This is a genomic window from Pseudomonas sp. D5(2026) (assembly GCF_057766845.1).
In genome coordinates, this window is record NZ_CM173421.1 from 2,613,184 (window position 1) to 2,667,704 (window position 54,521).

The window sequence follows — 54,521 nt, forward strand, 5'->3', positions numbered from 1 at the left end:
GAAGCGGTGGCGGTGGCGTTACCCAACGGGGCGCCGGTGTTGGCGATGGCCATGGTGTTTTTCTGCTGGTTGAGGTCGCCACCGGCAATGTTGATGCCAATGTTGCCCTCAGCCCCGCTGGCTGAACCGCTCATCACAGCCGAAGACTGGGTCGAATAGTTGTCGACCCGGTTGTTTCTGCTGGTTTGCACAACGTCAGCCGTGGCATTGGCCATGCCGAACACGAAGCTGTTGTCCAGGCTCGAGTCGGAGCCTGCGTTGGCAATGGCGGCGGCGTTATCTTGCTGGTTGCCGTTACCGGCCGCCACGTTTATGCCAACGTTGCCGCTGGAGCCGGTGCCAGAGTCACTCATCTCGGCATCGTTGATGGTGCCTTGGTTGGTGATGCGGTTACGCGTGCTGGTCTGGGTATCCCAGGCATTGGCCGTTGCATACACAGGGATCTTGGTGGGTGGAGGCGTGTGATGACCATTGTTATGGTGGCCGTTATGGTGGTCATTACGCCGATCATTTTGCCCAGCTTGTACAGCAACAGCCATGACCGCAGCAATTGCGAAAACCAGAGGCTTGATTGCCATCGAGGGTTTCATGGTGATTCTCCGTACGCTATTAGGTTAAGTGTCGTTCTTAACTGCAGGGTCAATCCGCGACCCGGATGCTCAAGGTGTTGGCCATTCGGTTTCCCACCCCGGCACTCTGGTTCAACTGGATCACCCCCCGGCTACCGGTGAAGGCCTGGTCACTGGTGGTGACCTGGCGATAGCCTGCTGGAATGTCAGTTGCTCCGGAGTTGTTGATCAGCGCCACGTTCTGTTGCATGAGGACGCTGTCGTCGATGCTTTGCGGCTGCGCACCAATGCTGATGTTCAGTGCGTTGGCTTGCTGGGTGTTGGCGCCTGCACTCTGGTTGACCCCCAGGGCGCCGCTGCCGTTGCTGAACGCGTTGCCCTGGATGGTCGAGCGGGCGTCCATTGCGGGGTCGGCGGGCGTGTTGAGCCGTTGCCGGATCTGGGTACTTGCATGGGCTTCGGGGCCGACGGCGATGGCACGCGCATTGACCTGCTGCTGTTTGTCGCCAGCGGCCTGGTTGACAGAGAGGTTGCCCTGATAGCGGCTGCCGGAGCTGTCGATATCAGCGTTATTGATGACGGGAACCAGGGATTGCGCGAAGGCCGGTGCAGTGCAAAGGGCGGCCAGCATCAGCAATGTGCGCTTCATCTCACTTGCCTCCGCCGGTCAGAATCTGCAGCGGCGCGAGGCCACGCTGCACGCTTGAGTTGACCATGTTCGAGATACCGTTACCCGACCCCGTACCGCGTCCGCCCGCCAAGTTGGGAAGCTGGTTCTGGTTGCCGAGGTTGCCACCCAGGTTGTTGGTCTGCTGGGTGATCATGTTGCTGATGCCTGCGCCACTGCTGACGCTGGCGAAGTCGCCATCACTCAGCTCGCTGGTTTGCTTGAGCACGTAGGCCGACGGGTTGGCATTGACGGTGGTAGGGCTTGGGTCTGGGATCAGGGGGGGAATGGTTGCGTTGCGCACCTGCACATCGCGCTTGATGATGATGATCCCCTTGTCCGCCTGAGCCGTCAGGCTTAGTGACCCCAGTACACAACCCACCAGTAATAGGTGATAGAGGCGTTTGTCACTTTTCCTCACGGCGGCAACTCCTTCTTTGGCCCTGGTCAGCAATGCGAACGACAGAGCAGAAGGTGTGCCGCTTTTTAGAATCCTTTTCAGGTCAGATAGTTAGGGCAAGAGGCTGACAAAATACGGCGCTTGCATGTCTCATTAGTGAAACAGCCTGCCTTGAGCGTTGCCGGCAAAGGCAGCAGCGGCCTTGATTGGAAGGGTTTTTGCAAGTGTGTTTCACGCGCTTGACACTGGCCCTGGGCGGGGGGGGGAACCCCGCAATTTCGGGGGGTTTGCCCCAGCGGTATGTATCAGTGGTTTAACACTCGGTCGGGAAGGCTGGCGCATCGCCACCAAGCAGCGTAGCAACCGCTTGCAAGGCCAGCAATTGGCGCTGCGGCCAATTGCCATTAAGGATTTGGCGCGGCTGGTTATGCCGCTTCAGCCAGGCCAGGCTGTCGTCGAAAAAGCGTTGACGATCGCTGAGGTCGGGTTGGCAACGCTGGCCATCGGCAATCCAGTCCACCCCTTGCGGGCTGAGCAACAGGTGCAGGTCATAACGCCGTGCCAGCAGGGCTTCTTCCAGCCAGGTTGGGCAGTCGTCGAACAGCGCGCGGCTCCAAAGCATGTTGCTCAGCAGGTGGGTGTCGAGAATTAGCAGCGGTGGCGCCTGCTCGCGCGCACGGTCCTCCCATGCCAATTGCCCGCGGGCGATGGCGGGAATATCGGCATAGCAGGTGTCACGGCATTGCTGGTCGATGAAGTGGCGCACGTACTCGCCCACCACCACGCCACCAAAATGTGCCTGGATCACCCCGCTAAGCCAGCTTTTGCCACTGGATTCCGGGCCGCACAGTACCAGCACTTTCATGGCTTGTTGCGTACTCATGGCTGTACCAGCGCCGGGTCGCGGCGCCATTCCAGCCAGCCGCGTACAGCAATCAAGGTGAGCACGGCAAAGAAGCCTGCGGTGAAATACAGCTGCTGATGCAGGTATTGGCCCACATAGATGATGTCGACCACGACCCACAGTGGCCAGCACTGCAGGCGTTTCTGTGCCATCCACAGTTGCGCCACCAGGCTGAAGCCGGTCAGGGTGGCGTCCAGCCAGGGCAGGGCGGCATCGGTCCAGTTGGCCATGGCTGCGCCCAGGGCGGCGCTCAGCAGCACCCCGGCGGTCAGGCCGGTGAACAATGCCGGGCGTTGCAGGCGGGAGACCTGGCGGGCGTCTTCAGCGTGGTCGGGGCGTTTCCACTGCCACCAGCCGTACAGTTGCAGGATGGCGTAGGCCACTTGCAGCAACATGCCCGAATACAGCTTTACCTCGTAGAACAGCCAACCATAGATCAGCACCATGACCAGGCCGATAGGCCAGCACCAGGCGTTCTGCTTGACCGTGAGCCAGACAGCGGTTACGCCGAGGACGGCGGCAATGAGTTCAAGGCCGGACATCGGCGATCCTTGGAGGCTACGGGGGAGGGGCGCGATTGTAGCGGGTCGGCCGCGGAAGGTGTAGGGCGCAGCGGCGGGATGCCCCCTGGTAGGAGCGGGTTCACCCGCGAACACCGGCAGCGCCGGTGCCGCCCACCGCGTTGCTTCCTTCGCGGGCATGCCCGCTCCCACAGGCGCAGCGCAGGCCTCAAGGTCACTCGATACCTGCAGGAGCAGGCATGCCCGCTCCCAACAAGGGCTTGTTCTCAGACCCGGAACTGGCGCAACAACTGCTCCAGTTCCACGCTCAACTGCCCCAGCGCCACCCCGGCATCGCTGGACTGGCGCGCCGCATCGGCGGTCTGCTGCGACAACCCGGCGGTATCCAGTACATTGCGGTTGATCTCTTCGACCACATGCGACTGCTGCAAGGTGGCGCTGGCGATGGAGGCATTCAATGCGGTGAGGTTGTTAAGTACCTGGTTGATGGCGTCCAGGCTGGCGCCGGCCTCGCGTGCCTGTTCGACGGTCTGGCGCGATGCCTCGCTGCTGGTATCGATGGCCTTGACCGCAGCGTCCGACTGGCTCTGCAGGTGCTCGATCATGGTATGAATCTCGGCCGTCGATTGGGCTGTACGCTGGGCCAGCAGTCGCACTTCGTCGGCGACTACGGCAAAGCCTCGGCCTTGCTCGCCGGCCCGCGCCGCCTCGATGGCGGCATTCAGCGCCAGCAGGTTGGTCTGTTCGGCAATGGAACGAATCACGTCCAGCACGCCGCCAATGCGTGTGCTGTGCCCGGCCAGGTCGCGAATCACCTGTACGGCCTGATCGATGGTCAGCGACAGGCGGTCGATCTGCGCCAGGCTGCCGTGGATGGCCTGCTGGCCGTGGGTCACTTGTTGTTGTGCCGTGCGCATCTCTCCGGCGGCCTGTTCAGCGGTCTTGGCCACGTCCTGCACGGCGTAGGTCACCTCATTGACTGCAGTGGCCACCTGGTCCATCTGTAGCGATTGCTGGGCACTGCGCTGTTGTGCGGCACCCGCATTGTCACCGACGTGCCCGGCGGACTGGGCCAGCGCGTGGGCCGCGCCTTGCAGTTGGCCGACTACGCCTTGGAGTTTTCCGTTGAAACGGTTGAAGTGCTCGCCCAGGTGGGTGATTTCGTCGCTGCCATGGGTGTCCAGGCGCCGGGTCAGGTCGCTTTCGCCGCTGGCGATGTTGCCCATGGCCTGCACCGCTTCCTGCAGCGGGCGGGCGATGCTGCGGGCAATCAGCATGACCACCAGCGCCATCAGCAGGGCAATGCCGACGCCGACCAGCGAAGCGTCGCGCAACTGGCGAGCAAATTCGGCCTGCACATCATCCACATACACGCCCGAACCGATGATCCAGCCCCACGGCTTGAACAGCTGAATATAGGAAGTCTTGGCTACCGGCTCACTGGCGCCGGGCTTGGGCCAGCGATAGTTGACGGGGCCGGCGTCCTGCTGACGGGCGAGGGCGACCATTTCGTTGAACACGGCGAAACCATCGGGATCGCGGATGGCTGAAAGGTCCTGGCCGTCGAGCTTGGGGTTGGCCGGATGCATGATCATCTTCGGCCCCAGGTCGTTGATCCAGAAATAGTCGTCATGGTCGTAGCGCAGCGCGCGCACGACCTGCAGTGCCTGTTGCTGGGCGGCTTCGCGGCTGAGCGTGCCGGCAGCTTCCAGGCCTTGGTAATAGGCCAACACACCCGCGGCGGTCTGCACCACATGGCGGGTTTTCTCCGCCTTGGCCTGGTACAGGTCACCATGGATCTGCCGCAGCATCAGCAGGCCCAGTACCACCAGCATGGCTACCGCTACTACAAGGATCAGCCACAGGCGCCGACTGATTGACATCGATCTCAGAGTGTTCATCCATCAGCTCCCGCATTGTTCTTTTTATTGAGGTGCATCGAAGCATGCTTTGCAGCGAGCCCCCACCCGACTAATGGCTAAGTGCTATGTTGGTGATAGTCTGCCGCAGGTCGCGTAAAGCGATTGCAAAGGGGCTCTGTCAGGATTTCGGCCGCGCAAGATGAAACCTTTAACAGGCGTGAACTTTTCCACTGGCGTTGCGCCCAACAGTCGCTGTAAAACAGCCGGGCCATGTACGGCAATCTCAAGCAAATCAAGAACAAGGGGCCTGCAACAAGCAGCGCTTCATCCGGGGGAATGATGGATTTTTGGACTGCCTTCCAGGCAATCATCTTAGGCGTGGTCGAAGGGCTGACGGAGTTTCTGCCGATCTCCAGTACGGGCCATCAGATTATCGTCGCCGACCTGATCGGTTTTGGCGGCGAACGGGCCATGGCTTTTAATATCATCATTCAGTTGGCGGCGATCCTGGCGGTGGTGTGGGAGTTTCGCAGCAAGATTTTCGAAGTGGTCTTCGGCCTGACCCACCAGCCCAAGGCGCGCCGCTTCACGGGCAACCTGCTGTTGGCGTTCATGCCGGCGGTGGTACTGGGTGTGCTTTTTGCTGACCTTATTCACGAATACCTGTTCAACCCCGTCACCGTGGCGGCGGCACTGGTGGTGGGTGGCGTCATCATGCTCTGGGCCGAGCGCCGTGAGCACCGCGTGCAGGTAGACCATGTGGACGACATGCGCTGGAGCCATGCGCTGAAAATCGGCTTCGTCCAGTGCCTGGCGATGATCCCGGGCACGTCGCGCTCCGGTTCGACCATTATCGGTGGCTTGCTGTTCGGCCTGTCGCGCAAGGCAGCGACCGAGTTCTCGTTCTTCCTGGCAATGCCGACCATGGTCGGTGCGGCGGTGTATTCGGGCTACAAGTACCGCGACCTGTTCCAGCCCGGCGATCTGCCGGTGTTTGCGATCGGCTTCGTGACCTCGTTCATCTTCGCCATGATCGCCGTACGGGCGTTGCTCAAGTTCATTGCCAACCATAGCTACGCGGCATTTGCCTGGTATCGCATTGTGTTCGGCTTGCTCATTCTGGCGACCTGGCAGTTTGGTTGGGTTGACTGGTCCACAGCTCATGGCTGAGGCAATGCGCGGGCAACGGGCTGAAGGCGTGCGCAATGTGCGCCTGAAGCTGCTGCTGTTGGGCGTGCTTTGCCTGTTGCCCGGTTGGGGGGCGGCGCGCATGGCCTGGAACGATCAGACCTGGTGGCCGTTGGCGTTGTACCCGGCCATGAGCCTGATCAGCCTGTTGCTGTATTGGCAGGACAAGCAGCAGGCACGTACGCAGGCCTGGCGTACACCCGAGAAAGTGCTGCATGCCAGTGAGCTGCTCGGTGGTTGGCCGGGGGCGTTATTGGCGCAGCAACTGTTTCGGCACAAGACCCGCAAGGTCTCGTTCCAGTTGGTGTGCTGGGGGATTGTGCTGGTGCATCAGGTGTTCTGGGCAGACTGGCTGTTTCTTGAGGGGCGTTATCTGCCCTTTGGTTGATGTGCAGTTGTGCCGGCCTCTTCGCGGGTAATGCCGCGAAAGGGCCGGTACAGCCAGATCACATGACCAACCCCGTCTGCAATCGCTTGGGCAACCGACGCACTACCAGCTGGTGCGAGTGCTGCAACAGGTCACACAGTTCATCACGCCCCATGGGGTAGGGCGGCGCCATGCTGACCCATCGCGCCCGCGCCAGGTAGGGTGCCGGCCGTATCCCGGGGCGATCGCAATAACCCAGAAACAGCTCGTCGGCCACCTTGAACGACAACCCGGCACTCGCCAGGTCGAGCACCGCGAACATCTTGTTTTCTGCCACCGAAAACACTCGGATGCCGCCCCATTTGTAGTCTTCCCGCGCACCCGGCAGGCTCAGGCAAAATGCCGCCACCTGGGCTTCGCTCATTTTCCGTTCAGACATACCGCTCTCCACAAGCCTCGAATGACGCCGCCAGGTGATCGATCCACACCCGGACCGCAGGCAGTAGGCCCCGCCGGTGTGGGTAAACCGCCTGCAGGTAGCCACCCGGCAGCGACCAGTCTGGCAGCAAGCGCACCAGTTCGCCGCGTTCCAGTTCCTCTTCACAAAACATGCTGGGCAGCGCAGTGAACCCCAGACCGGCACGTACAGCTGCATTACGTACTACGAAATCATCGATCGCCAAGCGCGGCTCCAGCGCTATTTCCTGCTGCTTGCCATGGGGGCCGATCAAGCGAAAGTGTACCAGTCGGTCTGCTTCGGCTGCGCCCAGCACTGGCAATGATGCCAACTCGCCCGGTTCGCGAATGTGGTCGGCAAAGCCGGGCGCGGCCACCAGTTGCATCTGTGCCTGGCGCAGGCGGCGGGTAACCAGGGCCGGGTCTTCGTCGCCCAGGTCGCGTACGCGCAACGCTACGTCAATGCCTTCGGAAATCAGGTCGACCCGGCGGTTGAGCAATACCATGTCCAGTTGCACCAGCGGGTACTGCTCAAGAAAGCGGCTGATCACATCCGGCAGGAAGGCGTGTGCCAGTGCCACCGGGCAGGAAACCCGTAAACGCCCGCGCGGCTCACTGCTCATGCTGGCCACGGTTTCGTCGGCGGCTTCGGCCTCCAGCAGCATGGCCTGACAATGATGCAAGTAACGTTCACCTACTGCGGTGAGCTTGAGTTGCCGTGTGGTGCGCTGCAACAGACGTGTGCCAAGGCGCTCTTCAAGCTCGGCGATACGCCGCGACAGGCGCGACTTGGGGATACCCAGCTGGCGCCCGGCGGCGGCGAATCCGCCGGCTTCGACGACGCGCGCGAAATAGAAGAGGTCGTTGAGGTCTTGCATGGGAATGTCTCACTGTTCCATCTGTGGGACAAACTAACGCATTTTCGCTTACTTATCAGCTATTGGTCACTTCGGTAGGATCTACCCCATCGTGATCGCCCACAGATGCGGTCTTCAATCACAGGAGAGTCCCATGAAACTGTTGCACATCGATTCGAGCATCCTGGGCGACAATTCCGCCTCGCGCCAGTTGAGCCGTGAAGTGGTCGAAGCCTGGAAGGCTGCAGACCCGAGCGTTGAAGTGATTTACCGCGACCTGGCTGCCGATGCCATTGCCCACTTCTCCGCCGCCACCCTGGTGGCTGCAGGCACCCCTGAAGACGTACGCGACGCGGCCCAGGCTTTCGAAGCCAAGCTCAGCGCAGAGACGCTCGAAGAGTTCCTGGCTGCCGATGCCGTGGTAATTGGCGCGCCAATGTACAACTTCACCGTGCCGACCCAGCTAAAAGCCTGGATTGACCGTGTGGCCGTCGCCGGCAAGACATTCCGTTACACTGAAGCAGGCCCGGAAGGCCTGTGCGGCAACAAGAAAGTGGTGCTGGTTTCCACCGCGGGTGGCCTGCACGCTGGCCAGCCGACCGGCGCCGGGCATGAAGACTTCCTGAAAGTGTTCCTGGGCTTCATTGGGATTACCGACCTGGAAATTGTCCGCGCCCACGGCCTGGCCTATGGCCCGGAGCAGCGCAGCCAGGCGATCGATGCTGCACAGGCGCAGATCGCCAACGAGCTGTTTGCTGCTGCCTGATCAAGGGAGCGGTTGGTTGCAGGCGTGGCCTTGTCGAAGCACAAGGCCACTCCAACCTGTAGAAGCGTTCAGGCCACCGGGATAAGCGGATCAGCTGCCGCCAGGGCCGCTGCCCGGTCAGCCGCTGGCGGATAAATCCACACTGAATTGATCTGGCGCTTCAGCGCCTTGGCTTCGGTCTTGTCCTCCGGTGGCGAAACCACACGGTCCCATCCTTCGGTGTACACCGCGCCCCAGGCCCCCAGGTCCAGGCACGTCACGTACTTGGGCTGGCTGTAAGCCATCGGTGCCACGCCCAGCAACTCGGCAGCGGCATTGTTGCCCGCATGGCGCCCCAGCGGAATCGCATGCTGGCACGACATCACGGCATGATTGCCAAGCGCGTCACAGGTGGCGTAAGCCACGTCTCCAGCTGCATACACGGCCTCATTGCCCTTGACCTTCAGGTTGCCATCGACATGCAAACGGCCGCGGTTGTCGCGCTCGCCGCTGATCTGTTCGGTGAGCGGGTTGGCCTTGAAGCCAACAGTCCAGACCACCGTGCTGGCGTCGATACGCTGGCCGTTGTCCAGCTGTACACCGGCAGGGTCTACCGAAACCACCGTGGCACCGCAAACCCACTCCACGCCCAGGGCCTCGCACGCCTGCTCGATGGCTGGGCGGATGCCGTCACCCAGGGCTGCGCCAATCCTGGCGCCGCGGTCGATTACCACTACGCGCAACGCGGCGTCTTCGCCCAGTATCGCGCGCAAGCGGGCCGGCAGTTCGGTGGCCGTTTCGATGCCGGTAAAACCGCCCCCGGCTACCACCACGGTATTGCGCGCCGGCGTGTTCGGCAGGCTGGCCAGCGACTTCAGGTGGTTTTCCAGGCGTGCGGCACTGTCGAGCTTGTCGACATCGAAGACATGCTCGATGCCAACCATGTCAGGGCGATCGAGCACACTGCCGCAGGCCATGATCAGGCGGTCGTAGGGCAGGGCGCACCGAGTGCCACTGCGGGTGCGATAGCCCACGCGGCGGGCCGCTTCATCGATATGGAATGCCGTGCCCGGCACGAAGCGGACATTTACAACATCGAGCAGTGCCTGCAGTGGTGCGGCCATGGTATGCACGTCTGGCTCGTAGAAGCGCGGACGCACATGCAGTTCAGCCTGGGGTGCGAGCAAGGTGACCTCGACGTCCTTGCTGGCGTTGAGGTCAAGCTGGCGGATGGCGCTGAGCGCGCTCCACAGGCCGGCAAAGCCCGCACCAATGATCAGGATCTGCTTCATGGTTGTGCTCCTTAGAAGTTCGGTGGACAAGGTAGACCGTGTTGCCGGTCAACGGTGTTACCAGTGCTTGCTGGAGTGCTTCAGAATGTTGGCGGCGTGATCACCCAGATCACCACGGCATCTACTTCACCGGGGTTGCCGTAGCGATGAGGTTCCTGGCTCGAGAAGCTGAAGCTGTCGCCTTCACTCAGTTGGAAATGCCGCTCGCCTACCCACAGCTCAAACGTGCCGCTGAGCAGGTAACCGGCTTCTTCACCGTCGTGGCTGTAACTTTGCTGGCTGTAGGTACCCGGAGGGAAACGTGAGTGCAGCATCTCCAGCTGGCGATTGGGCTGGGGGGTGAGCAGTTGATCGACGATGCCATCTTCGTAATGCACGCTCAGGCGGCTGTTGCGCCGCACCACATAGCCTTGGTCTTCGGGCGCGGTGGTGGCCTCGCTGGCGAAGAACCACTGGATGGTCACGCCCAGGCTGCGGGCGATGTTGAACAGCGCCGGGATCGACGGGTAGGAGAGGTTGCGCTCCAGCTGGCTGATGTAGCCTGCGGTCAGTTCACTGTGTGCGGCCAGCTCCGCCAGGGTCATGCCGCGGCGCTTGCGCAGGCCGCGGATGCGGGTGCCGAGGAACTGCGGCGCGGCGCCCCCGGGTTCGCTGGCGGGAGGCTGGGAGGGTTGGCTCATGCACGTCGGTCCATCGCAAAAGCCGCAGTATGTACAGCCTCAGAGTGCCCAGGCAACCGTCAGACCATCGTGAATCGCTTCTTCGGCCGTGCGCGGCGCCAGGCAGTCGCCAATCCGCCGCACGTCCACCACACCTGCCAGTTCAGTGGCCAGGCGGTCTTGAGGTTGATGCCCCATGCACAGCACCAGGGTGTCGATATCTTCGAAGATCATCGGATCGCCGCTGGCGGTGTGCTGCAGGTATACCGTGTTGTCGTCGCAGCCATAAAGGCGTGCGTATGGGGTGACAGGGATACCCAGGCGATGCAGCTCGCCGGCCAGTTGGTCACGTACATAAAGCGGCAGGCTCTCGCCGCAATGAGTGCCGTTGACCGCCAACTGAACCTGATGGCCTTCGCGCACCAGGCGTTCGGCGATACCGGGGCCGATCCAGTCACAGCGCCAGTCGATCACCAGCACCGAACGCCCGGGTTTCGCCTCGTTGCGCAACACTTGCCAGGCGTCCACTATCTGAAGTTCGCCGGTACGCTCGAACGCAGGCCAGTAGGGGATGGCGCCGGTAGCAGCGATGACCAGATCAGGGCGCTCACGTTCGACCAGTGCGCGGTCGACCCGGGTGTTGCGCACCACTTGTACCCCCGCCAAGGCCATTTCCCGTTGCAGGTTGGTGCTGGCACCCCCGAACTCGCTGCGCCGTGGCAGCAGCTGGGCGAGCAGCACCTGCCCACCGAGCTGCGGACCCGCCTCGTACAGAGTGACCTGGTGCCCGCGCGCAGCGGCCACGGCCGCGGCCTTCATGCCTGCAGGCCCACCGCCGGCGACCATTATGCGCTTGGGTGAGGAAGTGGGCGTAAGGTGCCCGTACTGTAACTCTCGGCCGGTTTCCGGGTGCTGGATGCAGGAAATGGGCAAGCCACGATGGAAATGGCCGATGCATGCCTGGTTGCAGGCGATGCAGGCGCGCACGTCTTCGACCTGGCCGCGTTTGGTTTTGACTGGCATCAACGGGTCGCAGATCAGCGCTCGGGTCATGCCGCACACATCAGCCTGGCCGCGAGCCAGGATCAGCTCGGCTTCCTGAGGCTGGTTGATGCGCCCGGTGACGAACAGGGGGATAGCCAGCTGTCGCTTGAAGGTGCCAGCCTCGCGGGCCAGGTACGCGGGTTCGATAGCCATTGGCGGGACGATATGGACCGCGCCACCCAGCGAGGCCGAGGTGCCGGCGACGACATGCAGGTAGTCGAGCTGGCCCTGCAAGGCCACGGCAGCAGCCAGTGACTCGTCTTCGCTCAGGCCTTGGCTGTCACGCTCGTCAGCGCTGATGCGCAGGCCAATGATGAACTGCTCATCGGTGGCGGCACGTACCGCGGCCAGCACTTCGCGCAAGAACCTCAGGCGCTGATCCAGATCGCCGTTGTAGCCATCACTGCGTACGTTTACCCGCGGGTTGAGAAACTGCGCGGGCAGGTAGCCATGACTGGCCACCACCTCGACGCCATCCAGCCCGGCCTGGTGCAGGCGGCGGGCGGCGCTGGCGTAGCCCTGGACGATTTCGTCGATCATTGCCTGGTCCAGCGCGCGCGGCATCACCCGGAAGCGCTCATTGGGCACCGCAGAGGCCGAGTAGGCTACCGCCAACAGGCCGTCTGCCGACTCCATGATCTCCCGCCCGGGGTGAAACAGTTGCGACAGCACCACGGTGCCGTGCGCATGGCAGGCCTCGGCAAGCTGGCGGTAGCCGTCGATGCAGGCATCGTCAGTGGCCATTAGCACATGCGAGGTGTAACGGGCACTGTCGTGCACCCCGGCGACCTGCAGCACGATCAAGCCGACGCCACCGGCAGCACGGTCGCGCTGGTAGGCGATCAGTTTGTCGTTGACCAGGTTGTCGGTGGGTAGGCAGGTGTCGTGCCCGGTGGACATGATGCGGTTCTTCAAACGTTTGCCGCGAATCTGCAAGGGCTCGAACAGATGAGGGAAGGCGGTCTGCATCACGCGGCTCCGGTACAGGGTTGTTATTTTTTCTTATAAAAGTGTAGCAATAGTAAAAAATCAACTTGTTTTTTTACTGGCGTCTGTCTAGGTTTTCCTCACTCGCATGGCGAGGGTGTGACCTCAGAACAACAAGAAAACGGGCCCGTCGGGCACCGGCAGGAGGAAACTACGATGCAGCTATTTCCAGGAGTGACCGGCCTTTGTGCAGCCTTGCTGGCCCTCGGCCTGGGCAATGCGCAAGCTGCGCAGCAGATGGTCGTGGTCGGTTATGGCGGCGCGGGCCAGAAGGCCCAGGATGAGGCAATTTTCAAGCCCTTCATTGCCCAGGACGGCAGCCAGCTGATCCAGGGTGAATACAACGGCGAAATGGCACGGATCCAGGTCATGGCTGACACCGGCCACGTCGATTGGGACGTGGTGCAGATCGAAGGGCCTGACTTGATGCGCGGCTGCGACGAGGGGATATACGAGCACCTGGACTGGCAGCGCCTGGGCCATGCAGCCGAACTGATCCCGGAAGCCGCACAGGATTGTGGTTCGGCCGCGCTGGTCTGGAGCGTGGCTATTGCCTATGACCGCAACAAGCTGGCCCAGGCGCCGGCCTCGTGGGCCGATTTCTGGGACATCAACAAGTACCCAGGCAAGCGCGGCCTGCGCAAGCGTGCGGTGTACAACCTGGAATTCGCGCTGTTGGCTGACGGGGTCAAGGTCGAGGACGTTTACCGCGTGCTGTCCACGCCGGCGGGTGTCGAGCGGGCCTTCGCCAAACTCAGCGAACTCAAGCCCCATATCCAGTGGTGGGACGCCGGCGCTCAACCCGCGCAATGGCTGGCAGCCGGCGACGTGGTGATGACCTCCACCTACAGCGGACGAATTGCGGTGGCGGCGCAGCAGGGCAGCCCGTTGGCTGTGGTATGGCCTGGCAGCCTGTACGGTATGGACTATTGGGCGATCATCAAAGGCTCGCGGCATGTCGACCAGGCCAAGCGGCTGATTGCCTATGCCAATCAGCCGGATACCCAGGTGCGGTATGTGCAGCAGATACCCTATGGGCCGACCAATACCCAGGCCGCAGCCAGGCTTGACCCGGCGCTGGCCAACTGGGTACCCACTTCGCCACAGAACCTGCAAGGGGCGCTGGCCATGAACGTGGAATTCTGGGTCGATCATGGCGAAGAACTGGAGCAGCGCTTCAACGCCTGGGCCAGCAAATAGCGTTCGGTAAAGGAAAACAAGATGACTGCAACGGAACAAAGCCTGCGTCGGGAGCTGGCTGCCTGCTACCGGCTGATCGCGCATTTTCGCATGAGCGATCTGATCTTCACGCATATCTCCCTGCGTCTGCCTGGGCCGGAGCACCATTTCCTGATCAACCCTTATGGCCTGCTCTTCGATGAGATTACAGCTTCCAGTCTGGTGAAGATCGACCTGCAAGGGCGGCCGGTGGGCGCTGCCCGTCATCCAGTCAACCCGGCCGGGTTCGTCATTCACAGTGCCATTCACGCTGCCCGCGAGGATGCCCGGTGCGTGCTGCACACCCACACCCGAGCAGGTTGCGCGGTGGCCGCACTGGAGTGTGGCTTGCTGCCGATCAACCAGATGTCCATGGAGTTTTACGGCAATGTGGCTTACCACGGCTACGAGGGCATTGCGCTGGACATGGATGAACAGCAACGGCTGGTGGCTGACCTGGGCAACAAGCCGGTGATGATTCTGCGCAACCATGGGCTGTTGACCACGGGACGCAGTGTGGCTGAAGCCTTCCTGCGCATGTACTACCTGGAAAAGGCTTGCGAGATCCAATTGGCGGCGCAGAGTGCTGGGCAACTGATATTGCCGTCGACTGAAGTGTGCAGGCATACCGAGCGGCAGTTCAACGCGCCGGGGAGAGGCTTGAAGCAGGGGGAACTGACCGACCCGGATGCGCTGCAATTGGCGTGGGCGGCATTGTTGCGAATGCTGGAAAAGGTGGCACCTGGTTATCAGGATTGAACCTGTTCTTTGATTTGGCAACGTTGACGTCCAGCCGACAGCGGGCGGACGGAACAGTCACTGTAGTGCAACCATTGGTTTCAACTGTGCTGGTCCGTTTTTATGGAATGCCTTTATGCTGTAACGAAATATGTCTAAAAAAGCCTGCAGAAGGAAGTCGCAATGCCACTCAAGGACCTGCTTATCGCCCTGGTGGTGATTGTCGCCTGGGGAGTCAACTTTGTGGTCATCAAGGTTGGCCTCGACGGGCTGCCGCCGATGCTGCTGGGGGCATTGCGTTTCTTGCTGGTGGCGTTCCCGGCGATCTTGCTGGTCAGACGGCCCAAACTGCCATGGCGCTGGCTGATCGCTTACGGTGCGACCATTTCACTGGGCCAGTTCGCGTTCCTGTTTCAGGCCATGTACAGCGGCATGCCGCCAGGGTTGGCTTCGTTGATCCTGCAGTCGCAAGCTTTCTTCACCCTCGGTTTTGCTGCGTTGTTTCTCGGTGAGCGGCTGCGCCTGGCCAGCGTGCTGGGGCTGCTGGTGGCGGCCGGCGGCCTGGCACTGATCGGCAGCGAAGACGGCGGCCATGTGCCCATGCTGGCGTTGGTGCTGACCCTGTGTGGCGGTGCAATGTGGGGCCTGGGGAACATCATTACCCGGCGGTTCGGCTCGGTCGACCTGGTCGCGTTGGTGATCTGGGGTGGGCTGATACCGCCACTGCCATTCCTGGCACTGTCCTGGTGGCTGGAAGGCCCCGACCGCATTGGCCATGCCTTGGCCAATATCAGTTGGAGTTCGGTGCTGGCCCTGGCGTATCTGGCCTTTGTGGCCACCATGCTCGGCTACAGCCTGTGGAGCAAGTTGCTGTCGCGTCACCCGGCAGGCAAGGTGGCGCCGTTCTCGCTGCTGGTACCGGTGATTGGCCTGAGTTCGTCGGCTTTGCTGCTGGGAGAGCGCCTGACCGCCACTCAGGGCTGGGGCGCATTGCTGGTGATGGCCGGGCTGCTGGTGAATGTATTCGGTGCGCGCATCGGTCAGCGCTTGCGAGCTGCCAACGCGTAGGCGCTTAAATCTGCTGAGCTGCGCTCTGTTAGAATCGGCCTCTTTTTGTCAGGCCAACGGAGCGCATCCATGATCATTTCCACCACCAGCCAGCTCGAAGGCCGCCCGATTGCCGAATACCTGGGCGTGGTCAGTTCCGAATCGGTGCAGGGCATCAACTTCGTGCGCGATTTCTTTACACGGTTTCGCGACTTCTTCGGCGGTCGTTCGCAAACCCTGGAAAGCGCGTTGCGCGAGGCCCGGGAGCAGGCCACTGAAGAACTCAAGGCCCGGGCACGACAGTTGCAAGCCGATGCGGTAGTGGGGGTGGACTTTGAGATCAGCATGCCGTCGGTACAGGGTGGCATGGTCGTGGTATTTGCTACCGGCACAGCAGTACGCCTGAGGTAAAGCCTTCTGCCACTGGTCGGCTACAAGGTTCTTGTCCGGTCGGTCCGCAAATGACCAGCTAGTCTCACTCTCACAGGCCGCGTTTCCTGGGCAACTTGTCTGGTTGCCGGCGCGACCGCCACCGGAGGGACACTGGGCATGAGCGAATCCTTTTTCGAAGACCTGAACGATGCGTTCCCTATCAACAGCCAGGTGCGTTGCGGCCAGGCGGCATTTCGCCTGGGTTTCGCCCACATGACGCTGGATGATTCCGAACAGCTCCAGCCTGCACATTTGCAGCGCAGCAAAAAAGGCCGCTTCATGCCGCGGGTACCGATCAAGAAGTGAGCCCGCGCCTGCACACGCCCCCCGCCCAACGGCGGGGTTTTTATTGCCATTCGTTGATCCGCCTCATGGTATTGCCCGGTAACGCTCGCCGGATGGCCCGGCCTGTGGTTTTCTGGCGCGGCATTCCAGCGACGGAGGATTGAATGCTCATGCGAGTCAGGGAAGAAACCTATTGGCAGTGGGCCGACGCACAGTTGCACAGCCGCTGCCACGACGAAGCACTCAGCGACGGCACCACACTGGACGTGCAGGTGCGCTTGTCGCGCCTGGGGGCGACGCAGTTGTTTCTGGGGGTGTACGCCGGGGATGGGCGGGCGGTGCTGGAAGAGTATTACCCGGCGCTGCCGGGCGAGACCATGACCCGTGCGCTGGTGTGGGGTGTCGACCGCGCCAGGGCGATGGCAACGGGCGCCTTGCCTTTGCCGGAAACCCGCTTGCAGCGGCGCCAGGCATGAAAAAGCCCGGCCTGTGCGGGCCGGGCTTTGGTAAGGGTGCGAACCCTCAATTCAGCGGTTCGATCACCTTGACTGCCTGCTGCTCACGGGCAGCGGGCCATTCTTGTTGCAGGGTCTGCAGCACGCGGCCGACGAATTCGGTGTCTGCGGCGGCTTTCTTGCCGACGTAGCCTTGGCCACGGCGGTAGACCTTGAAGCGGGCACGCATGCTGGGCAGGTGCTCTTCAAATTCATCTTCGACGGTGTTCGGTGGCAGGCGGTCGAGGCGCACTTCACCGGTTTGGCTAACCCACAGCAGATGGTCGTCAAGGCTGTCCTTGCGCACGGCAAACAGCTGGGCCAATTGGTCGATAGTCGGATTGTTGTTCAAGTTCATCATAAAGCCCCCATTACCCATTCATAGGTGATTTTCACAGTTGGCGCTATCACGGTGTAGCGCACTACCAAGGCTGCTACAGCAGCATCGCAACAGGGGCTTTCTCACGCTGCCTTTTGGACAGTTTCCCTCTCCACGGACGGCCTGCGTTACCGCGCAGGCCGTCTGGAACACCCTTGCCACCGCTCCCGATCGGGGAGACGGCTTCATCATGCCCAAGGGCGATGAACGGCGTCAACCGTTTTGTAGTGATTTTTTTTGCTCACTACATTCTGTCGTTTTGTCCGACAATCACAGCTCGCGTCACAAGCCGGAAAGGATGTCGAAGGCGGCTTGCACCCGCGCTTGGTTGGGGTAATTCCGATTGGCCAGCAACACGACTGCCAGCTGTTCTGCGGGTACAAACGCGGCATACGCGCCGAAGCCATTGGTGGAACCAGTCTTGTTGTACCAGGCTGCCGGTAGCGCGGGCAGGGCCGGCTGCAAGCGAGTGGTTGCCTGCGGTTCACGGATCAGCAGCGAGCTGTTGCCATCGATCAGTGTGCGCAGCGTGACCGGGTAGGGGTAGCGTTCCCAGCCCAGGCCTTGCGTCATGGCGCCGACCTGGAAATAGCCTTGCTGGGTAATGGCGGTGGCTTTCACCAAGGCCGGCGGCAGGCCCTGCGGCTGCATGTGCAGGCGCACATAGCGCAGCAGGTCGCTGGCGCTGGTTTTGATGCCGTAGGCCTCGTCGGCGTAAGGGCCCGGACCCATGCGCACCGGCTTGTCGGCGGCGTCATACCCTTGGGCATAAAGGCCCTGGGCGCTGGCCGGAACCTGAAGGTAGGTATTTTTCAGGCCCATCTTCGTCAGCAGGCCCTCATTCATCAGCGTGGAAAACGGTTGGTGCTGCGCACGGGCGGCAAGGTCACCGAACAAGCCCAGGCTGGGGTTCGAGTAGCAGCGCTGGGTGCCGGGTTTGGCGCGAGGTTGCCAGTGGCGGAAGAAATCGACTACCTGTTGCGGCGTTTGCACAGATTCGGGGAACTGCAGTGGCAGGCAGTCGGCGCTATAGGCGCCCAGTTCCAGCACCGTTGCGTCGCCGATGGGGGCGCCGGCCAGTGCCGGGTGGTAGCGCTTGGCCGGGGCCTGGAGGTCAAGCTTGCCCTCGGCGCTGGCAAGCGCGGCCAGTGTGGCAGTGTAGGTCTTGCTCAGCGAACCAATCTCGAACAGCGTATCGCGGCTCACCGGTACGTTGTCGGCCTTGCTGGCCACGCCGTAGCTGAAGTAATGCGCGTGGTCGCGTGCATAGATGGCCACAGCCATGCCGGTGATGCCTTGTTCCTGCATGAGCGGGCGGATGATCTGGTCGACCTTGGCCTGTAACTGGTCGTCGGCCTGGGCGCTGGTATGGCCAAAAGCGAGGGTGATGGCGGCTGCAAGTACAGCCAGACGTGGGCGGAACATGGTGGGTCCTTTTGTGGAGCGTGTCCGTTGAGCGATATCACTCGGGGTTCCGGCGTTAGCGACGGAGAGCCAAAGAACTTATCGTCTGCCCAGCCACCATGACAAGATGGATACAGTGATGAAGTATTTGCGCATGTTATTTGACAATTTCACCCTGGCCTTGCTCGGTGTGGTACTCATCGCCACCGTGCTGCCTTGCTCGGGCGATGGCGCGGTATATTTCGGCTGGCTGACCAACCTGGCCATTGGCCTGTTGTTCTTCCTGCATGGCGCCAAACTGTCGCGTGAAGCCATCATTACCGGTGCCGGGCACTGGCGCCTGCACCTACTGGTGTTCTCCTGTACTTTCGTATTGTTCCCACTGCTGGGCCTGGCGTTCAAACCTCTGTTCGTACCGCTGGTGGGTAACGAGCTTTACCTTGGCATCCTGTACCTGTGTGCCTTGCCTGCCACCGTGCAGTCGGCCATTGCCTTTACTTCGCTGGCCCGCGGTAACGTGCCAGCGGCCATCTGCAGCGCGGCGGCCTCCAGCCTGCTGGGTATCTTCCTCACACCGTTGCTGGTGATGTTGTTGCTGGGTGCCAGTGGTGATACGGGGTCCGGTCTGGATGCGGTATTGAAGATCACTTTGCAGCTGCTGGTGCCGTTCGTTGCCGGGCAGATCGCGCGGCGCTGGATCGGTGCCTGGGTCAAGCGCAATGCGCGCTGGCTCAAGGTGGTGGACCAGGGTTCGATCCTGCTGGTGGTGTACACCGCCTTCAGTGAGGCCGTGGTTACCGGGCTGTGGCACACCGTATCGCCGCAGCACCTGGCGGGGTTGTTCGTGGTGTGCGCAATTCTGCTGGCAGTGGTGCTGTTTGGCACACGCATGCTTGGCAAGGCGCTGGGCTTCGACCTTGAGGATCGCATCACCATCCTGTTTGCCGGCTCCAAGAAAAGCCTGGCCACGGGGGTGCCCATGGCCCAGGTGTTGTTCGTGGGCAGTGGCATTGGCGCGATGATCTTGCCGCTAATGCTGTTCCACCAGATACAGCTGATGGTGTGTGCTGTGCTGGCGCAGCGCTATGCCAGCCGTGACCAGGCGGTGGAAGCCTCGGCGGTGTCCTGAACGCCTTCGCGCTCCCATGCAGGAGCGCAATGGCAGCGATCAGCGGGCCTGGCCTGAACGACGCTCGCGCAGCGCCTTGCCGACTTCGGCCTCGATCTTGTAGGCCGGCCCCTCCAGGTCGTCGAAGTTGCGCGTATAGCGTCGGGCAAACTCCTCCACGCCCAGTTCCTGATACTGCTGCACATGCTTGAGCTCGTGCGCCCACAAGGCAACGTTGTCCTCGGCATCGGCGGCCCGGCGGAAGATGATCGTGTCGATCAGTGTAACGGCGTTCACATCGGGGTTCTGCAATAGCGCATTGGCTGCGCTCATTTGTTGCTCATCCCCCACCCGAAAGCGCGCCGCGTCGAGCACGGCAAAGTCATACCAAGGTTCAAGCTGCGCCCGGATATGCAACGGAATCGGCTGCACACCGCTGGCCGTGGCTTCGTCACGGGCCTGGCGCAAGGCGTAGGTCAGGCTGGACGAGGCCATGACCTCCACATCCTTGAGGATCTGCCCGGCCTGGCCTGGGTCGATCGGGGCGCAGAAACAGCCCATCAGGCACACCTGATACTGCCCGGGCGGGCAGGCCTGTTCGGCATGCGCTGGCAGGGCCAGCAGCAACCCCAGCAGCGCACTAATCCGCCTCATGCAGGGCCTGTTCGACAAACTGGCGGCTGGCGCCCAGTACTTGCGCTTGCACGCTTTCACTGGCCAGCATGCGCCCGACCAGCAATGCCCCTACGCACTGGCTGATCAGCACCCAGGCCAGTTGCTCATCCTCCAGGGTTGTGCTCCAGGCCTGGTGCAGTTCTACCAGCCAGTGCTCCGCCACTTCACGCACCGGTGTGTCGGCCCGGGCGATTTCCACACCCAACGGCGGCAATGGGCATCCACCTTCGGCATTGCGCAGGTGGGCCAGGCTCAGGTACTGCTGCAGGCAGCGGCCAAGGCGTTCGCGGTTGGCGCCCTGGCAGGCCAGGCGTATCAGGGGGCTGTTGCTCAGCTCCTGGCGTACCACCTCGGTAAACAGGTCGTCCTTGGACGGGAAGTGGTTGTAGAAGGCACCGCCGGTCAGGCCGATCGCTTTCATCAGCCCGGCCACGCCGGTACTGGCAAACCCCCCGCGCTTGGCCAGCGCGCCGCTGCTGGCCAGCAGCCGTTCGCGGGTTTGCTGTTTGTGTTCGTTGGAATAGCGCATTCACATGCCTCGACAGACAGGCTTGACGATGACCGCGATCATAGCATAGCGTTCGTTTACTAAACGATCATTTACCCATGGAGGCAGGCATGTCAGAACAACAAAAAGTCGTGCTGGTGATCGGGGCGGGCGACGCCACTGGGGGCGAAATCGCCAAGCGCTTTGCGCGTGAGGGTTACATTGCCTGCGTAACCCGGCGCCAGGCCGACAAACTGCAGCCGCTGCTGGAGGAAATACAGGCCGCTGGCGGCCGGGCCTACGGTTTTGGCTCTGATGCGCGCAAGGAAGAGGAGGTGGCCGCGCTGGTGGAGACTATCGAGCGTGATATAGGCCCGATTGAGGCATTTGTCTTCAATATCGGTGCGAATGTACCGTGCAGCATCCTCGAGGAAACCCCGCGCAAGTACTTCAAGATCTGGGAAATGGCCTGCTTTGCCGGTTTCCTCACCGCGCAGGCGGTGGTCCGGCGCATGGTTCAGCGTGAGCGTGGCACCCTCCTGTTCACCGGTGCTACAGCCGGCACTCGCGGTGCAGCCGGTTTTGCCGCTTTCGCCGGGGCCAAGCATGGCTTGCGTGCCTTGGCACAGAGCATGGCGCGCGAGTTGGGGCCACGCAACATCCATGTCGCCCATGTGGTGGTGGACGGTGCCATCGACACGGTCTTCATCCGCGACAGCTTCCCCGAGCGCTATGCCCTCAAGGACCAGGATGGCATCCTTGACCCGGCGCACATTGCCGACAGTTACTGGTTCCTGCACGCCCAGCCCCGCGACGCCTGGACCTTCGAGCTGGACCTGCGCCCCTGGATGGAACGCTGGTAAACCCCCGTTAACTCGCAAGGACCGTAACCATGCACACGTCTGTCGATTTCTTTTTTGACCTGGGCAGCCCAGCCAGCTACCTGGCCTGGACCCAACTGCCGAACCTGTGCGCCCGCCAGGGGGCCGCGCTGCACTACCGGCCAATGCTGCTTGGCGGGGTTTTCCAGGCTACCGGCAATGCTTCGCCGGCCATGATCCCGGCCAAAGGGCGCTACATGTTCACCGACCTGGCCCGCTTTGCCGAACGCTATGGAGTGCCGTTCGGGATGCCGCCGGGCTTCCCGGTCAATACCCTGACTTTGATGCGTGGCGTGACGGGTACCCAGTTGCATTCACCGGATCGGTTCGAGGCATTGCTAATGGTGCTGTTCACCGGGCTGTGGGTACAGCGCCGCAACCTGAGCGACAGCGCTGTGCTGAATGAAACACTCGCGCAGGCAGGCTTCGACCCGCAGGTTTTTCATGCCCTGGCCGCTGACAGCGAAGTAAAAGCCGCGCTAAAGCAGGCGACCGAGGCCGCTGTGGCGCGCGGGGTGTTTGGCGCGCCCACCTGTTTTGTCGGTGATGGGATGTTCTTCGGCCAGGACCGCCTGGACTTTGTCGAGGAGGCGCTGCGTCAGAGCGCCAACAGCCTCTCCAGCTGAGTGCGCTCCCACAGGCTGAGCAGGTCGGTGGGGTTGGTGCCATAGCGCTGCCAGTGCTCGAGCCCGGCCTGTTCGCCGCCGGGGGCTTGGCAATGAACGCAATGCGCCAAGCCCTCAGTATCCAGGGCCAATGTCAGTTGCCAGCCCTGGATACCGACATCGACCAAGCCGCCCTCGCGGCGTGCAACCACCTCAAGGTGATGCACGCCAAGCGCCACATTGCGCAGGCACTGGTAGACATCCCGGGCGCTCAGTGAACGTCTGTGGATCAAGATCAGAAATTCGCCGGCGTGTTGGCGCTGATGATCTCGGCCTCATCCGGGCCGATGTTCTTGAAACTGTGCGGCAGGGTCGTGGGGATGTAGTAACCGTCGCCCGAGTTGAGCACGCTGACCTGGCCGTCGACCCACAGCTCGACGGTACCACGGGTGACCAGCCCGCATTCTTCGCCTTCAGCATGCACGATCGGCTCGCCAGAGTCGGCGCCGGGTGCGTACAGCTCACGCAGCATGCGCATCTGCCGGCCTTCGACGCTGGCGCCGACCAGCAGCATGCGCAGGCCATTGCGGCCCAGGTCGGGTTGTTCGCCACCACGGAATACGTAGCGTTCCTCACGCACCGGCTCGTCGAAGCTGAAAAACTCCGCCAGGCTCATGGGAATGCCCTCGAGCAGTTTTTTCAGGGAGCTGACCGAAGGGCTGACGCGATTCTGCTCGATCTGCGAGATCGTCGAATTGGTCAGCCCGCTGCGGCGGGCCAATTCCCGTTGGGAGAGGTTGTTGCGTTCACGCACCAGTTTGAGTCGCGTCCCCGTGTCCATAGCCGCCTTGTAATCAGAGGTGTCAATAATAATGAGCGATGCGCATTAAAACACACTCTGCGCCCTTGCGCGCTGTGCTTCTCAAACCCGCTGCTCACGCGGCATTGGCCACAGCCCGACCAGCAGCAACAGCACGGCCACGGCCAAGAATGGCAAGCGTGGATCAAGGGCATACACCAAGGTACCGGCGAGCGGCCCGATCACCGCGCCCATGCCTTGGGCGGCGCCAATGGAGCCGGCTGTGGCGCCTTGTTCGGAGGCCTGCATGGCATTGGCCGCCAGTGCCGAAAACGCCGGGAACACGAAGCCCATGCCCGCTGCCGCAACAAAATAGCAAGCCCACAGCCAGGGGGCCGTGGTGGCCAGTGAGCCACAGGCAAAGCCCAGTGCCGATACCGTGGCACCCACCCGGATCATCTTCAGCGGTGGCCACTCCAGTTGGCGCAGGATCACCTGTGCCAGCATCAGTGCCACACCCACGGTGGTCAGGGCGATGCCAGCCGCCTGGGCGGCTTCGGCAGGGCCCAGATGCAAGCGGTCAAGGGCAAAGAAACCGACGATGATCTGCGACACGGTCACACTGAGCATGGCGCTGAATGCCACCAGCAGCGGCCGGCGCAGGCGCGGGTCGTTCAGCCGCACCGGACTGGGGGCGTGGCTGTGCGGCAGCGCCTGTGGTTTGAGGGTAAAAAACAGCACGAGGAAGGCAGTGGCCGGCAGCAGCGACATGATATGGAACGGCAGGCTCAGGCTGTGACGCGCCAGCAGTGCGGCCAGTGCTGGCCCGACCACCAGGCCGACGGCGTTGGCCGCCCCCAGTGAGGCCATGGCCCGCGCTCGGCGTTGCGGCTCGACATGGTCGGCGATCAGCGCATTGCAGCCTACCGGGATGGCGGCATAGAAGGCGCCGATGCAACCGCGCGCGATCATCAGGCCGATGAACGCCAAGGTTGCCCCCGGCAGCCAGCGCAGTGCGCCTTCGACGAACAGGCACAGCAGCCAGTAAGCCAGGGTAAAGCCGGCGCTGCCCAGCAGCAGGATGCGCCGGCGGCCCAGGCGGTCTGCCGCGCGGCCCCAGGGCCGGGCCAGCAGCACCCAGACCACGCCGGCCACGGTTATGGCGGCGCCGGCTTGCCAGGTGGCCATGCCAAGCTGGCGGGCTATCGGGCCGATCAGGGCAACGAAGGCCATCATCGACATGGTGCAGGCCATGTTGGCCAGCAGCAGCGGGCGCAAGTCCAGGGTGCTGGCAGGCAGAAGGGTTGCAGGATCCTTTGCGACGTTCATGAGCGGTCCAGGGCAGTGCGGCAAATAAAAGCCGATATTATTAAGAACTATTATCGAGTGTCGAATCCCTGGGCTGCTGCAGCTCAATCACTGCGGCGCAGGGGGCCAGGCCACATGCTACGCAACACACCGTCGCGGCGCACCCACGCGTGCATCAAGGCTGCACCCACATGCACCAGCACCGTGGCGAACAGCAGGTAGCCCGCCCAGCCATGGGCCTGGCGCAACACGGCATACAGTTGAAGGTTGTGGGGGGCAATGGCGGGCAAGCCGAGCGGGCGCGGGTAATCGCCGGCCGACAGCATGGCCCAGCCCAGCAGCGGCATGGCCAGCATCAGGCCATAGAGCAGCAGATGCGAGGCTCCGGCGGCCCAGCGCTGCAGTTTTGGCAGGTCGTTCGGCAGGGGCGGATGAGGTAGGGTCAGGCGCGCAGCAATGCGCAGCACCACCAGCACCAGCAGGGCCAGGCCGGTGGCCTTGTGCAGGCTGATCAGCACCGGGTGGCGTAGCGACAGGTCGGCGACCATGCTCACACCGATGAACAACATGGCCAGTATCAGCACGGCCATCAGCCAATGCAGCAAACGGGCAAAAGGGTGGAAGGCTTCAGGTTTCATGGCTTGGCTCCGGTGCTGAGCGATTCGCGGCTACGGCGGTTGAACGATTCCGAATAGGCGGCCGAGCGGGCGGCGAGGATCGGATCGGCCGATGCCTCTATACCGCGCGGCAGGATCAGCGGGTCGAAGTTGAGGTCGCGGCAGGCCCCTTGCTCGGGGGCGTCTACCTGTTCCAGCACCAGGGTGCCGGCGTCCACGCTACGCCGCTCGGTGGGCCACGGCCGGGCAGGGTCGTCCACGGCGTCGCCCGGTTCGGCCAGCACCAGACGCAGCTTCCAGCGCAACGGGCCTTGGGCAAGGCGTTGCTGCAAGTCGTGTTGCAGGAATTGCTTGTCATCAACCTGGGTGGGCAATGCCGCAAATGCAGTTTGTGGCTCAAGCTGCCAACGCACCGGGTGGGCCGCGCCAGCTGCGTCGATCAGGCGGAAGGCATTGATACTGTGGTATTGCGTGTTGGCGAAGCTGTCGCTGGGTTTGTAGCCCGCCGCCCATTGGCGAAACGCCGCGCTTTCCGGGTGGGCGGCAAAGAACGCCTGCAGCTTGCCAGGGTCCGGTTTGCCGGTAGCCGGGTCTGGTGTGCTCGCCAGTACTTGCTGGTAGAAAGCTTGCGGCGTGCTGACTGCCAGCACCGGTGGGTTGTTCATGCCCGTCCGCCAGACCTGACCGTCGTCGGTGCTTAGCTGAATCGCCAGGCTGCGAACGGGTATAGCGGTATCCGGGGCGAACGGGTTGGCACCGCCGATGGCAAAACGGCCCACCACCGGCACCCGTTGCTGGCTGAAGGCGCGCGCCGTGGACAGGTTGGCGGCCTGCCCGCTGGCCTGGAAGTAGCCGCTCACGCACAGGCCCTTGGCGTGGTTCTTGCGATAGCCGGGGTAATGCCCGGCCTGGGCTTCGAAGGTGTCGATGATGCGCTGTGGCGTCAGTCGGGGTTCGCCGAGCCAGCCGGCGGCATAGGCAAAGCCGGCACCTGCGGCCAGCATCACGCCGCCAATGGCGGCCAGGCGCAAGGCTTTGGCCGGGCCGTGCAAGGGTGTGTTCATGGTCATTGTCCGGTTCAGTGAAGGTGCCAGTACGACGGGGCAGGGAAAAAGTTATTCCCTCATCGGGAATAGAATTTGTTCACAGGCGTCTGCCCTTTACACTGACAACCCCAGAGGCCGGTACCTGACCATGCACGATTTGGACGACCACCAGTGGCGCGAGCTGCTGGCCCGCCTGCGCCGCTTTGCCGTGTGGCTGACCCGCGAGCCGGGCAGCGCCGACGACCTGGTGCAGGCGACGGTCGAGCGGGCCCTGAGCCGCCGCGACCAGCAGCGCGACGCTGATGCTCTGCGTGCCTGGCTGTTCACCATCCTTTATCGACAGTTCCTCGACGGTAAGCGTCGCGAGCGCTTGCATGCGCGCTGGCTGTCCTGGTTCGGCCGCAACGAGCGCGACGAAGAGCCGGCGGGTGACAACATCGAAGCCATCGTCCTGGCCCAGGCTGACCTACAGGCCTTTGCCCGGCTGTCGGCGGAGCAGCGTGCCTTGTTGCTGCTGGTCAGCATCGAAGGCTTGAGTTACAAGGAGGCCGCCCAGGCTTTGGGCATCCCCATCGGCACTGTGATGTCGCGCCTTTCGCGCGCGCGCAATGCCTTGCGCGAACTGACCGAGGGCAACCCCCAGCCCCCGGCCTTGCGGAGACTGAAATGACGCGCCTGATCCCCAGCGATGATGAATTGCACGCTTACGTCGATGAGCGCCTGGAACCTGTGCGCCGGGCCGAGGTGCAGGCCTGGCTGGCGGCCAACCCGCAAGCTGCGGCACGGGTGGAAGGCTGGCGCGCCGATGCCCGGCGGCTGCGTGCAGCGCTGGCCGGATTGGGCGAAATGCCCGGTGCGGCGCAGTTGGACCTTGGCCAGTTGCGTCGGCAATTGCGCCAGCGTCGGCAGCGACGCTGGGCTGCGGCGGCGGTGGTGATGCTGGCGTTGGGTGTGGGGGGCTTGGGCGGCTGGCAAGTGCGCGATACAACCCTTGCACGAGCCGACCTGCCCATGGCTGATGCTGTTCAGGCGCACCGTTTGTTCGCCGGCAGTGAAGCACTGGATATCCAGGCCAGTGATCCTGGGCAGCTGCGCGACTGGCTGGGCCGCCATTTCAGCCGGGTGGGCCAGTTACCGGACCTGGCGGGGTATGGCTTCAAACCGGTGGGCGCGCGCTTGCTCAGCAACGAGCAGGGGCCGGCTGCATTACTGGTGTTCGAAGATGGCAAGGGTCAGCGCATCAGCCTGTTCCTGCGCTCGCCGGGCAACCTTTATCGGCGCATGCCGGACGGGCAGCGGGTCGATGGCCAGCTGGAGGCGCGGTACTGGTCGCATGGGGCTTATAACTTTGCCCTGGTCAGCGCGGCGGACGATGTGCGTGGGGCAGGGGTGGGGGAGGCGTTGAGGCTGGGGTTGTGAGTGTGGGCCCAAGGCGTGCACCTTGGGCCCGTCACCAAAATCAGCTCAACTCCAGCCAGATCGGCGCATGGTCCGACGGTTTTTCCATCCCGCGCAGCTCATAGTCCACGCCCGCTGCCTTGATGCGCGGCACCAGCGGCTGCGAGGCCATGATCAGGTCGATGCGCAGGCCGCGCTTGGGCTCGTCCTCGAAGCCGCGGCTTCGGTAGTCGAACCAGCTGAAACGGTCGGTCACGTCCGGGTACAGGTGGCGGAAGCTGTCTACCAACCCCCAGCCTTTCAAACGTTCCATCCACTCACGCTCTTCCGGCAGGAAGCTGCACTTGCCGGTCTTCAGCCAGCGTTTGGCGTTGTCCGGGCCAATGCCGATATCACAGTCTTGCGGCGAGATGTTCATGTCGCCCATCACCAGCACTGGATGGTCGTTGCGGAACTGGCTTTCCAGCAGTGCCTGCAGGTCACTGTAGAAGCGCTGCTTGGCTGGGAACTTGGTGGGGTGGTCGCGGCTTTCACCCTGGGGGAAATAGCCGTTCATGATGGTGATCGGGCTGCCGTCAGCATCGGCGAAGGTACCCCAGATGAAGCGGCGCTGGGCATCTTCTTCGTCGGTGGCAAAGCCCTTGTGCAGGCTCAGCGGCGCCTGGCGCGACAGCAGGGCCACGCCGTAGTGGCCTTTCTGGCCATGGTAGTGCACGTGGTAACCCAGTGCCTGCACGTCGGCCAGCGGGAACTGATCGTCGCTGACCTTGGTTTCCTGCAGGCCGATCACGTCCGGCTGGTGCTTTTCGATCAGCGCCGCCAGCTGATGCGGGCGGGCCCGCAGGCCGTTGATGTTGAAACAGACGATCTTCATGGAAAGACAATCCCGGTAAAAGGCGCGATGCTAGCCGACATCGACCTGCATCACCAGCATGGCGGCCAGGCGAGCCTGCTGCTAACGTGCTGTTGGGGGTGAACGAAGCGCGCTGGGGCACCTCCAAGGCACTGAACGCCCATTCCAGGAGGTCTTTCCGCAATGCCCGAAACCACAGCCGCCCCGGCCCGTGTCTGCCTGCTCGACGATGGTTACAGCCGCGAGGCACGTTCGCTGCTGTACAACGCCTACCGCCACGAGCCCACCTTCGCCTATATCTTCGAAGCCCAGCGCCCGGGGTATGAGCGGCGCCTGCGGGTGATGGTGCGCGAATGGGTGCGCCAGCACTTCTACCTGCAACTGCCCGCCATTGGCCTGCTGGTCGAGGACCGCCTGATTGCCCTGGCCCTGATCGTGCCGCCGCAGCGCCGGCTGGGCGTGGCCGACAGCTGGGCCTGGCGCCTGCGCATGATGCTGGGTACCGGCCTGCGCTGTACGCGGCGCTACATGGACTACCAGGCTGCGTTGGCCAGCTGTCTGCCCACTGACCAGGTGCATGTGCTGCCTTTGCTGGGGGTGCATCCGCAGTTTCAGGGCAAGCACTACGGCGAGCAATTGTTACAAGCCGTGCACGACTGGTGCGCGGAAGACCCAGGCACCCAAGGGGTGGTGCTGGACACTGGTAACGAGCACTACCTGGCTTTTTACCAGCGTCAGGGTTATGAGGAAATTGGCGAAGTAGCTGTAGGACCGATCCGAGAGAGGGTGTTCTTTCATCCTAATCCAGTCTCTTCAAAACCCGCTTTTGCCTGAACAGGCCGCCAGGCGGCTCCCTTGAGCGCCTGGCTCTGGTAGCATGCGCCGCATGACGTATTCAGGAAGATTGACCTGGGGCCTGGTTTTCTGGGTTGCCAGTTTCGCAGCATGGGGCCAGAGCGAGTTGTTGGTGAAGGTGAAGCCGGCCAACAAGGCGCTCAAGGCCAATGTCGAAGGCTATATAGGTACCTTGGGTGACCGCGACGAAGAAGCACTTTTGCGCTTCAGTCGCGGGGCAGAGGAGCAGGCGCGCAAAGCGGCGCAGGCACTCGGCTACTATCAGGCGCAGATCGATACCGAGGTCAAGCCCGCCAGCGACGCAGACCATCCCCCACAACTGATCATCAGCATCAACCCGGGCGAACCGATTCGCCTGCGCAACGTGACCGTGCGCATCGAGGGCCCGGCCAGCGAAATGAAAGCCTTCCGTGTGCCTGACAGCAAGGCGCTGCGTGCGGGTGAACAGCTCAATCACGGCCATTACGAGGATGCCAAGCGGTTGATCCAGAACCAGGCGTCGCGCTATGGCTTCTTCAGTGGGCGCTTCAGTAGCCAGCGCCTGGCCGTCGACCCGCAAGCCGGTGTGGCCGATATCGACCTGGTCTATCAGAGTGGCCCACGTTATCGCCTGGGCGCCGTCACGTTCGGTGGCGACACGCCGCTGGACGAGGACCTGCTGCAGCGTATGGTTTCGTTCCAGCCGGGCACCCCTTACGACTCGGAACTGATCGCAGAACTGAACAACGACCTGCAATCGAGCGGCTATTTCGAAGGCGTGCGTGTTGATGCGGCGCCCACTGCTGCTGTGGGCGAAGACATCCCGGTGGATGTTCACCTGGAAACCCGTAAACCTCGCACCATGGGCCTTGGCCTGGGCTTCTCGACCGACGTCGGGCCGCGTGGCAAGGCCAACTGGACCCGCCACTGGGTCAACCCGCAAGGCCACAGCTATGGCTGGGAAACCGAACTGTCGGCACCGCGCCAGAACGTCGGCCTGTGGTACGACATTCCGCTCGACCCGCCGCTGACCGACAAGCTGCGCTTTGCCGGTGGCTACCAGAATGAGGAGCTTGCCGGTACCGACTCGCTCAGCAAGCTGTTGACAGTCGGCCCCGAGTGGCACAGCAAGCTGCCCAGTGGCTGGCAGCGGGTGATTTCGCTCAAGTACCAACGCGAAGAATATCGCCTGGGTGACGACTCCGGTTTGAGCAACCTGCTGATGCCGGGCGTCAGCTATTCCTTCCTGCGCAGTGACAACCGCATCGATCCGCACAACGGCTATCGCCTGCAGTTCGATGTTCAAGTCGCCAAGGAAAGGCTGGTTTCCGACACCAACCTGCTACACGGCAACGTATTGCTCAAAGGCCTGACCACGCTCGGCCACAACCACCGCTTTCTCGGGCGCGTACAGTTTGGCGGCAGTGCGACCAATGGCTTCAAGAACAACATTCCGCCGTCGCTGCGGTTCTTCGCGGGTGGCGACCAGAGTGTGCGCGGTTATGACTACCAGACCCTGTCGCCGAAGAACAGCGACGGTGACCGTATTGGTGGGCGCTATCTGGTGGCAGGCAGTGTCGAGTACCAGTATTCGCTGACCGAAAAATGGCGGGTCGCGACATTCGTCGACCAAGGCAACTCGTTCAACGACCTGGAGCTGCCCAGCCTCAAGACCGGTGTCGGCTTTGGTGTGCGCTGGGTATCGCCGGTCGGGCCGCTGCGCCTGGACCTGGCCAAGGCGCTGGATGACGAAGGGGGCATTCGCCTGCACTTTTCCATGGGGCCCGAGCTGTGAAACGCGTGATCAAATATATTTCACTGGGCCTGCTTGGGGGCGTCGCGAGCGTGGCCCTGGTGCTCGGCTTGCTGCTGGGTACCCAGGCCGGCAGCCGCTGGGTACTGGGCAAGGTGCCTGGGCTTGAAGTGGCCGACTTCCAGGGGCGCCTGGCGGGCAGTTGGCAGGCCAGCCGGCTGAGCTGGGCCGACGCCGGCAGCAAGGTAGAGTTACAAGCGCCGTTGCTGGCCTGGTCGCCGGCTTGTTTGCTGCGCGCTACCTTGTGCATTGACCGGTTGCAGGCAGACCGCATTGACATGGCCTTTGCGCCAAGCACCGAACCGGCCGAGAGCGGTCCGCTGCAATTGCCGACGCTGCGGTTGCCGGTGGCCATCGAACTGGGCGAGGTCAAGGTCGGGCAGTTGCGCCTGGATGGCAGTGACCTGCTTGGCGACTTGCAACTGGCTGCGCACTGGACCCACAGCGGGATACGCATCGACAGCCTGCGGCTGCTGCGCGACGACCTGCAATTGAGCCTGCAGGGTGACCTGCAACCCGAAGGCGACTGGCCGGTGCAATTGCAGGCGCAGTTGCAGTTGCCTGCGGTAGACGAAAAACCCTGGCAACTGGCGCTGACGGCCAATGGCCAATTGCAGAAGACGTTGGAACTCGCCGGCACCAGCAGTGGTTACCTCGATGCCACATTGAGTGGGCAGTTGCAGGCATTGGCCGAGCACCTGCCGGCGACCTTGAGCATCCGCTCCGAGGCGTTCAAACCGGCTGGTGCGTTGCCTGACACCATGCAATTGAACGCGCTCGAGCTCGATGCCAAGGGCGATCTGCTCGATGGCTATCAACTGTCTGGCAGGGCCAGCCTGCCGGCCGAGCAGTCACCCATCGCCTTGGTCCTGTCCGGACTGGTCAACAGTAAAGGGGCCAGGCTCGATGCCCTCGACCTGACCGCCAGCGACAGCCAACGGGTCAAGCTGCAAGCCACGGCTGACTGGCAGCAAGGCCTGAGCGCCGATGCGCAGCTGGACTGGCAGGACTTCCCGTGGTTGCGCCTGTATCCACTGGAAACACCCCCCGAGGTCACGCTCAAGCGCTTCAATACCCAAGTGCATTATCGCGATGGCAATTACCAGGGCACCTTCATGGGTGACCTGGATGGCCCGGCGGGAGCATTCAGCATAACCAGCCCGTTCGAAGGTGACCTCACCCAGGTGAAACTGCCACAGTTGGCGCTGACCGCCGGCCAGGGCAAGGCAGCCGGGAGTGTCGCCTTACGTTTTGCCGACACCCTGGCCTGGGAGGTCGACCTGCAGCTGTCCGCGCTCGACCCGGCCTATTGGCTGGCCGAACTGCCCGGTACCTTGGCGGGGCCACTGCGCAGCAAAGGCGAACTGAAAGGCGATGCGCTTACCCTCGACGCCCAGCTTGACCTCAAAGGCCGCCTGCGTGGCCAGCCAGCCATGCTCAAGGCCGAGGCCCAAGGGGCAGGGCAGAGCTGGACCCTGGGCGCACTGGCTATCCAGCTGGGTGACAACCGCATCAACGGCAGTGGCAGCCTGCAACAGCGCCTGGCGGGGCGAATCGACCTCGACCTGCCGCGCCTGGGCCAGCTGTGGCCAAGGTTGCAAGGCCGGGTCAAGGGTCGGCTGGATGTCGCCGGCACCTTGCAGGCCCCGCAAGGTACGCTGAGCCTGCAGGGCCAGCGCTTGGCCCAGGCCGAAAACCGTCTGCAGCAGCTGGACCTGGATGCGCGCCTGGACAGCGCCCAGCGCGGTGTACTCGAGCTCAAGGCAACCGGTATCCACCTGGGTGACACAGCCTTGGGCACGTTGCAGGCCAACGGCAAAGGCGACATTCGCCAGCAGGCCTTGACCCTGGCGCTGGACGGCCCGCAGCTCAAGCTCGACCTTGGCCTGGATGGCCAGTTGAACAAAGGTGACTGGCGCGGGCGCCTGGCCACGGGCCGAATCCAGGCCGGTGGCCAGGACTGGCAGTTGCAGGCGCCTGCACGCCTGCAGCGGCTGGCCAGCGGCCAGCTCGACTTCGGGGCCCACTGCTGGCGCTCCGGCCAGGCAAGCCTGTGTGGCGATGATCAGCGGCTCGCCCCCGAACCGCGCCTGCGCTACCACCTCAAGCAGTTCCCGCTGGGCAGCCTGGCCCAGTGGCTGCCGAAGGACTTTGCCTGGCAAGGCCTGCTCAATGCCGATATCAACCTGGACATCCCGGCCAGCGGCCCCAAGGGCACTGTCGTTGTCGATGCCAGTGGCGGCACCCTGCGCGTGCGCGACAAAGGCCGCTGGATCGATTTCCCTTATCAGGCCCTGCGCCTGGACAGCACGCTGGCACCGCGGCGCATCGATACGCGCCTGGCGTTTCGCGGTGAGCGCCTGGGTGAGCTGAACGTCAACGCCCGGCTCGATCCGCTGGGCAAGAACAAACCGTTGTCGGGTGATTTCCGCCTGGCCGGGCTGGACTTGTCGGTGGCCCGTCCGTTCGTGCCCATGGTCGAACGCCTGGCCGGGCAGCTCAATGGCAGTGGTCGGCTTTCAGGCACCTTGCTGGCACCACAGGTAAACGGCAACCTGATGCTCAGCGGTGGCGAAGTCAGTGGTGCCGAGCTGCCGGCCAGCCTTCAGGACCTGTCATTGCAGGCGCTGATTGCCGGCGAGCAGGTGCAGCTCAACGGCAATTGGCGCAGTGGCGAGGCGGGACGTGGCCAGTTGAGCGGCAACCTCACCTGGGGGCAGGCACTGGGCATGGACGTGCGTCTGCAAGGTCAGCAACTGCCGGTCGCGGTCGAGCCCTACGCCACACTGGAAGTTGCCCCGGACCTGACGTTGCGCCTGATCGATGACAAGCTGGCGGTGACCGGCAAGGTGCAGGTGCCCAAGGGCAAGATCACTGTGCGTGAGCTGCCGCCGTCCACGGTCAAGGTGTCGGATGACACGGTAATCGTCGGTCACCAGACCGAGGAAGGCAAACCACCCATGGCAATGGCCATGGACATCGATGTCGAAGTGGGCCGCGAAAAGCTGTCATTCAGCGGCTTCGGGCTTACCGCCAACCTGCTTGGCCATGTGCACATCGGCGATAACCTCGATACCCGTGGTGAACTGAGCCTGGCGGACGGCCGCTACCGTGCCTACGGCCAGCGCCTCACCATACGGCGGGCGCGACTGCTGTTCGCCGGACCGATCGACCAGCCGTACCTGGACATCGAAGCGATCCGCAAGGTTGACGATGTGATAGCCGGTATCCGCCTGAGTGGCAGCGCCGAACAGCCGACGACCAAAGTGTTCTCGGAGCCGGCCATGAGCCAGGAGCAGGCGCTTTCGTACCTGGTATTGGGGCGGCCATTGGGCAATACCGGTGAAGATAACAACATGCTCGCCGAGGCAGCGCTGGGCCTGGGCCTTGCCGGGAGCGCCGGCATCACCGGCAGCCTGGCGTCGAGCCTGGGAATTGACGACTTTCAACTGGATACCGAAGGTTCCGGCAACAGCACCAGCGTGGTCGCCAGCGGTAACATCACCGAGAAGCTGAGCCTTCGTTACGGGGTGGGGGTGTTCGAGCCGGCCAACACGATCGCGTTGCGCTACAAGCTAAGCAAGAAGGTCTACCTCGAGGCCGCCAGTGGGCTGGCAAGCTCACTGGACATCTTCTACAAACGCGACTTCTAAGCCCGCAGCGTGGCGGCCATCAACGGACGGTGGCCGCCTCGATGAACTCGTTGGTGTCGGGTGAGGGTGGTGGAGTGGTGGCGCGTACCGGAACGATCAGGTTGGTGTATTCCTCGATCAACCGGTTCAGAGCCTCTGGCGGTTCGCTTGCCTGGAACTGCATGCGGATCTGCACTTCGTCCGGGTCTCGGTTTTCGCCCTGACGGCCTTGGCCGCCAATGGTGACCTTGAAGCTTGCGGTCTTGCTCTCGCTTGCGGTCAGCAGTGCCTGCTGCGCCTCGGTGCCTTTGACCCTTACCGACAGGTCGACCTGCATGCGCTCCAGGGCCAGGCCTTTCGGTGACACCAGCGCAAACAAGGGGACGCGCATGATGTGCTGCCCATCCATGGCCACCTCGACCATCTTGGCTTTCATGGGGGCGCCCAGTGCTTCAGTGTCGCATTCGAAAAACTGGTCAAACAGGTTGATGTACTGCTGGGCAATCAGGCTATTGGTGGCACTGGCGGCTTCTTGCAGGCCACGGGTAATTTCACGCAGGTCAATGGAGGTCATGGGGGCGGGGGGCTTTTGCAACGATTCGACTCCTCAGGCCAGGGTGTGCCCCTCCCAAAACCGGCAGGAGGGGCAATCGGGTCAAGCGCCAGCGGTTTACGGGGTCGGCAGGTTTGCAGGCGCAGGTCGTTTCAAGGTATCCGCCTGGGAGATTTCGTCCGGGCATTCCAGTTCGGCGGTTCGGACAACGGTTGGCTTGGTTGCGGCGTCAGTGAGGAACTCGATTACCCTCATCATCGCTTCGGGCGGTTCCTGACGTTTCAGGGTCGTGTTGAAGGCATAGCGGGCGCGGGTATCTGTTTTGCGGGTTTGCGTGGATTTGTGGCTCACGCTGCCTTTCACGTTCAGCCTGAACGGCCCCCATCCCAGTGAGCCGGTAGCTTCTGCATTCATGTCCTTGCTGGAAACATCTTCCGACATCTGGTTGATAACCAGCTCGAACTCTACATTACCCTCTTCGAAGGAAATGTTCGGGTGGGTAATGGCCGCCATCAGCGGCACTTTCATGGTCTTGCTGACCACGCCTTTGTATTCGCCCTGTTCGTCGACGATGGTTTCGTCGTAGTCGAACTGGATGGCGACGGCCTTGCCATCCTGAACGCATACCTGCATCAGGAAGTCGGCGTACGATTTGCTGGCGGTTACCTGCGCCTGGACCATGGCCTGCAAGGGACCGGCGATCATGCGGTCCATCGGCAGGGCATTGATCACGGAGCCTATAAGGCTGTTATCTAACGACATATCGAGAAGCTCACTCTAGTGGGGTAAGTCAGCCGCAAATAGCAGCCAAGGTGTTCGGGCGTCAGCGCGTGCAAAGCTCCTGGCGCCGGATGTTGCCGATCTGCCGCAGGCTCAGGCCGTACTTGTTGGCCAGCAGGCTGCGGGACAAACCGTTGGCGCTTTCCTTCTGGATCTGCTGGTTGCGCAGCTGACGCAGAAAGTGGTCAGCCTTGGGGATCTCCAGGGCGACCCCGGCAAAGCGCTTGATCAGTGCGTCGAGCGCTTCGGCCGGCAGCACGTCAGCGAGCTTGGTGCGCTCGCGGTGCTTGGGGATGTACTTGGGCCTGCCGCCATAGGCGCAGGTCAGTTGGTAGGCGTTTTCGATGCCGATACAGTCGATCAGGGCCTGCAGCGAGTGGGGCAGTTGGCTGATATCAATCTGGCTCAAATCTGGCTTTTGCATATGGCGCTCCTTCGGGGTAGATGGGATGTGCGACCCGATCACCCGCGGCGTTATGTCGAAGGTGTGAGCAAATTCTGTGCGACAGCCGAGGCGCGTCGCTAGGCGGCATAGGGGTTGGGGGTTGTAGTTTCGGTGAACAGGATTTGCAGGCAGCGATATCTGGCGCTGTAGGAAATGGCGTCGACATCTGGCTGTGCTTCCTGGTTTCCTGTCGGGTCGCTCGCGATGATGCGGAGCGGGTGCGGCACCCCTCAATCGCACGGGTAGCTGCTCAGCAAGCTGGCGCTACCCAGATAGGCTTGAGGGGTGGCGCGCATGCCCGGCGGCAACGTGCGCCAATCGACCAGCAGGCACAGCGCGTGCAACGGCTGGCCGTTGCGCTGGCCGATGACCTGGTCGGCAAAGTGGCGGCGGTACAGTACCTGGGTCTGATTCAGAGGCTGTGCCTGGTCGGCCTGCGCCAGCGTTTGTCGGGCCAGGTCGGGCAAGCGGGCTGTGGGCACGCTGAAATGTACCGGTGCAGTTTCGGTCTGCAGGTAACCGGCCTGGCGTACGCGTTGCCACAGTTGTTGCCATTGGCTGGCACCGGCATGGGTGGCCAACTCGCGGCCCAGTTCGAGCAGGTGCTCGGTCGGCGTCTGCTGGGTGTCCAGTGCATGAAGGGAGGGCGGGGTCAGTAACAGCGATGCGAACAACAGGGGTTTGTACATGGTGCCTCCGGCGTGGGTGCTAGGAAGCCCCATGCTTTCAGGCTGACGTCACCCCACCCAGCAGGAAATCCAGCGCCGGGGGCGGTGACCGTTGTATCATTGCCGCGGCTCGTTGCGAGCCATTTGCCCCTGATGTTGCAAGGAACATTCGATGACACACGTGCAGCGCCTCAAATATTCACTTCTGATCATCCTGGTGGTACTGGGCCTGATGCTGGGCCTGTCCCACCTGCAGAAGCAGGGCACGATCAGTGAGCAGACCTTCCAGATGCTGGCCATCGCCATTGCCGTGGTGGTCGTGGTGATCAACGGCATTCTGCGGCGCAAGGTCAAGCCCTGATCTGCGCGGGCCGGCCAGGTATGGCCGGCCATGCGCTCAGCGCGAGGGTGTTTGCTCCAGTACGGCGCGCGCCTGGGGGTTGAGCCTGTAGCACTTGTCGCTACCCAGTTGTATGACGCCTTCGGTACACAGGCGCTTGAGCACTTCACGCACACTGAGGAACGACAGCGGGATATCCAGCTGTTCCAGTTGTGCGTGCACCCCGCGTACGCCAATACTGCGGCCATTGCGGTCGGCGGCGTGCAAGGCATCGATAACCTTGAGGCGGATCAGGCTGGTGCGCAGGCCGAAGGTGCGCAACAGCTCGCGGATCTGTTCGTTGCCGATTCGTTCTTCAGCAAATACGTCCTGTTCCTTGGACGCTTTGCCTGGCGCGCGCCCGGCCTGGATCGAGGTTTGCGGGTTGTACATGCGAATGCTCCTTTTCGTGGACGAACCCGAAATGTGGGTGGCTCACTTACTAGGACGAATGAGAACGCAAAAACTGCAACCCATTCGTGAAAAAAATGCCTGTTTCTCATCAAGACGTTCCATCGCCTTGTAATACGTAAAATATTCATCTGGCCATTCGTCTGATCGGGATGACCCCCGAACCCGAGGAGTGCCCGTGTTTCCACTTTGCCGTCCCATGACTTGCGCCGGCCTGGCCGCTGCCCTGGTGGCCTTCAGCGTCGGTGTGCAGGCGCAACCCGCGATAGCCGACGCCAGTGCCCAGATCCGCTATACCCGATACGGCGTACCGCATATCGTGGCCAAGGATGAGCGTGGCCTGGGCTATGGCGTCGGCTATGCCTACGCCCAGGACAACCTATGCCTGCTCGCCAATGAAGTGCTGACCGTGAGCGGTGAGCGCTCACGCTATTTCGGCGCCAAGGGCAAGACCCTGGAGCAGCGTGACAACCTGACCAGCGACCTGTTCTTCACCTGGCTCAATAGCTCAGCGGCGGTCGATGCCTTCCTGCAGGCGCAACCCGCGCCGGTGCAGGCGTTGCTGGCGGGTTATGCCAGCGGCTACAACCGGGCGTTGGCCGAACGCCGTCGTCAAGGGCTGCCCGCCGAGTGTGGCGATGGTGAGTGGGTGCGGCCCATCAGCAGCCAGGATCTGGTCAAACTGACCCGCCGTTTACTGGCCGAGGGCGGTGTCGGGCAGTTCGTCGAGGCGTTGGCGGGGGCGCAACCGCCAACGCTGACCAGCCAGCAATCGTCAGCGGGCTTTGCCGCCGCTTTGGCGCGTCAGGCGCGGTTCGCCGCAGAGCGCGGCAGCAATGCAGTGGCAGTAGGCGCACAGCGTTCAGCCAATGGCCGCGGCCTGTTGCTGGCCAACCCGCACTTCCCGTGGATGGGCGGCATGCGCTTCTACCAGATGCAACTGACCATTCCTGGCCAGCTCGATGTGATGGGCGCGGCGCTACCGGGCCTGCCGGTGGTCAACATCGGTTTCAACAAGCACCTGGCGTGGACGCACACCGTCGACACTTCCAAGCACTTCACGCTCTACCGCCTGCAACTCGACCCCAAAGACCCGACGCGCTATATGCTTGATGGCAAGTCGCTGCCGATGGCCCGGCAAACCCTCCGTGTTGCGGTCAAGGGCGCGGATGGCCGCCTGAGCCAGATTGAGCGGCCGGTCTACAGTTCGCAGTTCGGCCCGGTGGTGCAATGGCCAGGTCGCCTGGACTGGGATGCGCGGGCGGCCTACAGCGTGCGAGACGCCAACCTTGAGAATTCGCGGGTGTTGCAGCAGTGGTACCAGATCAACCGAGCCGACAACCTGGCGGCATTGAGGGGATCGGTCGAGCAGTTGCAGGGTATCCCATGGGTCAACACGCTGGCGGTGGACGAAGGGGGGCGGGCCTTGTACCTGAACCAGTCGGTGGTGCCCTACGTCGACCAGCACTTGCTGGATGCTTGCAGCAACCCGCAGGCGCAAGGGCAGCTGGTGGTGCTGGATGGCTCGCGCAGTGCATGCCAGTGGAAAGTTGACGCGCAGGCGGCGCAACCGGGCATCTTCCCGGCGCGACTGCTGCCAAGCCTGGAGCGAGACGACTTCGTGCAGAACTCCAACGACCCGGCCTGGATGGCCAACCCGGCGCAGCCGCTGACCGGCTACTCACCACTGGTCAGCCGCAATGACCAGCCACTGGGTATGCGTGGCCGCTTTGCCTTGCAGCGCCTGCAGGGCAAAGCCCGGTTAGGAGTAGATGAACTGCAGCGCATGGTCACCGATGACGAGGTGTACCTGGCCAGCCTGGTGTTGCCAGACCTGCTGCAATGGTGCAAAGGTGCCAGCGCAGATGTGCAGGCCGTGTGCAGCAGCCTTGCCGCCTGGAACGGCAAGGCCGACCTCGACAGTGGTATGGGCCTGGTGCACTTCCAGAACCTGTTCAGTGCGCTGGCCGAGCACCCGGAAAGCTGGCGAGTGGCATTCAACCCGGCCGACCCGCAACACACCCCGCGCGGCCTGGCTGTCGAGCAGGCGGTAGTGAGCAGGCGGGTACATCAGGCAGCACTGGCGTCGCTCAAGCAGGTCAGTGAAAGTGGCGTTGCCGGAGAGGCACGGTGGGGGCAGGTGCAACAGTCCCTTGATGGCACGCCGGTACCGGGCGGCCCGCAGGCGCTAGGGGTGTACAACGCGATCTACAGCGTGCCGCATGGGCAGGGCAAGCGGCTGGTGGTGAGTGGCACCAGCTACCTGCAACTGGTCAGCTTTACCGACAAGGGGCCAGAAGCCCGTGGCCTGCTGGCGTTTTCCCAGTCGAGTGAGAAGGCTTCGGCGCATGCCAGTGACCAGACCAAGGCATTTGCGGCCAAGCAATTGGCGGTGATTCCGTTTACCGAGGCGCAGATCAAGGCAGACCCGGAGTATCGGGAAGTGGTGATCAGTGAGCGGGACAAGGGGGCAGTTGCGCAGCAGTAAGGCATGCTGGCCTCTTCGCGGGCAAGCCCGCTCCTACAGGGGCCTGTGGGAGCGGGCTTGCCCGCGAAAGGGCCGGCCGTGTAACGTCAGGAAAACTCGAACGGCGCCAGCTGAAAGCCCTGCTCGTCAACCTGCAAGGCCCAACCGCGGCGGTCCCAGTCGCCCAGCACGATGCGCCGGGCCGGCTGGCCGTCGACCATCAGCTTGTGAATCGCTGGCCGATGGGTATGGCCGTGCACCAAGGTGCGCACGCCATGCGCCGCCATCACCTTGGGGACTTCTTCTGGCGTGACGTCGACGATTTCGGTGGACTTCATCCGCACTTGCGTGCGGCTTTCGCTGCGCAGCTTGCGTGCCAGCTTGTAGCGGGCCGACAGCGGCAGGTGGCGCAGGATCCACAAGCTCAGCGGATTGCGCAGCAGGCGGCGCATCTTCATGTAGCCCAGGTCGCGGGTGCACAGGGTGTCGCCATGCATCAGCAGCACCTGCTCACCACCCAGCTCGATCACGCTGGGGTCGTTCAACAGCGTGCAGCCCGCAGCTTCGCAAAAGGCCTGGCCAATCAGGAAGTCACGGTTGCCATGCATCAGGTAGATGGCCGTGCCACTGTCGCTCAGCCGGCGCATGGCCTGGCAGATCGACTGCTGGAAGGGCGTCATGGCGTCGTCGCCAATCCACGCTTCGAAGAAGTCACCAAGGATGTACAGGGCCTTGGCGTGGCGGGCGCGGCCATCGAGCAGATCAAGAAACGCCCGGGAAATATCCGGGCGTTCTTCTTGCAGGTGCAGATCAGAGATCAGCAGAATCACTCAATGATCTCGGCTTTCTCGATGATCACGTCGTCTGCCGGTACGTCCTGGTGGCCAGCTTTGGAACCGGTGGCGACCTTTTCGATGGCGTCGACCACTTCACGGCCTTCGATCACTTCGCCGAATACGGCGTAGCCCCAGCCTTGCACGTTCTTGCCGCTGTGGTTGAGGAAGTCGTTGTCGGAGGCGTTGATGAAGAACTGCGCCGAGGCAGAGTGCGGCTCCATGGTGCGGGCCATGGCGATGCTGTACTTCTTGTTCTTCAGGCCGTTGTCGGCTTCGTTCTGGATGCTGGCGCGGGTTTTCTTCTGGTTCATGCCGGCTTCGAAGCCGCCGCCCTGAATCATGAAGCCTTTGATCACACGGTGGAATACGGTGCCATTGTAGTGGCCGTCCTTGACGTACTGAACGAAGTTTTCGGTAGTCAGCGGCGCTTTCTCGGCGTCCAGTTGCAGGACGATGTCGCCGTGGTTGGTGGTCAGTTTGACTTTGGACATGCTGAAACTCGCTCTTTCAAGGCAATCAGAAATAGGGTGCGCAGGGCGCGGGTTATCACCAGACGCAGGATCAGGCGATCGCGACACATGGCGCGCACCGGCCATTTTGCCAGGCTGCGGCAAAAAGCCGTGATAAATCACATCAGTTTGTCCGGGCGCGGCTGTCAGCAGCTTGACTGCTTCGGCTATGATAGGCCCTTTGATTCAATCGGCCTACCCAGGCTGGACACACGCATTCAAGGATCCTATGAGCAAGCCCACTGCCGACAACGCGCCCAACGCCGCTGCCAAAGGCGCCCCCGCTGTCCCTGCGAACTTCCTGCGGCCGATCATCCAGGCCGACCTGGACTCGGGCAAGCACAGCAGCATCGTCACCCGTTTCCCGCCGGAGCCCAATGGTTACCTGCACATCGGCCACGCCAAGTCGATCTGCGTCAACTTCGGCCTGGCCAAGGAGTTCGGCGGCGTCTGCCACCTGCGTTTCGACGATACCAACCCGGCCAAGGAAGACCAGGAGTACATCGACGCCATCCAGAGCGATGTCAAATGGCTGGGCTTCGAGTGGGGCGGCGACGTGCGCTATGCCTCCGACTACTTCGACCAGTTGCACGACTGGGCGGTCGAGTTGATCAAGCGTGGCAAGGCCTATGTCTGCGACCTCACCCCTGAGCAAGCCAAGGAATACCGCGGCAACCTCAAGGAGCCGGGCAAGAACAGCCCGTTCCGCGAGCGCAGCGTGGAAGAAAACCTCGACCTGTTCGCCCGCATGAAGGCCGGCGAGTTCAAGGACGGCGAGCGCGTGCTGCGGGCCAAGATCGACATGGCCTCGCCAAACATGAACCTGCGCGACCCTATCCTGTACCGCATTCGCCATGCCCACCACCACCAGACCGGCGACAAGTGGTGCATCTACCCCAACTACGACTTTACCCACGGCCAGTCGGACGCCATCGAGGGCATTACCCACTCGATCTGCACCCTGGAGTTCGAAGGGCATCGTCCGCTGTACGACTGGTTCCTCGACAACCTGCCGGTGCCGGCACACCCGCGCCAGTACGAGTTCAGCCGCCTGAACCTGAACTACACCATCACCTCCAAGCGCAAGCTCAAGCAGCTTGTGGACGAGAAGCATGTCGACGCCTGGGACGACCCACGCATGTCGACCCTGTCCGGCTTCCGTCGCCGTGGCTACACGCCGGCTTCGATCCGCAACTTCTGCGAAATGATCGGCACCAACCGTTCCGACGGTGTGGTCGACATGTCGATGCTCGAGTTCAGCATCCGTGACGACCTGGACCGCACCGCGCCACGCGCCATGTGCGTGCTGCGCCCGCTGAAAGTGGTCATCACCAACTACCCGGAAGGCCAGGTCGAGCAGCTTGAGCTGCCACGTCACCCGAAGGAAGACATGGGCGTGCGTGTGCTGCCGTTTTCCCGCGAGCTGTACATCGACCGCGACGACTTCATGGAAGAACCGCCCAAGGGCTACAAGCGCCTAGAACCGGCCGGTGAAGTGCGCCTGCGCGGCAGCTACGTGATTCGTGCTGACGAGGCGGTCAAGGACGCAGACGGCAATATCGTCGAACTGCGTTGCTCGTACGACCCGGACACCCTGGGCAAGAACCCTGAAGGCCGCAAGGTCAAGGGCGTGATCCACTGGGTGCCGGCCGAGGGCAGCGTCGAGTGCGAAGTGCGCCTGTACGACCGCCTGTTCCGCTCGCCGAACCCGGAAAAGACCGAGGAGGGCGGCAGCTTCCTGGACAACATCAACCCTGCTTCGCTGCAAGTGCTCAGCGGTTGCCGTGCCGAGCCGTCGCTGACCCAGGCGCAGCCCGAGGACCGCTTCCAGTTCGAGCGCGAAGGCTACTTCTGCGCCGACCTGAAAGACAGCCAGCCGGGTCGCCCGGTGTTCAACCGCACTGTCACCCTGCGTGACTCCTGGGGCAGCTGAGGAACCGCCGTGCTTACCATCTACAACACCCTGAGCAAAACCAAGGAAGTCTTCAAGCCGCTGGATGGCAACAAGGTGCGCATGTACGTGTGCGGCATGACCGTATACGACTACTGCCACCTGGGCCATGGCCGCAGCATGGTGGCCTTCGACCTGGTCACCCGCTGGCTGCGCAAGAGTGGCTATGAGCTGACCTACGTGCGCAACATCACTGACATCGATGACAAGATCATCAACCGGGCCAACGAGAACGGCGAAAGTTTCGACGCCCTGACCGCCCGCATGATCGACGCGATGCACGAAGACGAACGCCGCCTGAACATCCTGCCGCCAGACCAGGAACCGCGTGCCACCGACCATATCGCCGGCATGCACGCGATGATCCAGACCCTGATCGACAAGGGGTACGCCTACGCGCCAGGCAATGGCGACGTGTACTACCGGGTCGGCAAGTTCGTCGGTTACGGCAAGCTGTCGCGCAAGAAGATCGAAGACCTGCGTATCGGTGCACGCATCGAGGTCGACGAAGCCAAGCAGGACCCGCTCGACTTCGTCCTGTGGAAGGGCGTCAAGCCGGGCGAGCCGAGCTGGGAATCGCCATGGGGCCCGGGTCGCCCAGGCTGGCACATCGAGTGCTCGGTGATGTCCACCTGCTGCCTGGGCGAGAGCTTCGACATTCACGGCGGCGGCAGCGACCTGGAGTTCCCGCACCACGAGAACGAGATTGCCCAGAGCGAGGCGGCCACTGGCAAGCAGTACGCCAACGCCTGGATGCATTGCGGCATGATCCGTATCAACGGCGAGAAGATGTCCAAGTCGTTGAACAACTTCTTCACCATCCGCGACGTGCTCGAGAAGTACCACCCGGAGGTGGTGCGCTACCTGCTGGTGGCCAGCCACTACCGCAGCGCGATCAACTACTCGGAAGACAGCCTGCGGGATGCCAAGGGCGCACTGGAGCGCTTCTACCACGCCCTGCGCGGCCTGCCACGGGTGGCGGCCAAGGGTGGCGAAGCCTTTGTCGAGCGCTTCAGCGTGGCGATGAACGACGACTTCGGCACCCCCGAAGCCTGTGCCGTTCTGTTCGACCTGGTGCGCGAGATCAACCGCCTGCGTGACAGCGACCCGGAAGCGGCTGCCGGTCTGGCCGGTCGACTGCGTGAACTGGGGGATGTGCTGGGTGTGCTGCAGCTGGAGGCCGATGACTTCCTGCGTGCCGGTGCCGAAGGCAAGGTCGATGCGGCTGAAGTCGAGGGCTTGATCCAGGCGCGCCTGCAGGCACGTGCGGACAAGAACTGGGCCGAGTCCGACCGCATTCGCGATCAGCTGACCGCCATGGGTGTAGTGCTGGAAGACAGCAAGGGCACGACTACCTGGCGTCTGGCTGACTGAAGTAACTGGGGCTGCGATGCAGCCCTTCGCGGGCACGCCCGCTCCCACAGGGTGGACTGCCCCCCAAAAGTTGGACAGTTTTAAGCTGCAGCCTGAGCCCTGTACTCCACAGGGCTCAGGCCATTGAGCCTCAGCTTGATGCGATCATGGTTGTAGTAGTGAATGTACTCATCCAGACCCGCTCTCAGCTCATCAATGCTCTCGAAACGCTTCAGGTAGAAAAACTCAGATTTGAGCGTGCCGAAGAAGCTTTCCATGGCCGCATTGTCCAGGCAATTGCCTTTTCGAGACATGCTCTGCTTTACCCCGCATTCGCTTAGCTTACGGCGGTATTGCGCCTGCTGGTAATGCCATCCCTGATCCGAATGCAGCACGAGCTTCGGTTTCTCTCCCAGGCAATCGAGCGCTTTGCCAAGCATGTTCCCAACCAGGCTATAGCATGGGCGGCTGGCCATTTCGTAGGCCACGATTTCGCCGTTGTACAAATCCATCACGGGCGACAGGTAAAGCTTCTGTTGAGCTACTTTGAACTCGGTTACGTCGGTCACCCACTTCTGGTTTGGGCGTTGAGCAACAAAATTTCGCTCCAGCACATTCGCTGCCACTTTACCGACGGTACCTCGATAGGAGCGGTATTTCTTGGGGCGCACTACTGATTTCAATCCCTGCTCAGCCATCAGCCGTTCAATGACCTTCTTGTTCACCCGCTTTTCCTTCCTGATTACGAGTGCGATACGGCGATAACCATAAAGCCCTTTCTGCTCGTGGTAGACGCGATGCACCAATGCCTTGAGCTCAGCATGCCGATCTGGCTTCTGCTGAGCTTTTAGCTGGTAGTAGAAGGTGCTGCGCGCCAGCTCGACCAACTGAAGGAGGTCAGGCAAAGGAAACCTGCGCTTGAGTTTGGAAACGATCAGGGCTTTTTCCCGCGTGTTCGTTCCTTTTCCTCGCGCAGAGCCTTGAGCTCCTTTAGGACAGCATTCTCCATGCGCAGGTACTCAAGTTCAGCCATCAGCTGATCTCGAGACTTCTGATCATCATTGGTATCGGTGGGTTTGGCAGGCTTGATCTTCTTCGGCACGTCGATTGGCTTTCTTGGCTTGATGGCAGTAGAGGGTGCAGGACTGCCACTGTAGTACTGCCGCTGCCAAATGCCTATCTGAGAGGACTGCCCAAGACCAAAGTGGGCAGCGGTCTGGCGCAGCGAAAGCCGATGCTCGTGCATATAGCTAAGCACCTGCTGTTTGAAATCACTGGTATAGCGCCGCCCATGCGAGCCTGGACCAATGCCATTATTGGCCTGATAACTGGCCACCCAGCGTCGAAGCAGGCTGAAATCGATACCTAAGTGTTGAGCCACCTTTCGGAAACCGTTGCTGCCATCCAGGTAGGCTGTGATCGCTGTGAGCTTGAATTGCTCGGTGTACTTACCCATAGATCCCCCAAGGGTTGGATTGGTGTCCAACTTCTTGGGGGCAGTCCAGGGATTGCGCACACTTGAAATGTCGCGCCAACCTGTGGGAGCGGGCGTGCCCGCGAAGGGCCGCAAAGCGGCCCCTGCTTCTATTTAGTTAGACCCGCAAGCGGGCAGTGCAGTACCAGCCTGGCCCCACCCAATTCGCTCTCGCCAATCTCCAGCCCGAACCCATGCAGGTCGACGATCGCCGCCACGATCGACAGCCCCAGCCCGAAGCCGGCATGGCGGTGGCCTTCATCGCTGCGATAGAACCGTTTCAGTACAGCCGTTCGCTCTGCTTCGGGAATTCCAGGCCCGCTATCCTCGATCGCCATGTGCACGCCGTTGTCATCCTGCGTGGCGGCAATGCGCACACGACCCCCCTCGGGTGTGAACTTGATCGCGTTGCCCACCAGATTCGCCAAGGCCTCGAACAGCAGTTCGCGATCGCCGTGCAGTGCCGGTAGCTGCGCAGGTTGGTGCAATTGCAGGTGAATGCCGCCATCCTCGGCCAACGGCAGGTAAAAATCGTGCAGTTCTACCAGCAGTTCGTGCGGGTCAAGCTGGACGAAGCCGGCACGGCGCTGGCGGTCTTCCAGCTCGCTGATGCGCAACAACCCGCGAAAACGCGCCATCAAGGTGTCGGTTTCGCCGATGGCCTGGTCCAGTGCTTCGGCTTGCGCAGAATCCACGGCGCTTTGCTGGCGAATACGGTACAGCTGGGCGCGCAGGCGGGTCAGCGGTGTGCGCAGGTCATGGGCAATGTTGTCGCACACACCCTTGACCTCGTGCATCAGTCGTTCGATACGGTCGAGCATGGCATTGACGATCGCCGCAAGCATGTCCAGCTCGTCACGGCGGGCCGACAGAGGCAGGCGGTGGGTCAGGTCGCCGGCGACGATCAGTTCGGCCTGGGCCTGGATCGCACGTATACGCTTGAGCGGCCTGCGCCTTAGCAGGTACCAACCGGCAAAACCCGGGATCAGAGTCAGCGAGATGCCCCAGAGCAGGGCGTGCAGGATGATTCGGGTAACCACGAACAGCGAGCCGTTGTCACGCACCAGCACCAGCCACCGGCCATCCTGTACCTTGATTGCCACTGCGTCGCAGCTGTCGCGAGGCATGCGAGGATCGTCGGCATCCAGGCAGCGTTTCAACTCATGGATCTTGCCGTCCAGCCTGAGCTCTGGGGGCAAGGCCCGCACGCTGCCGCCAATCGGGTTGAGCTGGGGGTCGAACAGGCCGTAGGCGTCAAAGCTGCGCTCCTCGAAGGCCTGGCTGGCAATCAGGGCATCGTCCAGCTGCTTGCCGCTCATGTGTGCGAACAGGTGCTGGCGCTGCAGCATGGAGTGACGGGTGAGTTTGCTCAGGTAGCTGGACACTTCGAAATACAGCACCCCCATGAGGATGCTGCTCCAGGCCACGAACAGAAAGCTGTAGAGTGCCAGCAGGCGGCTGGTAGAGGAGCTCCAGCCCTTAGACGGGTTCAGCAATGGCATAGCCGGAGCCCCGTACCGTACGGATCAGCGGCGACTGGCCGGGGGAGTCGATCTTCTTGCGCAGGCGGCCGATGTGCACGTCGATCAGGTTGGTGCCCGGGTCGAAGTGATAGCCCCAGACTTCCTCGAAAATCATCATCCGTGTGATCACCTGGCCACTGTGGCGCATCAGGTACTCCAGCAGCTTGTACTCGGTGGGCAGCAGGTTGAGGGTATTGTCACCGCGGCGCGCCTCGTGGCTGATCAGGTCCAGCTGCAGGTCGGCAACCTGCAAGCGGGTCTGGGTCATGGGCACGCTGTTGCGGCGCAGCAATACCTCGACTCGCGCGGCCATTTCGTCGGAGGCGAACGGCTTGGTCAGGTAGTCGTCTCCGCCGGCACGCAGGCCGCGCACCCGCTCATCGACGTCGGAGAGGGCGCTGATCATCAGGATCGGCGTAGCGATCTTGAGGTTGCGCAGGGTAGTGACGATGGTCAGGCCGTCGACCTCGGGCAGCATACGGTCCAGGGTGATCAGGTCGTAGCCGCCGGCAATGGCCTTGGCCAGGCCTTCACGGCCATTGTCGGCCCAATCCACCTCCAGGCCGTGGCTGGTAAGTTCGGCGACGATTTCCTGGCCGGTGACGGCGTCGTCTTCGATGGTCAGTACGCGAGGCATGCTGGTTCCCGGGCATCTAATGGAGATTTGATTGTGCCAAAGAATAGACAACCGGCGATTTAAGAAAAATTCATCTAGCGTGCGCCAATGCCTTCGGCATGCATGATCTGCGCGATGATTGGCACCGGTGTCATCAGGTGTGAACGCATCATGGCACTGGCGCGTTTGGCATCACGGGCGAGGATCACCTCGACCAGTGCCGCATGCTCCTGGCGCTTTAGTGCCAGCGCCTGTTCGGAAAACACAGTCTGCGTCAGCCACAGGTGGCGGTAGCGCTCGGCCTGGTCGAACAGGTAGGTGCGTGCCTGCAGCAGGTGCTTGGAGCCGCAGCCCGAGGCAATGGCAGTATGGAACGCCTTGTGCCGCTCGTCCCACACATCCAGCCGCTGCTCGCGGGTTTTCACTTCCACCACCTTGGCCAGGGTATGCGAGTGGGCCAGCACCGACGCCTCCCAGGCGTCGTCGCCGCGCTCGATGGCCAGGGCGATGATCATCGCTTCTAGGTTGGCGCGGGCGTCGTAGATGTCGTTCATCTCATCCAGCGACATGGGCGCTACCCGGTAGCCTTTCTGGCTGATCGCGTTGACCAGGTGCTCGGCCACCAGTTGCGACAGCGCTTCGCGCAGCGGGCCCACACCCAGGTCGTAGCGTTCCTTGAGGGCGCTCATCAGCAATTTTTCACCGGGCTTGAACACCCCGCGGATGATGTCCTGTTTGAGCCTCTCATACCCGCTGAATGCTGAGTTTTGTCGGGGGGCGAGCGCTTCCAAGATCCTGTTCCTCAAAACGTTTTGCCGATCATACCGAAACCCTCTGCCCACGAAAAACAATGGACAAACTCAAGCAGTGTCGCCGAAACATAAAAATGTAGACATTTTGGTCTGGTGGCGATATTTTTACCTCGCCCGCACTGATCCAGGTCATGACCGGACGGCGCCACCTAATTTTTTAGCCAGGACATTGCCATGAACGCTTTTACGCAGATCGACGAACTTGTCATGCCGCTGCCACTCGAACCGCAGGGCTATACCATCGCCCCCTCGAAACAGTCGCCGCGCCTGCTGGAACTGACCTTTGCCCGGGAAACCGTCGAAGCGTTCATGCAGGCCGTTGCCCAATGGCCGGTGCAGGCATTGGAGTACAAGTCGTTCCTGCGTTTTCGCGTAGGCGAGATCCTTGACGAGCTGTGCCAGGGCACGCTGCGCCCGGTGCTGCTCAACACCATCCTCGACCGCGCCACAGGTGGCATGCTGATTACCCCGATCGGCCTGGATGATGTGAGCCAGGCCGAAGACATGGTCAAGTTCACCACCGCCTGCGCCCACCTGATCGGCCGTTCCAACTATGACGCCATGAGTGGCCAGTTCTATGCGCGCTTCGTGGTGGTCAACAGCGACAACTCCGACAGCTACCTGCGCCAGCCGCACCGGGTCATGGAGCTGCACAACGACGGCACGTTCGTGAACCAGATCACCGACTACGTGCTGATGCTGAAGATCGACGAAAAGAACATGGAAGGGGGCAACTCGCTGCTGCTGCACCTGGACGACTGGGAGGAGTGCGAGGCGTTCTTCCGTCACCCGATGGCCCGCCGCGAAATGCGCTGGACCGCACCACCGAGCAAAAAGGTTGCCGAAGATGTGTTCCATTCGGTATTCGACACCGATGCCGAAGGCCGGCCGACCATGCGCTACATTGACCAGTTCGTGCAGCCGGAAAACTACGAGGAAGGTATCTGGCTGAATGCCTTGTCCGAGTCGCTGGAAGGCAGCGGCAAGAAAGTCTCGGTGCCGGTTGGCGTAGGCAGTTTCCTGCTGATCAACAACCTGTTCTGGCTGCATGGCCGCGATCGCTTCACCCCGCACGAGGGCCTGCGCCGCGAACTGATGCGCCAGCGTGGTTACGTCGCCTTCCCCAAGCCGCTGTACCAGCGCGGGCAATAATGACAGGGCGCGGGGCGGGCGCCCGCCCACGCGTTTTTGCACATAACAATGCCACCAGGCCCCGTGCGGGCCTTGGTGAGCCTGCCAGGCAATGCCTGCGTGTGAGGTAAGGCTGTGTACGATTTCATCATTATTGGCGGCGGGATTGTGGGCATGTCCACGGCCATGCACCTGATCAAGGTCTACCCGGATGCGAAGATGCTCCTGCTGGAGAAAGAGTCTGGCCCGGCCCGCCATCAGACCGGCCATAACAGCGGCGTGATCCACGCCGGCGTGTATTACACCCCCGGCAGCCTCAAGGCGCGCTTCTGCCTTGAAGGCAACAAGGCGACCAAAGCCTTCTGCACCCAACATGGCATCCGCTTCGATGAGTGCGGCAAGTTGCTGGTCGCCACCAACGATCTGGAAATGCAGCGCATGAAGGCGCTGTGGGAGCGCACGGCGGCCAATGGCCTGGAGCGCTACTGGCTGTCGGCTGAGGAGTTGCGCGAGCGTGAGCCCAACATCGTTGGTATGGGGGGCATCTTCGTACCGTCCAGCGGCATCGTCAATTACGCCCAGGTAACCGCTGCGATGGCCGCAGAGTTCCAGCGTGCCGGTGGCGAAATCCGCTATGGCGCAGAAGTGGTCGGCCTGCAGGAACAGGCAAATGAAGTGATCGTGCGCACTCAGCGTGATGAACTGCGCAGCCGTTTCCTGGTGACCTGCTCGGGGCTGATGGCCGACCGCGTGGTGGGCATGCTCGGGCTGCGTACCGAGTTCGTGATCTGCCCGTTCCGTGGCGAATACTACCTGTTGCCCAAGCAGCACAATCAGATCGTCAACCACCTGATCTACCCGATTCCCGACCCGTCGATGCCCTTCCTGGGGGTGCACCTTACCCGCATGATCGACGGCACCGTCACCGTAGGCCCCAACGCCGTCCTGGCGATGAAGCGCGAGGGCTACCGCAAGACCGATGTCAGCCCCAGCGACCTGTTCCAGACCCTGACCACGCCCGGCATCCTCAAGGTGCTGGCGAAGAACTTCCGCCCGGGCCTGATCGAGATGAAGAACTCGCTGTTCAAGGGCGGGTACCTCAAGCAGGTGCAGAAGTACTGCCCGAGCATTACCAAAGCCGACCTCACGCCTTACCCGGCCGGCGTGCGTGCCCAGGCGGTGTCGCGCGACGGCAAGCTGATCGACGATTTCCTGTTCGTCAACACTGCACGCAGTGTCAACGTGTGCAACGCACCGTCACCAGCCGCTACCTCGGCCATACCGATCGGCGCCTACATCGTCGAGAAAGTGTGCGAGCAGGTCGGCCTGCAGGGCGGCAACTTCCCCAAGGCCGACCTGTCGGCCAGCCAGAGGGCTGCCAGCTGACAGCCCGGTAACACCTTCTGCGGTTTCGTTTTACTCAACCCGTACTGCCCTGCTCACCATTCAGGGCAGGGCGGGCTTTTTCGCGCCTGCGTCGGTGACGTGCAGCCGGCGGCCCCTGCGTGGGCATGACAAAAACAACAAGGTAGCGCCATGCAAACCCACAAGAACAATTTGAGTCATGGATTGAAATCACGGCATGTCACCATGCTGTCCATTGCCGGCGTGATCGGCGCCGGGCTGTTTGTCGGCTCTGGCCGCGCCATCGCCGAAGCGGGGCCGGCCACCATCCTGGCCTATATCCTGGCGGGCGGCCTGGTGGTGCTGGTGATGCGCATGCTGGCCGAAATGGCCGTTGCCTCTCCGGACACCGGCTCGTTCTCAACCTACGCCGACCTCGCCATCGGCAAATGGGCCGGATACACCATCGGTTGGCTGTACTGGTGGTTCTGGGTACTGATCATCCCGATCGAGGCCAATATCGCCGCTACCATCATCAACTCCTGGGTCCCGCAGCTGGAGATCTGGGTGCTGTCGTTGGTGATCACGTTGCTGCTAACGGCCACCAACCTGTTCAGCGTGAAGAACTACGGTGAGTTCGAGTTCTGGTTGGCACTGGTCAAGGTGGTGGCCATCGTCTGCTTCATCGCCCTGGGTGTTTGCGCCATTTTCGGCCTGTTGCCTGGGTCCGGCGTCAGCGGCGTCTCGCGCCTGTGGGATACCGGTGGTTTCATGCCCAACGGCTTTGGTGCGGTGCTGAGCGCCATGCTGATCACCATGTTCTCGTTCCTCGGGGCCGAGGTGGTGACCATTGCTGCGGCTGAATCCGACGAGGCGGGCAAGCATATTTCCAAGGCCACCAATTCGGTGATCTGGCGGATAACGCTGTTCTACATCCTGTCGATCTTCATCGTCATCGCACTGGTACCGTGGACTGACCCACGCCTAGCTGCCGAAGGCTCTTATGTCACGGTGCTGGACACCCTGGGCGTGCCAAATGCCAAGGCCATCATCGACTTCGTGGTGCTGACCTCGGTGACCAGTTGCCTCAACTCGTCGCTGTACACCGCCTCGCGCATGGTCTATTCGCTTAGCCGTCGTGGTGATGCCCCGGCCTGTGCCCAGATAACCAGCCGCAGTGGTACACCCGTGGTGGCCGTGTTGTTGTCGACGGGGGCTGCATTCCTGGCGGTGATCGCCAACTACCTGGTGCCGGCCAAGGTGTTTGGCTTCCTCATGGCAAGCTCCGGCGCCATCGCCCTGCTGGTGTATCTGGTCATCGCCATTTCCCAGTTGCGCTTGCGCCAGCGCCTGACGGCACAGGGCAAGACGCTCGGTTACCGCATGTGGCTGTTCCCGTGGCTGACCTGGGGCGTGATCCTGTTCATCAGCGGCGTACTGGTATTGATGCTGTTCCGCCCGGATCATCGCCTGGAAGTGGTCTCGACGATGGTGCTGGCGGTGTTGGTGGTGTGCTCGGGGGTGCTGGTGACCCGACGCCGGGCGCGCGGGGCGGCGGTTGCTGGCGTAGGGCAGCGCGCCTGATTCGTCTGGCCTGAAGACAGACGAGCAAGTCGCATCAGGCTGTGAGAGGATGTCCGCCAACAAAGCCAGGACCCTGAACGCAGCCTGATGAAGACACCTAAAAGAATCGAACCGTTGATCGAAGACGGCCTTGTCGACGAAGTACTACGGCCGTTGATGAGTGGCAAGGAAGCCGCTGTGTACGTGGTGCGCTGTGGCAGCGAGGTACGCTGCGCCAAGGTCTACAAAGAAGCCAACAAGCGCAGCTTCCGCCAGGCCGCCGAATACCAGGAAGGCCGCAAGGTACGCAACAGCCGTCAGGCCCGGGCCATGGCCAAGGGCAGCAAGTACGGCCGCAAAGAAGCCGAGGATGCCTGGCAGAACGCCGAAGTGGCTGCGCTGTTCCGTTTGGCCGGTGCGGGTGTACGGGTGCCCAAGCCTTACGACTTCCAGGACGGCGTGCTACTGATGGAACTGGTGACCGATGCCGATGGCGATGCGGCCCCGCGCCTGAACGACGTACACCTGGAAGTTGAAGATGCCCGCGCGTTCCATGCCTTCGTCATTCGCCAGATCGTGTTGATGCTGTGCGCCGGAATGGTGCATGGCGATTTGTCCGAGTTCAACGTGCTGCTCGGCCCGGACGGGCCGGTGATCATCGACCTGCCGCAGGCAGTGGATGCCGCCGCCAACAACCACGCCTTCAGCATGCTGCAGCGCGATGTGGACAACATGGCCCATTATTTCGGGCGCTTTGCCCCGGAGCTGAAAAGCACCCGCTATGCGCAGGAGATGTGGGCGTTGTACGAGGCCGGCGAGTTGCTGCCCGACAGCCCGTTGACCGGGGTGTTCGAGGATGATGAACATGAGGCTGACGTAACCGGGGTGATGCGCGAGATCGACGCCGCCCGGATGGACGACGCTCGCCGCCGTGCAGCACGCGCCGAAGCTGAGCATGGGCCGGCCAAGGCAGAGGAGGTGACGCCGCCCTGGCTGCAGTAATTCAGTGCCTGTGCCGGCCGCTTCGCGGGTAAACCCGTTCCTACGGGATTTGCAGGCGCGGGTTTACCCGCGAAGAGGCCAACACAGGCAAACCCCGGGCGTTGCCATTGACGCAAGACACAATCTCGTCATT

57 protein-coding genes and 1 pseudogene (1 of these 58 running past the window's edge) are annotated in these 54,521 nt (G+C 62.4%); 25 read left to right on the top strand and 33 right to left on the bottom strand.

Translation table 11 applies throughout. The annotated features are described in order from the left end of the window. The 7 genes and pseudogenes from fapC to mcpP all read right to left on the bottom strand — a co-directional run. On the bottom strand, positions 1-590 hold the 5' portion of the coding sequence (fapC, locus tag AC3B5Q_RS12000; protein WP_021782348.1) for an amyloid-like fimbrin subunit FapC. Its footprint begins 862 nt before the window's first position; 590 of the gene's 1,452 nt are visible here — the first part of the coding sequence; it begins with the start codon at positions 588-590; the stop codon falls past the left edge of the window. Between the two features lie 49 nt (positions 591-639). Further along, positions 640-1,218, bottom strand: coding sequence for a fibril amyloid subunit FapB (gene fapB, locus AC3B5Q_RS12005; RefSeq protein WP_084850764.1), 579 nt, complete (start codon positions 1,216-1,218; stop codon positions 640-642). Between the two features lies 1 nt (position 1,219). Continuing rightward, positions 1,220-1,657 carry a functional amyloid chaperone FapA gene (gene fapA / locus AC3B5Q_RS12010; protein ID WP_021782350.1) on the bottom strand — a complete coding sequence of 146 codons (438 nt, stop codon included), beginning with the start codon at positions 1,655-1,657 and terminating at the stop codon, positions 1,220-1,222. 292 nt (positions 1,658-1,949) lie between these two features. After that, positions 1,950-2,519: an ATP/GTP-binding protein gene (locus AC3B5Q_RS12015; RefSeq protein ID WP_021782351.1), complete on the bottom strand. Its 570-nt coding sequence runs from the start codon at positions 2,517-2,519 to the stop codon at positions 1,950-1,952. After that, positions 2,516-3,082 (bottom strand): nicotinamide riboside transporter PnuC, encoded by a 567-nt coding sequence (gene pnuC, locus AC3B5Q_RS12020; protein WP_021782352.1) that lies wholly within the window; start codon positions 3,080-3,082, stop codon positions 2,516-2,518. Before pnuC ends, AC3B5Q_RS12015 begins: the two co-directional genes overlap by 4 nt. 245 nt (positions 3,083-3,327) lie before the next feature. After that, a complete protein-coding gene (locus AC3B5Q_RS12025) occupies positions 3,328-4,062 on the bottom strand; it encodes a methyl-accepting chemotaxis protein (protein ID WP_407726699.1) in 735 nt (244 codons plus the stop codon). Between the two features lie 138 nt (positions 4,063-4,200). After that, positions 4,201-4,962, bottom strand: a pseudogene (gene mcpP, locus AC3B5Q_RS12030) (methyl-accepting chemotaxis protein McpP); the annotation flags it as partial. Between the two features lie 300 nt (positions 4,963-5,262). Here mcpP and AC3B5Q_RS12035 point away from each other — a divergent pair. Both AC3B5Q_RS12035 and AC3B5Q_RS12040 read left to right on the top strand, forming a co-directional pair. Next, positions 5,263-6,093, top strand: a complete 831-nt coding sequence (locus AC3B5Q_RS12035; protein ID WP_028697222.1) for an undecaprenyl-diphosphate phosphatase — start codon at positions 5,263-5,265, stop codon at positions 6,091-6,093. Then, positions 6,086-6,499 carry a DUF1294 domain-containing protein gene (locus AC3B5Q_RS12040; RefSeq protein WP_021782355.1) on the top strand — a complete coding sequence of 138 codons (414 nt, stop codon included), beginning with the start codon at positions 6,086-6,088 and terminating at the stop codon, positions 6,497-6,499. The genes AC3B5Q_RS12035 and AC3B5Q_RS12040 overlap by 8 nt, the downstream gene beginning before the upstream one ends. A gap of 58 nt (positions 6,500-6,557) precedes the next feature. Here AC3B5Q_RS12040 and AC3B5Q_RS12045 read toward each other — a convergent pair whose 3' ends face one another. Further along, the gene (locus AC3B5Q_RS12045; protein ID WP_084850763.1) at positions 6,558-6,917 is read right to left on the bottom strand and encodes an MmcQ/YjbR family DNA-binding protein; all 360 of its coding nucleotides are present in this window, start codon (positions 6,915-6,917) and stop codon (positions 6,558-6,560) included. Continuing rightward, positions 6,910-7,812, bottom strand: coding sequence for a LysR substrate-binding domain-containing protein (locus AC3B5Q_RS12050; RefSeq protein WP_021782357.1), 903 nt, complete (start codon positions 7,810-7,812; stop codon positions 6,910-6,912). The genes AC3B5Q_RS12045 and AC3B5Q_RS12050 overlap by 8 nt, the downstream gene beginning before the upstream one ends. 133 nt (positions 7,813-7,945) lie before the next feature. Here AC3B5Q_RS12050 and AC3B5Q_RS12055 point away from each other — a divergent pair, with 133 nt between their 5' ends. Beyond that, the gene (locus AC3B5Q_RS12055) at positions 7,946-8,557 is read left to right on the top strand and encodes an FMN-dependent NADH-azoreductase (protein WP_021782358.1); all 612 of its coding nucleotides are present in this window, start codon (positions 7,946-7,948) and stop codon (positions 8,555-8,557) included. Between the two features lie 68 nt (positions 8,558-8,625). On the opposite strand, the gene AC3B5Q_RS12060 is transcribed toward AC3B5Q_RS12055, so the two are convergent. The 3 genes from AC3B5Q_RS12060 to AC3B5Q_RS12070 all read right to left on the bottom strand — a co-directional run bounded on the left by AC3B5Q_RS12060 (position 8,626) and on the right by AC3B5Q_RS12070 (position 12,500). Beyond that, positions 8,626-9,828 (bottom strand): NAD(P)/FAD-dependent oxidoreductase, encoded by a 1,203-nt coding sequence (locus AC3B5Q_RS12060; RefSeq protein ID WP_028697219.1) that lies wholly within the window; start codon positions 9,826-9,828, stop codon positions 8,626-8,628. Positions 9,829-9,908: 80 nt separating this feature from the next. Then, a complete protein-coding gene (locus tag AC3B5Q_RS12065; protein WP_017147667.1) occupies positions 9,909-10,508 on the bottom strand; it encodes a helix-turn-helix domain-containing protein in 600 nt (199 codons plus the stop codon). Positions 10,509-10,547: 39 nt separating this feature from the next. After that, positions 10,548-12,500, bottom strand: coding sequence for an oxidoreductase (locus AC3B5Q_RS12070; protein ID WP_053870399.1), 1,953 nt, complete (start codon positions 12,498-12,500; stop codon positions 10,548-10,550). 174 nt (positions 12,501-12,674) lie between these two features. Between AC3B5Q_RS12070 and AC3B5Q_RS12075 the strand changes: the two genes are divergently transcribed. The 6 genes from AC3B5Q_RS12075 to AC3B5Q_RS12100 all read left to right on the top strand — a co-directional run bounded on the left by AC3B5Q_RS12075 (position 12,675) and on the right by AC3B5Q_RS12100 (position 16,714). Continuing rightward, positions 12,675-13,718 carry an ABC transporter substrate-binding protein gene (locus AC3B5Q_RS12075; RefSeq protein ID WP_103462416.1) on the top strand — a complete coding sequence of 348 codons (1,044 nt, stop codon included), beginning with the start codon at positions 12,675-12,677 and terminating at the stop codon, positions 13,716-13,718. Between the two features lie 21 nt (positions 13,719-13,739). After that, on the top strand, positions 13,740-14,495 hold the full coding sequence (locus tag AC3B5Q_RS12080; protein ID WP_084850762.1) for a class II aldolase/adducin family protein: 756 nt from the start codon (positions 13,740-13,742) through the stop codon (positions 14,493-14,495). Positions 14,496-14,657: 162 nt separating this feature from the next. Further along, the gene (locus AC3B5Q_RS12085; protein WP_021782363.1) at positions 14,658-15,542 is read left to right on the top strand and encodes an EamA family transporter; all 885 of its coding nucleotides are present in this window, start codon (positions 14,658-14,660) and stop codon (positions 15,540-15,542) included. A 69-nt stretch (positions 15,543-15,611) separates the two neighbouring features. Further along, the gene (locus AC3B5Q_RS12090; protein WP_021782364.1) at positions 15,612-15,932 is read left to right on the top strand and encodes a YbjQ family protein; all 321 of its coding nucleotides are present in this window, start codon (positions 15,612-15,614) and stop codon (positions 15,930-15,932) included. Between the two features lie 138 nt (positions 15,933-16,070). Beyond that, a complete protein-coding gene (locus tag AC3B5Q_RS12095) occupies positions 16,071-16,259 on the top strand; it encodes a hypothetical protein (protein ID WP_021782365.1) in 189 nt (62 codons plus the stop codon). A gap of 143 nt (positions 16,260-16,402) precedes the next feature. Next, entirely contained in the window at positions 16,403-16,714 is a 312-nt protein-coding gene (locus tag AC3B5Q_RS12100) for a hypothetical protein (RefSeq protein WP_021782366.1), read from the top strand. Positions 16,715-16,760: 46 nt separating this feature from the next. On the opposite strand, the gene AC3B5Q_RS12105 is transcribed toward AC3B5Q_RS12100, so the two are convergent. Both AC3B5Q_RS12105 and ampC read right to left on the bottom strand, forming a co-directional pair. Continuing rightward, positions 16,761-17,093, bottom strand: a complete 333-nt coding sequence (locus AC3B5Q_RS12105) for a hypothetical protein (RefSeq protein ID WP_003253895.1) — start codon at positions 17,091-17,093, stop codon at positions 16,761-16,763. Between the two features lie 300 nt (positions 17,094-17,393). After that, the gene (ampC, locus tag AC3B5Q_RS12110; RefSeq protein WP_021782367.1) at positions 17,394-18,536 is read right to left on the bottom strand and encodes a class C beta-lactamase; all 1,143 of its coding nucleotides are present in this window, start codon (positions 18,534-18,536) and stop codon (positions 17,394-17,396) included. 106 nt (positions 18,537-18,642) lie between these two features. Between ampC and AC3B5Q_RS12115 the strand changes: the two genes are divergently transcribed. Then, entirely contained in the window at positions 18,643-19,644 is a 1,002-nt protein-coding gene (locus AC3B5Q_RS12115; protein ID WP_021782368.1) for a bile acid:sodium symporter family protein, read from the top strand. A gap of 39 nt (positions 19,645-19,683) precedes the next feature. Here AC3B5Q_RS12115 and AC3B5Q_RS12120 read toward each other — a convergent pair whose 3' ends face one another. Further along, on the bottom strand, positions 19,684-20,277 hold the full coding sequence (locus AC3B5Q_RS12120) for an eCIS core domain-containing protein (protein WP_021782369.1): 594 nt from the start codon (positions 20,275-20,277) through the stop codon (positions 19,684-19,686). Then, positions 20,264-20,827, bottom strand: a complete 564-nt coding sequence (locus AC3B5Q_RS12125) for a TetR/AcrR family transcriptional regulator (protein ID WP_021782370.1) — start codon at positions 20,825-20,827, stop codon at positions 20,264-20,266. Before AC3B5Q_RS12125 ends, AC3B5Q_RS12120 begins: the two co-directional genes overlap by 14 nt. 89 nt (positions 20,828-20,916) lie before the next feature. On the opposite strand from AC3B5Q_RS12125, the gene AC3B5Q_RS12130 reads away from it, so the two are divergent. Continuing rightward, on the top strand, positions 20,917-21,648 hold the full coding sequence (locus AC3B5Q_RS12130; protein ID WP_488393098.1) for an SDR family oxidoreductase: 732 nt from the start codon (positions 20,917-20,919) through the stop codon (positions 21,646-21,648). A gap of 29 nt (positions 21,649-21,677) precedes the next feature. Further along, complete coding sequence (locus AC3B5Q_RS12135) at positions 21,678-22,292, top strand: 2-hydroxychromene-2-carboxylate isomerase (RefSeq protein ID WP_103444512.1); 615 nt, start codon at positions 21,678-21,680, stop codon at positions 22,290-22,292. Here AC3B5Q_RS12135 and AC3B5Q_RS12140 read toward each other — a convergent pair. From AC3B5Q_RS12140 to AC3B5Q_RS12160, 5 genes are all read right to left on the bottom strand, one after another. Beyond that, a complete protein-coding gene (locus AC3B5Q_RS12140) occupies positions 22,265-22,564 on the bottom strand; it encodes a DUF7693 family protein (RefSeq protein ID WP_230849508.1) in 300 nt (99 codons plus the stop codon). The two genes, AC3B5Q_RS12135 and AC3B5Q_RS12140, sit on opposite strands and share 28 nt — an antisense overlap. A 2-nt stretch (positions 22,565-22,566) precedes the next feature. Further along, positions 22,567-23,112: a type II toxin-antitoxin system RelB family anti-toxin gene (relB, locus tag AC3B5Q_RS12145; protein ID WP_003248033.1), complete on the bottom strand. Its 546-nt coding sequence runs from the start codon at positions 23,110-23,112 to the stop codon at positions 22,567-22,569. A gap of 81 nt (positions 23,113-23,193) precedes the next feature. Beyond that, positions 23,194-24,399 carry an MFS transporter gene (locus AC3B5Q_RS12150; RefSeq protein ID WP_103462419.1) on the bottom strand — a complete coding sequence of 402 codons (1,206 nt, stop codon included), beginning with the start codon at positions 24,397-24,399 and terminating at the stop codon, positions 23,194-23,196. Between the two features lie 83 nt (positions 24,400-24,482). Next, positions 24,483-25,016 (bottom strand): cytochrome b, encoded by a 534-nt coding sequence (locus tag AC3B5Q_RS12155; protein ID WP_488393099.1) that lies wholly within the window; start codon positions 25,014-25,016, stop codon positions 24,483-24,485. Next, positions 25,013-26,065 carry a catalase family peroxidase gene (locus AC3B5Q_RS12160; protein WP_103462420.1) on the bottom strand — a complete coding sequence of 351 codons (1,053 nt, stop codon included), beginning with the start codon at positions 26,063-26,065 and terminating at the stop codon, positions 25,013-25,015. The genes AC3B5Q_RS12155 and AC3B5Q_RS12160 overlap by 4 nt, the downstream gene beginning before the upstream one ends. A gap of 124 nt (positions 26,066-26,189) precedes the next feature. On the opposite strand from AC3B5Q_RS12160, the gene AC3B5Q_RS12165 reads away from it, so the two are divergent. Beyond that, on the top strand, positions 26,190-26,711 hold the full coding sequence (locus tag AC3B5Q_RS12165) for a sigma-70 family RNA polymerase sigma factor (protein WP_021782377.1): 522 nt from the start codon (positions 26,190-26,192) through the stop codon (positions 26,709-26,711). Beyond that, complete coding sequence (locus AC3B5Q_RS12170; protein WP_488393100.1) at positions 26,708-27,460, top strand: anti-sigma factor family protein; 753 nt, start codon at positions 26,708-26,710, stop codon at positions 27,458-27,460. Before AC3B5Q_RS12165 ends, AC3B5Q_RS12170 begins: the two co-directional genes overlap by 4 nt. A gap of 40 nt (positions 27,461-27,500) precedes the next feature. Here AC3B5Q_RS12170 and xthA read toward each other — a convergent pair whose 3' ends face one another. Continuing rightward, positions 27,501-28,313, bottom strand: coding sequence for an exodeoxyribonuclease III (xthA, locus tag AC3B5Q_RS12175; protein ID WP_020192971.1), 813 nt, complete (start codon positions 28,311-28,313; stop codon positions 27,501-27,503). 162 nt (positions 28,314-28,475) lie between these two features. Between xthA and AC3B5Q_RS12180 the strand changes: the two genes are divergently transcribed. From AC3B5Q_RS12180 to AC3B5Q_RS12190, 3 genes are read left to right on the top strand one after another with little or no spacing between them, the layout of a single operon-like run. Continuing rightward, positions 28,476-29,126 (top strand): GNAT family N-acetyltransferase, encoded by a 651-nt coding sequence (locus AC3B5Q_RS12180; protein ID WP_004576713.1) that lies wholly within the window; start codon positions 28,476-28,478, stop codon positions 29,124-29,126. Between the two features lie 52 nt (positions 29,127-29,178). After that, entirely contained in the window at positions 29,179-30,921 is a 1,743-nt protein-coding gene (locus tag AC3B5Q_RS12185; protein ID WP_488393127.1) for an autotransporter assembly complex protein TamA, read from the top strand. Then, entirely contained in the window at positions 30,918-34,592 is a 3,675-nt protein-coding gene (locus tag AC3B5Q_RS12190) for a translocation/assembly module TamB domain-containing protein (RefSeq protein WP_488393101.1), read from the top strand. Before AC3B5Q_RS12185 ends, AC3B5Q_RS12190 begins: the two co-directional genes overlap by 4 nt. A gap of 19 nt (positions 34,593-34,611) precedes the next feature. Here AC3B5Q_RS12190 and AC3B5Q_RS12195 read toward each other — a convergent pair whose 3' ends face one another. The 4 genes from AC3B5Q_RS12195 to AC3B5Q_RS12210 form a co-directional block, all read right to left on the bottom strand. Next, on the bottom strand, positions 34,612-35,166 hold the full coding sequence (locus AC3B5Q_RS12195) for a DUF2589 domain-containing protein (RefSeq protein ID WP_021782383.1): 555 nt from the start codon (positions 35,164-35,166) through the stop codon (positions 34,612-34,614). 75 nt (positions 35,167-35,241) lie between these two features. Continuing rightward, positions 35,242-35,886, bottom strand: a complete 645-nt coding sequence (locus tag AC3B5Q_RS12200; protein WP_488393102.1) for a DUF2589 domain-containing protein — start codon at positions 35,884-35,886, stop codon at positions 35,242-35,244. Between the two features lie 61 nt (positions 35,887-35,947). Beyond that, positions 35,948-36,328 carry a Mor transcription activator family protein gene (locus AC3B5Q_RS12205; protein ID WP_021782385.1) on the bottom strand — a complete coding sequence of 127 codons (381 nt, stop codon included), beginning with the start codon at positions 36,326-36,328 and terminating at the stop codon, positions 35,948-35,950. Positions 36,329-36,579: 251 nt separating this feature from the next. Continuing rightward, positions 36,580-37,038, bottom strand: coding sequence for a hypothetical protein (locus AC3B5Q_RS12210; RefSeq protein ID WP_275966974.1), 459 nt, complete (start codon positions 37,036-37,038; stop codon positions 36,580-36,582). 151 nt (positions 37,039-37,189) lie between these two features. On the opposite strand from AC3B5Q_RS12210, the gene AC3B5Q_RS12215 reads away from it, so the two are divergent. Continuing rightward, positions 37,190-37,378 carry a hypothetical protein gene (locus tag AC3B5Q_RS12215; protein ID WP_003248064.1) on the top strand — a complete coding sequence of 63 codons (189 nt, stop codon included), beginning with the start codon at positions 37,190-37,192 and terminating at the stop codon, positions 37,376-37,378. Positions 37,379-37,414: 36 nt separating this feature from the next. Here AC3B5Q_RS12215 and AC3B5Q_RS12220 read toward each other — a convergent pair whose 3' ends face one another. Beyond that, positions 37,415-37,789: a hypothetical protein gene (locus tag AC3B5Q_RS12220; RefSeq protein ID WP_003248065.1), complete on the bottom strand. Its 375-nt coding sequence runs from the start codon at positions 37,787-37,789 to the stop codon at positions 37,415-37,417. A 196-nt stretch (positions 37,790-37,985) separates the two neighbouring features. Between AC3B5Q_RS12220 and pvdQ the strand changes: the two genes are divergently transcribed. Next, on the top strand, positions 37,986-40,295 hold the full coding sequence (gene pvdQ, locus AC3B5Q_RS12225) for a bifunctional acylase PvdQ (RefSeq protein WP_488393103.1): 2,310 nt from the start codon (positions 37,986-37,988) through the stop codon (positions 40,293-40,295). 86 nt (positions 40,296-40,381) lie between these two features. Here the strand turns inward: pvdQ and AC3B5Q_RS12230 are convergent, their stop codons facing one another. Then, a complete protein-coding gene (locus AC3B5Q_RS12230; protein WP_021782389.1) occupies positions 40,382-41,104 on the bottom strand; it encodes a UDP-2,3-diacylglucosamine diphosphatase in 723 nt (240 codons plus the stop codon). After that, positions 41,101-41,601, bottom strand: coding sequence for a peptidylprolyl isomerase (locus tag AC3B5Q_RS12235; protein WP_021782390.1), 501 nt, complete (start codon positions 41,599-41,601; stop codon positions 41,101-41,103). The genes AC3B5Q_RS12230 and AC3B5Q_RS12235 overlap by 4 nt, the downstream gene beginning before the upstream one ends. Before the next feature lie 247 nt (positions 41,602-41,848). On the opposite strand from AC3B5Q_RS12235, the gene AC3B5Q_RS12240 reads away from it, so the two are divergent. After that, the gene (locus AC3B5Q_RS12240) at positions 41,849-43,552 is read left to right on the top strand and encodes a glutamine--tRNA ligase/YqeY domain fusion protein (RefSeq protein WP_488393104.1); all 1,704 of its coding nucleotides are present in this window, start codon (positions 41,849-41,851) and stop codon (positions 43,550-43,552) included. A gap of 9 nt (positions 43,553-43,561) precedes the next feature. Then, the gene (gene cysS, locus AC3B5Q_RS12245; protein ID WP_021782392.1) at positions 43,562-44,944 is read left to right on the top strand and encodes a cysteine--tRNA ligase; all 1,383 of its coding nucleotides are present in this window, start codon (positions 43,562-43,564) and stop codon (positions 44,942-44,944) included. A gap of 80 nt (positions 44,945-45,024) precedes the next feature. On the opposite strand, the gene AC3B5Q_RS12250 is transcribed toward cysS, so the two are convergent. The 4 genes from AC3B5Q_RS12250 to csiR form a co-directional block, all read right to left on the bottom strand. After that, a protein-coding gene (locus tag AC3B5Q_RS12250; protein ID WP_488392707.1) for an IS3 family transposase occupies positions 45,025-46,379 on the bottom strand; the annotation gives its coding sequence in 2 pieces (ribosomal slippage) (positions 45,025-45,903 and positions 45,906-46,379; 1,353 coding nt in all). Positions 46,380-46,507: 128 nt separating this feature from the next. Next, positions 46,508-47,899: a sensor histidine kinase gene (locus AC3B5Q_RS12255; protein WP_021782393.1), complete on the bottom strand. Its 1,392-nt coding sequence runs from the start codon at positions 47,897-47,899 to the stop codon at positions 46,508-46,510. After that, positions 47,877-48,557, bottom strand: a complete 681-nt coding sequence (locus AC3B5Q_RS12260) for a response regulator transcription factor (RefSeq protein WP_003248078.1) — start codon at positions 48,555-48,557, stop codon at positions 47,877-47,879. The genes AC3B5Q_RS12255 and AC3B5Q_RS12260 overlap by 23 nt, the downstream gene beginning before the upstream one ends. A gap of 74 nt (positions 48,558-48,631) precedes the next feature. After that, the gene (csiR, locus tag AC3B5Q_RS12265) at positions 48,632-49,327 is read right to left on the bottom strand and encodes a DNA-binding transcriptional regulator CsiR (RefSeq protein WP_021782394.1); all 696 of its coding nucleotides are present in this window, start codon (positions 49,325-49,327) and stop codon (positions 48,632-48,634) included. Positions 49,328-49,522: 195 nt separating this feature from the next. On the opposite strand from csiR, the gene glaH reads away from it, so the two are divergent. From glaH to AC3B5Q_RS12285, 4 genes are all read left to right on the top strand, one after another. After that, positions 49,523-50,500 carry a glutarate dioxygenase GlaH gene (gene glaH / locus AC3B5Q_RS12270; protein WP_021782395.1) on the top strand — a complete coding sequence of 326 codons (978 nt, stop codon included), beginning with the start codon at positions 49,523-49,525 and terminating at the stop codon, positions 50,498-50,500. A 114-nt stretch (positions 50,501-50,614) separates the two neighbouring features. After that, a complete protein-coding gene (gene lhgD / locus AC3B5Q_RS12275) occupies positions 50,615-51,865 on the top strand; it encodes an L-2-hydroxyglutarate dehydrogenase (protein WP_021782396.1) in 1,251 nt (416 codons plus the stop codon). A 150-nt stretch (positions 51,866-52,015) separates the two neighbouring features. Then, positions 52,016-53,407, top strand: a complete 1,392-nt coding sequence (gabP, locus tag AC3B5Q_RS12280) for a GABA permease (RefSeq protein ID WP_021782397.1) — start codon at positions 52,016-52,018, stop codon at positions 53,405-53,407. A gap of 87 nt (positions 53,408-53,494) precedes the next feature. Beyond that, positions 53,495-54,388, top strand: a complete 894-nt coding sequence (locus AC3B5Q_RS12285) for a PA4780 family RIO1-like protein kinase (RefSeq protein WP_021782398.1) — start codon at positions 53,495-53,497, stop codon at positions 54,386-54,388. Positions 54,389-54,521 lie beyond the last annotated feature (133 nt).

Coding starts and splice junctions, on each gene's coding strand:
- AC3B5Q_RS12080 (WP_084850762.1), top strand. CDS start 13,740: ATGACTGCAACGGAACAAAGCCTGCGTCGGGAGCTGGCTGCCTGCTAC.
- AC3B5Q_RS12105 (WP_003253895.1), bottom strand. CDS start 17,093: ATGATGAACTTGAACAACAATCCGACTATCGACCAATTGGCCCAGCTG.
- AC3B5Q_RS12180 (WP_004576713.1), top strand. CDS start 28,476: ATGCCCGAAACCACAGCCGCCCCGGCCCGTGTCTGCCTGCTCGACGAT.
- AC3B5Q_RS12210 (WP_275966974.1), bottom strand. CDS start 37,038: ATGTACAAACCCCTGTTGTTCGCATCGCTGTTACTGACCCCGCCCTCC.
- relB (WP_003248033.1), bottom strand. CDS start 23,112: ATGGACACGGGGACGCGACTCAAACTGGTGCGTGAACGCAACAACCTC.
- xthA (WP_020192971.1), bottom strand. CDS start 28,313: ATGAAGATCGTCTGTTTCAACATCAACGGCCTGCGGGCCCGCCCGCAT.
- AC3B5Q_RS12075 (WP_103462416.1), top strand. CDS start 12,675: ATGCAGCTATTTCCAGGAGTGACCGGCCTTTGTGCAGCCTTGCTGGCC.
- AC3B5Q_RS12170 (WP_488393100.1), top strand. CDS start 26,708: ATGACGCGCCTGATCCCCAGCGATGATGAATTGCACGCTTACGTCGAT.
- AC3B5Q_RS12065 (WP_017147667.1), bottom strand. CDS start 10,508: ATGAGCCAACCCTCCCAGCCTCCCGCCAGCGAACCCGGGGGCGCCGCG.
- AC3B5Q_RS12160 (WP_103462420.1), bottom strand. CDS start 26,065: ATGACCATGAACACACCCTTGCACGGCCCGGCCAAAGCCTTGCGCCTG.
- AC3B5Q_RS12095 (WP_021782365.1), top strand. CDS start 16,071: ATGAGCGAATCCTTTTTCGAAGACCTGAACGATGCGTTCCCTATCAAC.
- AC3B5Q_RS12090 (WP_021782364.1), top strand. CDS start 15,612: ATGATCATTTCCACCACCAGCCAGCTCGAAGGCCGCCCGATTGCCGAA.
- AC3B5Q_RS12085 (WP_021782363.1), top strand. CDS start 14,658: ATGCCACTCAAGGACCTGCTTATCGCCCTGGTGGTGATTGTCGCCTGG.
- AC3B5Q_RS12155 (WP_488393099.1), bottom strand. CDS start 25,016: ATGAAACCTGAAGCCTTCCACCCTTTTGCCCGTTTGCTGCATTGGCTG.
- AC3B5Q_RS12165 (WP_021782377.1), top strand. CDS start 26,190: ATGCACGATTTGGACGACCACCAGTGGCGCGAGCTGCTGGCCCGCCTG.
- AC3B5Q_RS12240 (WP_488393104.1), top strand. CDS start 41,849: ATGAGCAAGCCCACTGCCGACAACGCGCCCAACGCCGCTGCCAAAGGC.
- AC3B5Q_RS12150 (WP_103462419.1), bottom strand. CDS start 24,399: ATGAACGTCGCAAAGGATCCTGCAACCCTTCTGCCTGCCAGCACCCTG.
- pnuC (WP_021782352.1), bottom strand. CDS start 3,082: ATGTCCGGCCTTGAACTCATTGCCGCCGTCCTCGGCGTAACCGCTGTC.
- AC3B5Q_RS12130 (WP_488393098.1), top strand. CDS start 20,917: ATGTCAGAACAACAAAAAGTCGTGCTGGTGATCGGGGCGGGCGACGCC.
- glaH (WP_021782395.1), top strand. CDS start 49,523: ATGAACGCTTTTACGCAGATCGACGAACTTGTCATGCCGCTGCCACTC.
- AC3B5Q_RS12025 (WP_407726699.1), bottom strand. CDS start 4,062: ATGGACCAGGTGGCCACTGCAGTCAATGAGGTGACCTACGCCGTGCAG.
- AC3B5Q_RS12050 (WP_021782357.1), bottom strand. CDS start 7,812: ATGCAAGACCTCAACGACCTCTTCTATTTCGCGCGCGTCGTCGAAGCC.
- ampC (WP_021782367.1), bottom strand. CDS start 18,536: ATGTTCCGCCCACGTCTGGCTGTACTTGCAGCCGCCATCACCCTCGCT.
- AC3B5Q_RS12045 (WP_084850763.1), bottom strand. CDS start 6,917: ATGTCTGAACGGAAAATGAGCGAAGCCCAGGTGGCGGCATTTTGCCTG.
- AC3B5Q_RS12200 (WP_488393102.1), bottom strand. CDS start 35,886: ATGTCGTTAGATAACAGCCTTATAGGCTCCGTGATCAATGCCCTGCCG.
- AC3B5Q_RS12115 (WP_021782368.1), top strand. CDS start 18,643: ATGGATACAGTGATGAAGTATTTGCGCATGTTATTTGACAATTTCACC.
- gabP (WP_021782397.1), top strand. CDS start 52,016: ATGCAAACCCACAAGAACAATTTGAGTCATGGATTGAAATCACGGCAT.
- AC3B5Q_RS12125 (WP_021782370.1), bottom strand. CDS start 20,827: ATGCGCTATTCCAACGAACACAAACAGCAAACCCGCGAACGGCTGCTG.
- AC3B5Q_RS12205 (WP_021782385.1), bottom strand. CDS start 36,328: ATGCAAAAGCCAGATTTGAGCCAGATTGATATCAGCCAACTGCCCCAC.
- AC3B5Q_RS12185 (WP_488393127.1), top strand. CDS start 29,179: ATGACGTATTCAGGAAGATTGACCTGGGGCCTGGTTTTCTGGGTTGCC.
- AC3B5Q_RS12040 (WP_021782355.1), top strand. CDS start 6,086: ATGGCTGAGGCAATGCGCGGGCAACGGGCTGAAGGCGTGCGCAATGTG.
- fapB (WP_084850764.1), bottom strand. CDS start 1,218: ATGAAGCGCACATTGCTGATGCTGGCCGCCCTTTGCACTGCACCGGCC.
- AC3B5Q_RS12120 (WP_021782369.1), bottom strand. CDS start 20,277: ATGAGGCGGATTAGTGCGCTGCTGGGGTTGCTGCTGGCCCTGCCAGCG.
- AC3B5Q_RS12215 (WP_003248064.1), top strand. CDS start 37,190: ATGACACACGTGCAGCGCCTCAAATATTCACTTCTGATCATCCTGGTG.
- AC3B5Q_RS12035 (WP_028697222.1), top strand. CDS start 5,263: ATGGATTTTTGGACTGCCTTCCAGGCAATCATCTTAGGCGTGGTCGAA.
- AC3B5Q_RS12135 (WP_103444512.1), top strand. CDS start 21,678: ATGCACACGTCTGTCGATTTCTTTTTTGACCTGGGCAGCCCAGCCAGC.
- AC3B5Q_RS12220 (WP_003248065.1), bottom strand. CDS start 37,789: ATGTACAACCCGCAAACCTCGATCCAGGCCGGGCGCGCGCCAGGCAAA.
- AC3B5Q_RS12070 (WP_053870399.1), bottom strand. CDS start 12,500: ATGCAGACCGCCTTCCCTCATCTGTTCGAGCCCTTGCAGATTCGCGGC.
- AC3B5Q_RS12235 (WP_021782390.1), bottom strand. CDS start 41,601: ATGTCCAAAGTCAAACTGACCACCAACCACGGCGACATCGTCCTGCAA.
- AC3B5Q_RS12060 (WP_028697219.1), bottom strand. CDS start 9,828: ATGAAGCAGATCCTGATCATTGGTGCGGGCTTTGCCGGCCTGTGGAGC.
- AC3B5Q_RS12015 (WP_021782351.1), bottom strand. CDS start 2,519: ATGAGTACGCAACAAGCCATGAAAGTGCTGGTACTGTGCGGCCCGGAA.
- AC3B5Q_RS12255 (WP_021782393.1), bottom strand. CDS start 47,899: ATGCCATTGCTGAACCCGTCTAAGGGCTGGAGCTCCTCTACCAGCCGC.
- AC3B5Q_RS12100 (WP_021782366.1), top strand. CDS start 16,403: ATGCTCATGCGAGTCAGGGAAGAAACCTATTGGCAGTGGGCCGACGCA.
- AC3B5Q_RS12055 (WP_021782358.1), top strand. CDS start 7,946: ATGAAACTGTTGCACATCGATTCGAGCATCCTGGGCGACAATTCCGCC.
- AC3B5Q_RS12260 (WP_003248078.1), bottom strand. CDS start 48,557: ATGCCTCGCGTACTGACCATCGAAGACGACGCCGTCACCGGCCAGGAA.
- AC3B5Q_RS12285 (WP_021782398.1), top strand. CDS start 53,495: ATGAAGACACCTAAAAGAATCGAACCGTTGATCGAAGACGGCCTTGTC.